The 45,943-nt window shown below is 71.4% G+C and carries 38 protein-coding genes and 1 pseudogene; 20 read left to right on the top strand and 19 right to left on the bottom strand.

What is annotated here, in order from left to right:
• Window positions 1–45: 45 nt before the first annotated feature.
• A complete protein-coding gene (locus ACFWJX_RS06875) occupies window positions 46–1,581 on the bottom strand; it encodes an MFS transporter (protein ID WP_383237928.1) in 1,536 nt (511 codons plus the stop codon).
• A 96-nt stretch (window positions 1,582–1,677) separates the two neighbouring features.
• Between ACFWJX_RS06875 and ACFWJX_RS06880 the strand changes: the two genes are divergently transcribed.
• Window positions 1,678–2,262, top strand: coding sequence for a TetR/AcrR family transcriptional regulator (locus tag ACFWJX_RS06880; protein ID WP_383237931.1), 585 nt, complete (start codon window positions 1,678–1,680; stop codon window positions 2,260–2,262).
• Here the strand turns inward: ACFWJX_RS06880 and ACFWJX_RS06885 are convergent.
• The 5 genes from ACFWJX_RS06885 to ACFWJX_RS06905 all read right to left on the bottom strand — a co-directional run bounded on the left by ACFWJX_RS06885 (window position 2,237) and on the right by ACFWJX_RS06905 (window position 8,482).
• The gene (locus tag ACFWJX_RS06885; RefSeq protein WP_383237933.1) at window positions 2,237–2,929 is read right to left on the bottom strand and encodes an ATP-binding cassette domain-containing protein; all 693 of its coding nucleotides are present in this window, start codon (window positions 2,927–2,929) and stop codon (window positions 2,237–2,239) included. The genes ACFWJX_RS06880 and ACFWJX_RS06885 overlap by 26 nt on opposite strands.
• Window positions 2,926–3,933 carry an ABC transporter ATP-binding protein gene (locus tag ACFWJX_RS06890; RefSeq protein WP_383237936.1) on the bottom strand — a complete coding sequence of 336 codons (1,008 nt, stop codon included), beginning with the start codon at window positions 3,931–3,933 and terminating at the stop codon, window positions 2,926–2,928. Before ACFWJX_RS06890 ends, ACFWJX_RS06885 begins: the two co-directional genes overlap by 4 nt.
• Window positions 3,918–5,672, bottom strand: a complete 1,755-nt coding sequence (locus ACFWJX_RS06895) for an ABC transporter permease subunit (protein WP_383237939.1) — start codon at window positions 5,670–5,672, stop codon at window positions 3,918–3,920. Before ACFWJX_RS06895 ends, ACFWJX_RS06890 begins: the two co-directional genes overlap by 16 nt.
• Window positions 5,669–7,168: an ABC transporter substrate-binding protein gene (locus tag ACFWJX_RS06900; RefSeq protein ID WP_383237942.1), complete on the bottom strand. Its 1,500-nt coding sequence runs from the start codon at window positions 7,166–7,168 to the stop codon at window positions 5,669–5,671. Before ACFWJX_RS06900 ends, ACFWJX_RS06895 begins: the two co-directional genes overlap by 4 nt.
• A gap of 126 nt (window positions 7,169–7,294) precedes the next feature.
• Window positions 7,295–8,482 (bottom strand): PucR family transcriptional regulator, encoded by a 1,188-nt coding sequence (locus ACFWJX_RS06905; RefSeq protein ID WP_383237944.1) that lies wholly within the window; start codon window positions 8,480–8,482, stop codon window positions 7,295–7,297.
• A 164-nt stretch (window positions 8,483–8,646) separates the two neighbouring features.
• Here ACFWJX_RS06905 and ACFWJX_RS06910 point away from each other — a divergent pair, with 164 nt between their 5' ends.
• From ACFWJX_RS06910 to ACFWJX_RS06920, 3 genes are all read left to right on the top strand, one after another.
• Window positions 8,647–9,573 carry a proline dehydrogenase family protein gene (locus ACFWJX_RS06910; protein ID WP_383237947.1) on the top strand — a complete coding sequence of 309 codons (927 nt, stop codon included), beginning with the start codon at window positions 8,647–8,649 and terminating at the stop codon, window positions 9,571–9,573.
• A 166-nt stretch (window positions 9,574–9,739) separates the two neighbouring features.
• Entirely contained in the window at window positions 9,740–11,371 is a 1,632-nt protein-coding gene (pruA, locus tag ACFWJX_RS06915; protein ID WP_383237950.1) for an L-glutamate gamma-semialdehyde dehydrogenase, read from the top strand.
• A 76-nt stretch (window positions 11,372–11,447) separates the two neighbouring features.
• Window positions 11,448–12,308, top strand: a complete 861-nt coding sequence (locus ACFWJX_RS06920; RefSeq protein ID WP_383237953.1) for an alpha/beta fold hydrolase — start codon at window positions 11,448–11,450, stop codon at window positions 12,306–12,308.
• A 39-nt stretch (window positions 12,309–12,347) separates the two neighbouring features.
• Here the strand turns inward: ACFWJX_RS06920 and ACFWJX_RS06925 are convergent.
• Window positions 12,348–12,708: pseudogene (locus ACFWJX_RS06925) on the bottom strand (NADP-dependent oxidoreductase); the annotation flags it as partial.
• A 302-nt stretch (window positions 12,709–13,010) separates the two neighbouring features.
• Here ACFWJX_RS06925 and ACFWJX_RS06930 point away from each other — a divergent pair.
• From ACFWJX_RS06930 to cimA, 8 genes are all read left to right on the top strand, one after another.
• Entirely contained in the window at window positions 13,011–13,142 is a 132-nt protein-coding gene (locus ACFWJX_RS06930; RefSeq protein WP_099935881.1) for a hypothetical protein, read from the top strand.
• Window positions 13,143–13,500: 358 nt separating this feature from the next.
• Window positions 13,501–14,544, top strand: a complete 1,044-nt coding sequence (locus tag ACFWJX_RS06935; RefSeq protein WP_383237955.1) for a 3-isopropylmalate dehydrogenase — start codon at window positions 13,501–13,503, stop codon at window positions 14,542–14,544.
• Between the two features lie 246 nt (window positions 14,545–14,790).
• Entirely contained in the window at window positions 14,791–15,879 is a 1,089-nt protein-coding gene (locus ACFWJX_RS06940; protein WP_383237958.1) for a branched-chain amino acid aminotransferase, read from the top strand.
• 198 nt (window positions 15,880–16,077) lie between these two features.
• Window positions 16,078–16,878 (top strand): urease subunit gamma, encoded by an 801-nt coding sequence (ureA, locus tag ACFWJX_RS06945; RefSeq protein WP_383237961.1) that lies wholly within the window; start codon window positions 16,078–16,080, stop codon window positions 16,876–16,878.
• Window positions 16,875–18,545 carry an urease subunit alpha gene (locus tag ACFWJX_RS06950; RefSeq protein ID WP_383237964.1) on the top strand — a complete coding sequence of 557 codons (1,671 nt, stop codon included), beginning with the start codon at window positions 16,875–16,877 and terminating at the stop codon, window positions 18,543–18,545. The genes ureA and ACFWJX_RS06950 overlap by 4 nt, the downstream gene beginning before the upstream one ends.
• 11 nt (window positions 18,546–18,556) lie before the next feature.
• Window positions 18,557–19,594, top strand: coding sequence for an agmatine/peptidylarginine deiminase (locus ACFWJX_RS06955; protein WP_383237967.1), 1,038 nt, complete (start codon window positions 18,557–18,559; stop codon window positions 19,592–19,594).
• A 19-nt stretch (window positions 19,595–19,613) separates the two neighbouring features.
• The gene (locus ACFWJX_RS06960) at window positions 19,614–20,225 is read left to right on the top strand and encodes a TetR/AcrR family transcriptional regulator (protein ID WP_383237970.1); all 612 of its coding nucleotides are present in this window, start codon (window positions 19,614–19,616) and stop codon (window positions 20,223–20,225) included.
• A gap of 282 nt (window positions 20,226–20,507) precedes the next feature.
• Window positions 20,508–22,136 (top strand): citramalate synthase, encoded by a 1,629-nt coding sequence (gene cimA, locus ACFWJX_RS06965; RefSeq protein WP_383237972.1) that lies wholly within the window; start codon window positions 20,508–20,510, stop codon window positions 22,134–22,136.
• A 1-nt stretch (window position 22,137) separates the two neighbouring features.
• On the opposite strand, the gene ACFWJX_RS06970 is transcribed toward cimA, so the two are convergent.
• Window positions 22,138–24,003 (bottom strand): ricin-type beta-trefoil lectin domain protein, encoded by a 1,866-nt coding sequence (locus tag ACFWJX_RS06970; protein ID WP_383237975.1) that lies wholly within the window; start codon window positions 24,001–24,003, stop codon window positions 22,138–22,140.
• 367 nt (window positions 24,004–24,370) lie between these two features.
• Between ACFWJX_RS06970 and ACFWJX_RS06975 the strand changes: the two genes are divergently transcribed.
• Entirely contained in the window at window positions 24,371–25,729 is a 1,359-nt protein-coding gene (locus tag ACFWJX_RS06975; protein ID WP_383237978.1) for a hypothetical protein, read from the top strand.
• Between the two features lie 89 nt (window positions 25,730–25,818).
• Here ACFWJX_RS06975 and ACFWJX_RS06980 read toward each other — a convergent pair whose 3' ends face one another.
• Window positions 25,819–26,601: a serine protease gene (locus ACFWJX_RS06980; protein ID WP_383237979.1), complete on the bottom strand. Its 783-nt coding sequence runs from the start codon at window positions 26,599–26,601 to the stop codon at window positions 25,819–25,821.
• Window positions 26,602–26,866: 265 nt separating this feature from the next.
• On the opposite strand from ACFWJX_RS06980, the gene ACFWJX_RS06985 reads away from it, so the two are divergent.
• Window positions 26,867–27,466 carry a YdeI family protein gene (locus ACFWJX_RS06985; RefSeq protein ID WP_383237982.1) on the top strand — a complete coding sequence of 200 codons (600 nt, stop codon included), beginning with the start codon at window positions 26,867–26,869 and terminating at the stop codon, window positions 27,464–27,466.
• A gap of 27 nt (window positions 27,467–27,493) precedes the next feature.
• On the opposite strand, the gene ACFWJX_RS06990 is transcribed toward ACFWJX_RS06985, so the two are convergent.
• Window positions 27,494–28,129, bottom strand: coding sequence for a hypothetical protein (locus tag ACFWJX_RS06990; RefSeq protein WP_383237985.1), 636 nt, complete (start codon window positions 28,127–28,129; stop codon window positions 27,494–27,496).
• Between the two features lie 383 nt (window positions 28,130–28,512).
• Entirely contained in the window at window positions 28,513–29,121 is a 609-nt protein-coding gene (locus ACFWJX_RS06995) for a YceI family protein (protein ID WP_383237988.1), read from the bottom strand.
• Between the two features lie 401 nt (window positions 29,122–29,522).
• On the opposite strand from ACFWJX_RS06995, the gene ACFWJX_RS07000 reads away from it, so the two are divergent.
• The 3 genes from ACFWJX_RS07000 to ACFWJX_RS07010 all read left to right on the top strand — a co-directional run bounded on the left by ACFWJX_RS07000 (window position 29,523) and on the right by ACFWJX_RS07010 (window position 31,782).
• Window positions 29,523–31,118 (top strand): acyl-CoA carboxylase subunit beta, encoded by a 1,596-nt coding sequence (locus tag ACFWJX_RS07000; RefSeq protein ID WP_383237991.1) that lies wholly within the window; start codon window positions 29,523–29,525, stop codon window positions 31,116–31,118.
• 56 nt (window positions 31,119–31,174) lie between these two features.
• Window positions 31,175–31,369, top strand: a complete 195-nt coding sequence (locus tag ACFWJX_RS07005; RefSeq protein ID WP_383237994.1) for an acyl-CoA carboxylase subunit epsilon — start codon at window positions 31,175–31,177, stop codon at window positions 31,367–31,369.
• Window positions 31,370–31,437: 68 nt separating this feature from the next.
• Window positions 31,438–31,782, top strand: coding sequence for a hypothetical protein (locus tag ACFWJX_RS07010; protein WP_383237997.1), 345 nt, complete (start codon window positions 31,438–31,440; stop codon window positions 31,780–31,782).
• 73 nt (window positions 31,783–31,855) lie between these two features.
• Here the strand turns inward: ACFWJX_RS07010 and ACFWJX_RS07015 are convergent, their stop codons facing one another.
• The 8 genes from ACFWJX_RS07015 to ACFWJX_RS07050 all read right to left on the bottom strand — a co-directional run bounded on the left by ACFWJX_RS07015 (window position 31,856) and on the right by ACFWJX_RS07050 (window position 42,451).
• Complete coding sequence (locus tag ACFWJX_RS07015) at window positions 31,856–32,437, bottom strand: ATP/GTP-binding protein (protein WP_073491198.1); 582 nt, start codon at window positions 32,435–32,437, stop codon at window positions 31,856–31,858.
• The gene (locus ACFWJX_RS07020) at window positions 32,418–33,005 is read right to left on the bottom strand and encodes a DUF742 domain-containing protein (RefSeq protein ID WP_383238000.1); all 588 of its coding nucleotides are present in this window, start codon (window positions 33,003–33,005) and stop codon (window positions 32,418–32,420) included. The genes ACFWJX_RS07015 and ACFWJX_RS07020 overlap by 20 nt, the downstream gene beginning before the upstream one ends.
• Window positions 33,006–33,101: 96 nt before the next feature.
• Window positions 33,102–33,515: a roadblock/LC7 domain-containing protein gene (locus ACFWJX_RS07025; protein ID WP_005479603.1), complete on the bottom strand. Its 414-nt coding sequence runs from the start codon at window positions 33,513–33,515 to the stop codon at window positions 33,102–33,104.
• A gap of 10 nt (window positions 33,516–33,525) precedes the next feature.
• Complete coding sequence (locus tag ACFWJX_RS07030) at window positions 33,526–36,828, bottom strand: nitrate- and nitrite sensing domain-containing protein (protein ID WP_383238003.1); 3,303 nt, start codon at window positions 36,826–36,828, stop codon at window positions 33,526–33,528.
• Window positions 36,829–37,208: 380 nt separating this feature from the next.
• On the bottom strand, window positions 37,209–37,784 hold the full coding sequence (locus ACFWJX_RS07035) for an ATP/GTP-binding protein (RefSeq protein WP_030793795.1): 576 nt from the start codon (window positions 37,782–37,784) through the stop codon (window positions 37,209–37,211).
• On the bottom strand, window positions 37,765–38,163 hold the full coding sequence (locus tag ACFWJX_RS07040) for a DUF742 domain-containing protein (protein ID WP_003973454.1): 399 nt from the start codon (window positions 38,161–38,163) through the stop codon (window positions 37,765–37,767). Before ACFWJX_RS07040 ends, ACFWJX_RS07035 begins: the two co-directional genes overlap by 20 nt.
• A gap of 112 nt (window positions 38,164–38,275) precedes the next feature.
• The gene (locus ACFWJX_RS07045; RefSeq protein WP_030611534.1) at window positions 38,276–38,689 is read right to left on the bottom strand and encodes a roadblock/LC7 domain-containing protein; all 414 of its coding nucleotides are present in this window, start codon (window positions 38,687–38,689) and stop codon (window positions 38,276–38,278) included.
• A gap of 9 nt (window positions 38,690–38,698) precedes the next feature.
• Window positions 38,699–42,451: a nitrate- and nitrite sensing domain-containing protein gene (locus ACFWJX_RS07050; RefSeq protein ID WP_383238008.1), complete on the bottom strand. Its 3,753-nt coding sequence runs from the start codon at window positions 42,449–42,451 to the stop codon at window positions 38,699–38,701.
• A gap of 594 nt (window positions 42,452–43,045) precedes the next feature.
• Here ACFWJX_RS07050 and ACFWJX_RS07055 point away from each other — a divergent pair.
• From ACFWJX_RS07055 to gltX, 3 genes are all read left to right on the top strand, one after another.
• Window positions 43,046–43,231 carry a hypothetical protein gene (locus ACFWJX_RS07055; RefSeq protein ID WP_266462820.1) on the top strand — a complete coding sequence of 62 codons (186 nt, stop codon included), beginning with the start codon at window positions 43,046–43,048 and terminating at the stop codon, window positions 43,229–43,231.
• A gap of 134 nt (window positions 43,232–43,365) precedes the next feature.
• On the top strand, window positions 43,366–44,142 hold the full coding sequence (locus ACFWJX_RS07060) for a fumarylacetoacetate hydrolase family protein (RefSeq protein WP_073491195.1): 777 nt from the start codon (window positions 43,366–43,368) through the stop codon (window positions 44,140–44,142).
• Window positions 44,135–45,619: a glutamate--tRNA ligase gene (gene gltX / locus ACFWJX_RS07065; protein ID WP_383238013.1), complete on the top strand. Its 1,485-nt coding sequence runs from the start codon at window positions 44,135–44,137 to the stop codon at window positions 45,617–45,619. The genes ACFWJX_RS07060 and gltX overlap by 8 nt, the downstream gene beginning before the upstream one ends.
• Window positions 45,620–45,943 lie beyond the last annotated feature (324 nt).

The following is a 45,943-nucleotide window of genomic DNA, read 5'->3' on the forward strand; positions in this document are numbered from 1 at the left end:
CTGCCGCCCCCAGACCCCCGCTTCGGCCCCGAACGGGCCTCGTCCTCAAACGCCGGACGGGCTGAGATGCTCGTCCGGCGTTTTCTTGCACTTTGGCACCTGCAACCGCCGCAGGCTGATCGCCGCCAGCACCGCCGCCCCCAACAGCAGCACCGCCCCGGCGATCGCCGCCCCGTTCATCCCGCTCGTGAACGCCTCCCGGGCCACCGTCGCCAGTCCCGGCACCTGATCGGCGAGTGCCAGCGCCCCGCCCAGCGTCTCCCTCGCGACATCCGGGGCCGACGACGGCATCTCGTGGCGGTAGACCGCCGTGCCGATGGAGCCGAGGACGGCCATGCCCAGGGCGCCGCCGAACTCCGTGCCGGTCTCCATCAGGGAGGACGCGGTGCCCGCCCGTTCCACGGGGGCGGTGCCCAGCGCGAGGTCCATGATCTGGGACATCACCATCACGATGCCGGACGCGAGGACCCCGCACGCGGCCAGCACCAGCCACATCGCGTCCGAGCCGGCCAGGGCCAGCATGCCGTAGCCGCTCGCGGCGATCGCGAAGCCGGCCGTGACCACGTGGGCGCGGTGCACGCCCTTCTGTACGAGCTGGGTCGCCAGTGGGGCCGCGGCGCCGATCGGCACCGAGGGGAGCAGGGCCCACAGGGCCGCCTCCAGCGCGCTCTTGTCGAGCACCGACTGGATGTACTGGGTGGTGAAGTAGGCCGAGCCCATCATCCCGAACGCGGAGACCAGGTTCAGGGCCACGGCAGGGCCGAAGCCACGGCCGCGGAACAGGGCCGGGGAGATCATCGGGGAGGCCGAGGTGCGCTGGCGGTGGACGAACAGCGCCGCGAACAGCAGGCCGACGGTGACGGAGAGGACGTAGCGCACGTTCCAGCCCTCGGAGGGGATCTCCTTGAGGCCGTAGACCACGGGGAGGACGGCGGCCATCGAGAGGGGGACGCTCGGCCAGTCGAAGCGGCCGGGGTCCGGGTCGCGTGACTCGGGGAGCAGGGTCGGGCCGAGGACCAGCAGCAGGACCATCGCGGGCAGGTTGACCAGGAAGACCGAGCCCCACCAGAAGTACTCGACCAGCACGCCGCTCAGCACCGAGCCGAGAGCGACGCCCGCCGTCATCACGCCGGACCACAGCGCGATCGCCTTGGCCCGCTGGCCGGCGTCGGTGAACATCGTGCGGATCAGCGCCATCGTGGACGGCATCAGGGTCGCGCCGCCGATGCCGAGGACCGCGCGGGCCAGGATCAGGGTCTCGGCGCTGTCGGCGTAGGCCGCGGCGAGGGAGGCGGCGCCGAACGCGGCCGCGCCGATCAGCAGCAGTCGGCGGCGGCCGATGCGGTCGCCCAGCGAGCCCATGGTCATGAGCAGGCCCGCCAGGACGAAGCCGTAGATGTCGAAGATCCACAGCTGCTGGGTGCCGGTCGGCTCCAGATCGGCGCTGATCGCCGGCACGGCGAAGTAGAGGACGGAGACGTCCATCGAGACCAGGAGCAGCGGAAGCATCAGCACGCCGAGGGCGGTCCATTCGCGGCGCCCGGCGCGAAGGCCCGGTGAGGTGCTCGTCGAGTTCGTCATGACGGTGACTGTACGAGCGTCTTATACGTCTGTCTAGAACGAACGTATAAGTCATGCGTCTAGGACGGCTGTATGGATCGGGGGTACGCTGACCGCATGGGACACCGTGAGGATCTGCTCGAGGGCGCCAAGCGCTGCCTGCTGGAGAAGGGCTTCGCGCGCACCACCGCGCGGGACGTCGTCAAGGAGTCGGGGACCAACCTGGCCTCGATCGGCTACCACTACGGCTCGAAGGACGCGCTCCTGGCGCAGGCCTACGTGTCACTGGTCGAGGGGATGGGCGACGCCTTCGAGGGGGACGGCGGCGCGGGACCCGCCGGGGAGCCCGGCTCGCTCGAACGTTTCCGCTCGGTCTGGGCGAACATCATCGGCACCATGCGGGAGCCCGGCTCGCTGTGGCGGCTCAGCATGGAGATCCTCGTCATGGGCGACAAGCTGCCCGAGGTCCGCGACCATCTCTCGCGGGCCCAGCGGGAGGCCGGACGCGGTCTGATCCCGCTGCTCATGGGCGGCCGCGAGGAGGACGTGTCCGACGAGACCGCGGACACCGTCGGCCTGTTCTACGTGACCCTGATGACCGGCCTCATCGCGCAGTGGTCCTTCGATCCGAAGACCGCCCCCGAGGCGGACCAGCTCGCGGAGGGGCTGCGCCAGGTCATCGCGGCGGCGACGAAGGACTGACCCGCCCGTCGCGCATCCGCACCACCCGGTCCGCGAAGTGCCGCACCACTGCCCGGTCGTGGCAGATGAACAGATAGCCGAGGCCCAGGTCGTCCTGGAGGTCGGCCAGCAAATTCAGGACCCCCGCGCGGACCGACGGGTCCAGGGCCGACACCGGTTCGTCGAGGACCAGCAGGCGCGGCTCGGAGGCGAGTGCGCGGGCGATGCCGGCGCGCTGGCACTGCCCGCCGGAGAGTTCGTGGGGGCGGCGGTCGCCGTACGACGGGTCGAGGCCGACGCGGTCGAGGAGTCCGGCCACGCGCGCGGGGCCGTCGGCGTCGGTCCAGCGGCCCTGGACCTTGAGGGGTTCCGCCACCGCGTCGCGGATGCGGTGGCGGGGGTTGAGGGAGCCGTAGGGGTCCTGGAAGACCGGCTGCATACGGGGACGCAGGGGACGCAGCTCGCGTTCGGTGAGGGTCGTCAACTCCCGGCCCTCGAAGCGGACTTCGCCCGCGTCGGGGCGGCGCAGCTGGAGAACGGCCAGGGCCGTTGTCGACTTGCCGCAGCCGGACGGGCCGTCGAGGGCGAGGGTCTCGCCCGCCGCCAGGGCGAAGGAGACGCCGTCCACGGCGGTGACGGTCCCGTAGCGGACCACGAGATCGCGCACGTCGAGCAGTGGTGCGGTCATGCCGGTCGTCCTTCCCCGAACAACGTGACGGTGTCGGCGGGGACTTCGTCCGCCCGGTGGCAGGCGACGAGCCGCCCGTCCACCGTCCGGGGCTCCGGTTCCTCGATACGGCACACGTCCGCCGCCAGCGGGCAGCGGGGCGCGAAGGCGCAGCCGGGCGGCAGGGCGCCCGGCGCCGGGGGCGTGCCGGGGAGGGTGGGCAGCCTGCGGCGCCGGGCGCCGTCCTGGGGGAGGGAGGCGAGGAGCCCGGCGGTGTAGGGGGCGCGCGGACGGTCCAACACCTCTGCCGCAGCGCCGAGTTCGCTCATCCGTCCCGCGTACATCACCAGCACGCGGTCCGCGTGGTCGCGTACGACGTCCAGGTCGTGGGTGACGAGGAGCAGGGCGGCGCCGACCGCCTCACGCTGTTCGGCGAGCACCCGCAGCACCTGCTCGCGGCGCTCGGCGTCCAGCGCGGTGGTCGGCTCGTCGGCGACCACCAGGTCCGGTTCGCCCAGCATCGCCATCGCGATCACCGCCCGCTGGCGCATCCCGCCGGAGTACTCGTGCGGATACGCCCGCGCCCGCCGGGCGGCGTCCGGGATGCCCACCCGGTCCAGCGCGGCGACGGCACGCGCACGGGCTTCGGCGCGGGAGACGCGGTGCAGCGACCGTACGGCGGCGGCGAGCTGGTCGCCGACGGGGTGCACGGGGGAGAGGGCGGACAGGGCGTCCTGCGGCACGAGCGAGACACGGCGGCCGCGGGCGGCGGCGAGGTCCGCGGAACCGTCCAGCCGGATCTGCCCGCTCATGGTCGCGCCCCGCGGGAGCATCCCGAGCAGGGCCCGCGCGGTGAGGGACTTGCCCGCCCCCGACTCCCCGACCAGCGCGAGGACTTCACGGGGGCGGACGTCGAAGGAGAGACCGCGTACGGCCTCGGTGCCGCCGAAGGAGACACGGAGGTCGCGGACCGAGAGCAGGCCGGTGTGCCGTACCGGCGGCGCCTCCGTCACCTCAGACTCCACCGGGAGCCCCCTTTCCGGGAGTTCGGTGCGACGCCCTGCGCGTACGCCGCCCCGGACACCGCCAGCCCCGCCAGCAGGGCCAGGGCGATCGCCGGGGACAGGGCGGCCCACGGGGCGCGTTCCACATAGGCGCGGGACTCGTCCAGGAGGAGCCCCCACTCGGGGGCCGGAGGCTGGGCACCGAGGCCGAGGAAGCCCAGGGAGGCCAGGGCGAGGGCGATGCCGGGCAGGCGGAGGAGGGCGTGCCGGGCGACGGGCGCGGCCACCGTGGGCAGGACGTGCCGGGTGAGGATCCACGACGGGGGCGCGCCGATGGCCCGTTGGGCGGTGAGGAACCCCGACGCCCGCACCTCCTGCACCAGCGCCGCCGCGTGTGCGGCCAGTGGCGGCCAGGAGATCAGCGCGACCGCGAGGGCCGCTCCACCGGTGCCGGGGCCCGAGACGGCCGCGACCAGGATGCCGACGATCACCGGGGGCAGCGCATTGGCGATGTCCGCCGCCCCGGCCGCGACCCCGGGCAGGAAGCCCAGCGCGAGGGAGAGCACCAGGCTGAGCAGACAGACGGCCGCCGCCGTGCCGACCGTCGACGCGGCGCCGTGTCCGAGGCGGGCCAGGACGTCCCGGCCGAGTCCGTCGCTGCCGAGCGGATGCGCCCAGGAAGGCGGGGCCAGTCGGGCCGCCGTGTCCACCGCGTACGGGTCGCGCAGCAGGCCCCAGCCGATCGCCGTGGCGAGCAGCGTGGCCAGGGTCAGCGGGATCGCGGGATGGGCGCGGACCGGCAGCGGGGGCGGCAGCGCCAGCGAGGCGTCCCGCAGGGCGGGGCCCAGGAGCCGCCGCCGTACGAGAGCCGACAGCGCGCCGGTGGCCAGGCCGAGGAGCAGCAGGGCCAGGACCGCGCCCTGGAGCAGCGGCAGGTCCTGCGACTTGGCCGCCCCCAGCGCCGTACGGCCGATGCCGGGGACCGCGAACACCGTCTCCACGGCGACCGCGCCACCGGTCAGACCGACCGCGGCCATACCGAACTGCGGGACCAGGGGCGGGAGTACGCGGCGCAGCGCGGCGGCCGAGACGCGGGCGCGGCTCACTCCGGCGCCCCGCCACAGCTCGACCCACCGCTCCTCCAGGACGGCCGGCAGCGCGTCCGCGACGAGGCGGCCGAGCAGACCGCCCGCCGGGACGCCGAGCGCGACGGCGGGCAGCACCATGGACGAGGGGCCGTTCCAGCCGGACGTCGGCAGCCAGCCCAGCCACACCCCGCACACCAGCAGCCCGACCGTGGCCAGCAGGAACTCCGGCACGGCCGCCAGCATCGCGGCGCCGGCGCCGGCCGACGCCCGCCCGCGCGCCAGCACCGGTGCGACGAGCGCGACGCCGAGCAGCACCGCCACGCCGAACGCCGCGCCCATCAGGGCCAGCGACACCTGGAGCCCGGCCAGTACGGAGGGCCCCACGTCGGTGCCGGACACCCAGGAGAGCCCGAGGTCGCCGCGGACCAGGCCGGCCGCCCAGCCGCCCAGCAGGGACAGCGGACCGGCGTCCAGGCCGAGGTCACGGCGTACGGCGTCCAGGGCCTCCCGTGTGGGTTCCTGCTCGGCGGAGCGGGCCCGCAGGACGGACAGGGCGGGGTCGCGGCCCGACAGCCAGGGCAGCAGACCGACGGCGGCGACGACCGCGAGGAGGGACAGGGACCGGGTCGACCCGGCGGCGCCGGGCCACAGCCGACGGGCGGCGGGTTTCACTTGACGTGGGTGGCGGCCGTGACGAGTTCCCGCTCGCGCGGGTCGTGGGCGGCGCCGACGACCCCGGCCGCGTCGCCCTGGATGACCCGCTCGTGCAGCATCGGCACGGCGGCGTCGGTCGCGAGGACGGCGGCCTCGGCGGCGATGACGGCCTTGCGGCGGGCGTCACCGGCGGGCGTCGCGCCTGCCTTCCTCAACTGGGCGTCCACCGAGGGGTCTTTGAGCTGGGCGATGTTGAAGGAGCCGTCGGAGGCGAAGTCGCTGTGGAGGTAGGCGGCCGGGTCACCGGAGTCGAGGACGGTCGCGCGGGACAGGATGAACGCGTCGAACTCGCCCGCCAGCGCGTCGGATTCGATGTTGGCGTACTCGCGCACGTCCAGCTTCACCGTGAACCCCGCCTTCTGGAGCTGCTGTTGCAGCGCGGCGGCGACCTCGGGGAGTTCGGCGCGGTCGGTGAACGTGCCGATGGTGACGGTCCGCCCCGCCGGGTCGCCCGCCTTCGTCCGGGTGACCGGTGTGCGCAGCCCGGCCGCCCACGGCAGCGCCGGGCCGAGCAGGCCCTCGGCGACGTCGGCGCGGCCCTCGTAGACGCCGTTCACGATCGACTCGGCGTCGATCGCCTCACGGGCGGCGGCGCGCAGCGAGGCGTCCTTGAAGGCGCCCTTCCCGGTGTTGAGGTACAGGGTGTTGGTGCGCGGCATGGGCACCTCGGTGACGAGGTCCTCGTCGAGCAGCGCGGCCTGGGAGACGGGGACCGCCTCGACGATGTCGGCCTCGCCGCTGCGCAGGGCGGCGGCACGGGCGGTGCCGTCGGGCACGAACCGCACGTCGATGCCGGGGGCCTTCGCCTTGCCGCCCCAGTAGGCGTCGTAGCGGTCGAGGGTGGCGGACGAGGTGCCGTTGACCTTCGTCAGTTCGAAGGGGCCGGTGCCGGCGCCGACCGGGTTCACGGTCTTGCCCGTGTACGCCTTCGCGGCGAGGACCGCCAGCTGCGGCGAGCTGAGCCGCTGCGGGACCAGCGGGTCATCGGCGGCGGTCGTCACGGTGACGGTGTCGGCGTCGGCGGCCTTCGCGGTCAGCTCGACGCCGTCCAGGATGCGGGGCTTGGGGGAGGCGCCGGCGGCCCGGGTGAGGGAGCGTACGACGGCCTCGGCGTCGAGCTTCGTGCCGTCGTGGAAGGTGACGCCGTCGCGTATCTCGAACCTCCAGGTCCGGCCGTCGCGCTGCCAGCCGGTGGCGAGCGCGGGCTGGGCGTCACCGGCCGCGTCCAGCTTGACCAGGGTCTCGGCGGTGGACCAGCGCGAGAGCTTGAAGGCGTCGTCGGACAGCGGGGACAGGCCCGAGCGCGGCGGCTGCATCATCGCGAGCCGCACCCGCTTTCCGTCCGCGCCGCCGGACCCGGCAGTGGTCCCGTCACCGGAGAAGCAGCCGCTGAGCAGCGCGGAGGCGGCCGCGAGGGCCGGTACGGGGAGCAGGCGGCGGGCGGGCAGGCGCACGGAACACTCCGGAGAGGGGTCGTCAAACGTTCAAGGGGTGCGCCGACCGTAACACGATGACAATCGTTTTCAGTAGACGGGGTCGCGCCGGTGAGCGAAGGGCCGTGCCGGTGGGTGGCACGGGTCTCAGAGCCGCTGCGCCTTGAGCGCCATGTGCAGCAGCAGCCGGTCCTCGCCGTCGTCCAGGTCCAGGCCCGTCAGCTGCTCCACCCGCGACAGCCGGTAGTACAGCGTCTGCCGGTGGATGCCCAACTCCGCCGCCGTACGGCCCGCCTGACCCGCACAGTCCAGGTACACCTCGGCGGTGCGGGCCAGTTCACGATGGGCGGGGGTCGACAGGGCCTGTACGGCGGGGTCCTGGGCGGAGCCGGGCGGCAGCGAGGTCAGCAGACGGTAGGGGCCGATCGACGCCCACTCGGCGGTCGGGCCCAGGCGCGGCTCCGCCAGTGCCGCCCGCGCCGCCGCCGACGCCTCCTGCCAGGCGGGCCCCAGCTCCGCGAGGCCGGGCCGCCCCGCCGCGATCCCGGCCGCGCCCGCCCCGCCGGTCCGCTCCAGCAACCGCGCCGCCGCCGAGGTCGCCGGGGTCAGGGTGTCCGTCGAGCGCAGCCGGACCAGCACGGCGAGGCACTGGCCGCTCACCCCCCACGGCACCGTGCACAGAGCCTCCGCGCCGGGCAGGGTGCGCAGGGACGGCGCCTCGTCCGGGTCGGCCGACGGCCAGGGCGCCACGCACACCACCGTATGAGGGCCGTCCGCGCGGGTGCCGAGCGCGGTGCGCAGCTCCGCCACCGCCATGTCCCGCTGCCAGCCCCGGTCGGCGGCCAGGACCGCCCGCAGCTCGCGGGTGAGGTCGGCGCCGTGCTGGGCCTCGTCGGCGAGCAGCGCGCCGATCCGGCCCGTCACCTCCATCGCGCCCGCCAGCTGGGCGTCCGAGGGTCCCTGGCCGCCGTCCAGCAGCCAGACGTAGCCGAGGACGACCCCGCGGTGGCGCACGGGGAGGCAGATGCGGCCCCGGTGGACGCCGGCCTCCGGGGCCGGCGGGATGCGGACCGGACCCGTGGCCCGCGTGATGCCGAAGCCCTCGAACCAGGTGCGGACCGCCGGAGTGGAACGCCGGGCGAGGATCGAGCGGGTGCGCACCGGGTCCAGCGCGGCGGCGTCCAGCTCGTCCTCACTGTCGTAGGCGCCGAAGGCGATCAGTTCGAAGTCGCGGTTCTCCAGGGTCGCCGGGGCGCCGAGCAGCTCCGAGATCTCGTCGACCAGTTCCTGGTACTCACCCTTGAAATCCGCCGTCACCCGGTCATTCTCCCGCATCCCCGCGGCCTCTTCATACATCTGTCTGAGATCTGCGGCACGGATGCGTGACAGCTGTCGATGGCCGACGATCGGAGGGATCCTTAGGTTTCACGGTGGTTCTCCGTGCCGTTCCCGAAACGTCGGGAAGCGGCCTCGTATGGGTTGGTATGTGGAGGTGCCCCGTGCTGGGTCCCGTGATTCTCGCCGCGTCGCGCAGCGACCGGATGCGACGCCTGATCTCGGCGGCCCCGGTGACGAAGCAGGTCGTGGACCGCTTCATCCCCGGCGAGACGGTGGACGACATCGTCCCGATCATCGAGGAGCTGACCGGGCGGGGCCTGGAGCTGACGATGGACGTCGTCGGCGAGGACATCACCACCCCCGAGCAGGCCGCCGCCGCCCGCAACGCCTACCTGGAGCTGGTGGACCGCCTCACGGAGCTCCAGCTCGGCGAACGCGTCGAGATGTCCGTCAAGCTGTCCATGTTCGGCCAAGCGCTGGAGGGCGGCCACGAGCTGGCCCTCGCCAACGTCCGCCCGGTCGTCGAGGCCGCCGCCGCCATCGGCACGACCGTCACCCTGGACGCCGAGGACCACACCACCCTCGACTCGATGTTCGCCATCCACGAGGAACTGCGGAAGGACCACCCCCAGACCGGCTGCGTCATCCAGGCCTACCTCTTCCGCACCGAGGCCGACGCCCGCCGCCTCGCCGGGGACGGCAGCCGCGTGCGCCTCGTGAAGGGCGCCTACAAGGAGCCCGCCGAGGTCGCCTACCAGCAGAAACACGAGATCGACAAGGCGTACGTCCGCGTTCTGCGCACGCTGATGGAGGGCGAGGGATACCCGATGATCGGCTCCCACGACCCGCGCCTGATCTCCATCGCCCAGGAACTGGCCCGCAAGGCCGGCCGCAAGCCCGACGAGTACGAGTTCCAGATGCTGTACGGCATCCGCGGCGAGGAACACCTGCGGCTGGCCGCGGAGGGCCACCGCATGCGCGTCTACACGGCCTACGGCACCGACTGGTACGGCTACTTCATGCGACGCCTGGCGGAGAAGCCGGCGAACCTGCGGTTCTTCCTGCGGAGCGTGATCAGCCATGGCTGACGCGACGAGGCTGTGCCGCGGTTTCGGCCGGGGGTCCGGGGGTTGTCCCCCGGGAGGGCGCGGCATGCGCCGGCTGGCGGAGAAGCCGGCGAACCCGCGGTTCTTCGTACGAAGCATGCTCACCAAGGGCTGAACCACCACCGCTCACGAAGGAGTTACGGAAACCATGGACGCTGTGACCCAGGTCCCCACCCCCGTCAATGAGCCGGTGCACGGCTACGCCCCCGGTTCGCCCGAGCGTGCCCGGCTGGAGGCCAGGCTCAAGGAGCTGGCCGACAATCCGATCGACCTGCCGATGACCATCGGCGGCGAGAAGCGGATGGGCGGCGGCGAGCGCTTCGACGTCGTGCAGCCGCACAACCACAAGGCGCGCCTCGGCACCTACGCCAACGCCACCCGGCAGGACGCGCAGGACGCCATCGACGCGGCCCTCGCCGCCGCGCCCGCCTGGCGTGCGATGGCCTTCGACGACCGTGCCGCGATCATCCTGCGCGCCGCCGAACTGCTGGCCGGCCCCTGGCGCGAGACCCTCGCGGCCTCCACCATGCTGGGCCAGTCGAAGACCGCCCAGCAGGCCGAGATCGACACCCCCTGCGAACTGGTCGACTTCTGGCGCTTCAACGTCGCCTACGCCCGCCAGATCCTCGCCGAGCAGCCCCCGGCGAACTCCCCGGGCGTGTGGAACCGGCTGGACCACCGTCCGCTGGAGGGCTTCGTCTACGCGATCACGCCGTTCAACTTCACGGCCATCGCGGGCAACCTGCCCACCGCGCCCGCGCTGATGGGCAACGTGGTGGTCTGGAAGCCGTCCCCGACCCAGACCCACGCCGCCGTGCTGCTGATGCGGCTCCTGGAGGAGGCCGGGCTGCCCAAGGGCGTCATCAACCTCGTCACCGGCGACGGCATCGAGGTCTCCGAGGTCGCCCTGGTCCACCGCGACCTGGCCGGCATCCACTTCACCGGCTCGACGAAGACCTTCCAGTACCTGTGGAAGACCGTCGGCACCAACATCGAGAAGTACCGCGCCTACCCGCGTCTGGTCGGCGAGACCGGCGGCAAGGACTTCGTCGTCGCCCACCCGAGCGCCGACCCGGCCGTGCTGAAGACCGCCCTCACCCGCGGCGCCTTCGAGTACCAGGGCCAGAAGTGCTCGGCGACCTCGCGCGCGTACATCCCGGCGTCCATCTGGAACTCCGGTTTCAAGGAGGAGTTCGCCGCCGAGGTCGACTACCTCACCATGGGCGACGTGACCGACCTGTCGAACTTCCTCGGCGCGGTCATCGACGAGCGGGCCTTCGCCAAGAACAAGGCCGCGATCGACCGCGCGAAGGCGGACCCGGCCTGCACGATCGTCGCGGGCGGCAGCTACGACGACTCGGTGGGCTACTTCGTGCGCCCGACCGTCGTCGAGTGCACCGACCCGGAGAACGAGGTCTTCACGACCGAGTACTTCGGCCCGTTCCTCGCCGTGCACGTCTACGAGGACGACCGCTACGACGAGATGCTGACGCAGATGGAGTCGGTGTCCGACTACGCCCTCACCGGGTCGGTCATCGCGGGCGACCGTGCGGCGGCGGCCTACACGATGGAGAAGCTGCGCTACGCGGCCGGCAACTTCTACATCAACGACAAGTCGACGGGTGCCGTGGTCGGACAGCAGCCCTTCGGCGGTGGCCGGGCCTCCGGCACCGACGACAAGGCGGGCGCCCCGCAGAACCTGATGCGCTGGACCCTGACCCGCGCCATCAAGGAGACGTTGGTCCCGCCGACCGACTACACCTACCCGCACATGGGCTGACGGCCCCCGCACCCCGGACGGGCCAGGTCTTCGCCGACCTGGCCCGTCGGCGTGTCCGGGCGGGCAGACTGGCCGTATGACGTGGACCGAGGAGAAGGTGACGGCCGACGACGGGGCACGGCTCTGGACGGCACGGGCGGGCGAGGGCGAGCCGCTGGTGCTGTGCCACGGCGGGCCCGGCCTGTGGGACATGTTCGACGGCGTCGGCGGTGAACTCACCGACCGGGCCGCCGTGTTCCGCTGGGACCAGCGCGGCTGCGGGCGCTCGCAGCGCAGCGACGGTCCGTGGACGACCGAACGGTTCGTGGCCGACCTGGACGCCGTACGCGACCGCTTCGGCCTGACGAAGACGGCGCTGCTCGGCCATTCCTGGGGCGCCCAGCTCGCGTTGAGCTACGCGCTCGCGCACCCGGAGCGGGTGAGCACCCTGGTCTACGTCAGCGGAACCGGCATCGGGCCCGACGCCGACTGGCACCCCGCCTACCGGGAGAACTTCCTCGCCCGGCTCGGTGAGCATCCGGAACGGCTCGCACGCTGGCGGGAGTTGACCGGCCGCCGCCTCTTCACCGACGAGGAGGCGCGGGAGCGTGCCGTGCTCCAGTGGTCCGTCGAGTTCGAGGACCGCGAGCGGGCCCTGGAACACGCCGGGCGGATGGCCGACCCCTGGTTCGGGGTGGCCGCCGAGTGCAGCAAGGTCCTCAACGAGGAACGCAAGCGCCTCTGGGGAACGCCCGCGCTGTACACCGCCTGCGCGTCCCTCGACGTACCCGTCGTGATCGTGGACGGGGCGCGGGACATCCGCCCGCGCTCGGCCGTGGACTCCCTGGAGCGGGCCCTTCCGGCGGTGCGCCGGGTGACGCTGCCGACCGCCGGTCACCTGCCGTGGGCGGAGGACCCGAAGGGCTTCCGGGAGACGGTCGCCACGGCGATCCACTGATCCACCGACCGGCTCAGCCGGCCGCGCGCACCAGGATCGCAGTCGGGTGAAACGTCCCGTGGCCGGGCCGACGCCGTCGGCCGCCGCGGAGAGGACAAGGTCGTCGCCCTCGCGGAGCCGGGCGATCCGGGCCGGCCCGACGTACGCCGTGAGCCCGTGCCACCGAGGACGCTCAGGTACGGCGAGAGCGGCACCCCCGGGTGGTGGGGGAGCCGTCCGACCTCCTCCGGGCGGGCCACCGAGTGGGTACGCCAGCCCTGGCGGTGGAACACGACGTCGCCCCGCCCTCCGGGAGCGTGGCCGGGTCGTGGGTGGCGACGATCCGGCCGAGCGTCCGCCCCTCCAGGGGCGCGTTCGACGCGAAGTCACCGTCCATCGTTTCGCGGTGGTAGGGGTCCACACCGACCACCTGCGATCCCCTACGGAAGTGCAGGTCAGCCCGGGGTGACGCGGTGCGCCGTCTCAGATAGTAGGAAGTCCGAGTAATTGTAGAGACAGGCGCGGGCTCCTCCCTTAGTTTTGTAGGAGCCGAACGTCTCGCTCGACCAAGCGAATGGCGGTCGTGAGCCGGGCCCCGCGCAGGCAACCCCTGCGGGCACCGCTCCCCGGCCCATCCGGGGGCACCTCCCACGCTCTTGACGCAGTGGGGGAGTCTCGCAATCCCCGCCGCACTCCCTGGTTCTCGAATGGAGTCGATTTCCCATGGCCGAGACGACTGTCCGCCGCCGAGTCCGCCACATCTCCCGCACGAGCGAGTCCGACCGCAAGAACGCCGCCGCGGCCCTCCAGCGCGCCCTCGACCGCCGTGACAACGGCGGCGAGACCGGCCACTGACCGACCGGCAGTCCACTGACCGACCGGCAGTCCGGGTCGCTCATCCCCTGTTCCGGGAGCCACTCCCGCACGGGGTGGGGGGGGGGGGGCGGCGCGCGGGGCGGGGGCGGCCCGCGGCCCGCCGGGGGGGGTTTTTGATTGTCGGGGTGTGGTGTGGGGGGAGGGTGTTGAGGGGTTGTTGTCGGGGGCCCCCACCCCCGTTCCGGCCCCCCCCCCCCGGCGGGGGGGGGGGGGGGGGCCCCTCGGGCTCCGGGGGCCCCCCCCCCCCACCCCGGACCGTTCACCTGTCAGGCCACCTGTCGTGTCCGTATCGCGGACGGCCCATGTCATCCCATGGGACGCCGAGTAGGGTGCTCACATGTCTCGCAGCATCAATCTCGCAGTGATCCCCGGTGACGGCATCGGCCAGGAGGTCGTGGCCGAGGGTCTCAAGGTCCTCTCCGCCGTCCTTCCGCAGGACGTGAAGCTGGAGACCAAGGAGTTCGACTTCGGCGCCCGGCGCTACCACGCCACCGGTGAGACCCTCACCGACGCCGACCTCGACGCGCTGAAGAAGCACGACGCGATCCTGCTCGGCGCCATCGGCGACCCGTCGGTGCCTTCCGGCGTCCTGGAGCGCGGCTTCCTGCTCAAGCTCCGCTTCGCCTTCGACCACCACGTCAACCTGCGGCCCAGCAAGCTGCTGCCGGGTGTGGAGACTCCCCTCAAGGGCGAGCCCGCGATCGACTTCGTGGTCGTCCGCGAAGGCACCGAGGGCCCCTACACCGGCAACGGCGGCACCATCCGCAAGGGCACCGAGCACGAGGTCGCCACCGAGGTCTCCGTGAACACGGCCTTCGGTGTCGAGCGCGTCGTGCGGGACGCCTTCGCCCGTGCCCAGGCCCGCCCCCGCAAGAAGCTCGCGCTGATCCACAAGAACAACGTGCTGACCTTCGCGGGTCACCTGTGGACCAACGTCTTCAACAAGGTGGCCGAGGAGTTCCCCGAGGTCACCACCGAGTACATGCACGTGGACGCGGCGACCATCTACCTGGTCACCCAGCCCGAGCGCTTCGACGTGATCGTCACCGACAACCTCTTCGGCGACATCATCACCGACCTCGCCGCGGCCGTCTCCGGCGGCATCGGCGTCGCCGCGAGCGGCAACATCAACCCCTCCGGCGACTTCCCGTCCATGTTCGAGCCCGTGCACGGCTCGGCCCCGGACATCGCGGGCCAGGGCAAGGCCGACCCCACCGCCACGGTCCTGTCCGTCGGCCTCCTGCTGCGTCACCTCGGCTACGAGTCCGAGGCCGCCCGCATCGAGGACGCGGTCTCCGCCGACCTCGCGGAGCGCACGGGCAAGCCGACCCGCTCCACCACCGAGATCGGCGACGCGCTCGCCGTACGAGTAGCCGGCTGACGCCCGCGCCACCTCGAAACCATTCGAAGCCGCCGGGTCGCATCCGTACCCGGCGGCTTTCGCATGTCCCCCGCCCGGTGCCACCATCGACCCTGGGCCGCCTTCCACCCTGTTTCTTCCACCGCCGATCCCGCGCGATAATCGAACGCGGAGCCGCGGAATGAGGGAATGCTCGGACGTCCCAGCACTGGGCGTACAGGAACGAAAGCGGCCCGTCACTACAACACCGGTGAAGGACAACCACTCATGACGACGCCCACGATCGAGCTCAAGCCCTCCGCCAGCCCGCTCTCCGACGCCGAGCGCACGGCGATCCTGGCGAACCCCGGGTTCGGCCGCCACTTCACCGACCACATGGTGACGATCAAGTGGACCGAGGGCCGCGGCTGGCACGACGGCCAGCTCGTTCCGTACGCGCCGATCCCGCTCGACCCGGCGACCAACGTCCTGCACTACGCCCAGGAGATCTTCGAGGGCCTCAAGGCCTACCGCCGCCCCGACGGCTCCGTGGCCACCTTCCGACCGGACCAGAACGCCAAGCGCTTCCAGCGCTCCGCCCGCCGCCTCGCCATGCCCGAGCTGCCGGTCGAGACGTTCGTCGAGGCCTGCGACGCGCTGATCCGCCAGGACCAGGACTGGGTGCCCGCGCACGGCGGCGAGGAGTCCCTCTACCTGCGCCCCTTCATGATCGCGACCGAGGTCGGCCTGGGCGTGAAGCCGGCCAACGAGTACCTCTTCCTCGTCATCGCCTCCCCGGCCGGCGCCTACTTCGCCGGCGGCGTGAAGCCGGTCTCCATCTGGGTCTCCGAGGACCGGGTCCGCGCCGTCCCCGGCGGCATGGGCGACGCCAAGACGGGCGGCAACTACGCGGCCTCCCTGCTCGCCCAGGCCGAGGCCGCCGCCAAGGGCTGCGACCAGGTCTGCTACCTCGACGCGGTCGAGCACCGCTGGATCGAGGAACTCGGCGGCATGAACCTGTACTTCGTGTACGGCGACAAGATCGTCACACCCACCCTCACCGGCTCCATCCTGGAGGGCGTCACCCGGGACTCCCTCCTCCAGGTCGCCCGCGACCTCGGCCTCCGGTCCGAGGAGAGCCGCGTCTCCCTCGAGCAGTGGCAGGCCGACGCCGCCGACGGCACCCTCACGGAGGTCTTCGCCTGCGGTACGGCCGCGGTCATCACCCCCGTCGGCACCGTGAAGCGCGCCGGCGGCGAGTGGCAGCACTCCGGCGGCGAGCCCGGCCCGGTCACCGTGCAGCTGCGCGAGGCGCTCCTCGACATCCAGCGCGGAAAGGCCGAGGACCGGCACGGCTGGATGCACGAGATCGGCTAGGTCCCACCCGGTACACGAAAGGGCCGTCCCGGACTTCTTGTCCGGGGCGGCCCTTTCACGTGCCGGCGTCACGCTTAGAGCGGCACTCGATGTGAGATGTCCCCAGACCGCCCGGCACCGCTTCCCCACCTCTCCGTCTCATGGCTAAACTGACTTAGAACGACGCTCTAAACTGAGGAATGCGAGGAGGTGTCCGGCGTGCGACTGACCCCGACGGAACGTGACCGGCTGCTGCTGTTCGGTGCCGCCGAGCTGGCCCGCGCCCGCCGCGCCCGCGGCCTCCGGCTGAACGTGCCCGAGGCGACCGCGCTGATCGCGGACACCGTCTGCGAGGCCGCCCGCGACGGTGCCAGGCTCGCCGAGGCGATCGAGCGCGCCCGTACGGCCCTCGGCCCCGACGACGTGCTGCCGGGCGTCGCCGACATCGTCACGGAGGTACACGTCGAGGCCGTCTTCGAGGACGGGTCCCGGCTCGCCGTGGTCTCCGATCCGATCGGGGGCGGCCTCGGCGCCGGGGCCCCCGGCGCGCTGCTGCCGGGGCCCGAGCACGCCGAGCCCGCGGCGGCGGTCCGGCTGACGGTCACCAACACCGCCGCCGTGCCCGTCTCCGTCACCTCGCACTTCCACTTCTTCGAGGCCAACCCCCGCCTCGACTTCGACCGCTCGGCCGCCTACGGCATGCGACTCGCCGTCCCCGCCGGGTCCTCCGTCCGCTTCGGTCCGGGCGAGCGCGGCGAGGTCGGGCTGGTCCCCATCGGGGGCGACCGGATCGCGATCGGCTTCGCCGGACTGGTCGACGGGCCGCTGGACGCGCCGGGCGCACGGGAGGAAGCCCTGCGCAGGGCCGCCGCCTGCGGATACCTGGGCGCCGCGGCGCCGGGTGTCGGGACCGAGGGCGCCGTGGCGCCGGGTGTCGGGACCGAGGCAGCCGGGATCGAGGCAGCCGAGACCCAGGCGCCCTGGACCGAGGGTGCCGAGACCGAGGGAGCCACGTCGTGAATCCGTTCGAGTACGCCGCCACGCACGGCCCGCGCGCAGGCGACCGCGTCCGGCTCGGCGACTCCGGGCTGGTGATCCGCGTCGAGTCCGACTCCCAGCGCCCCGGCGACGAGTTCCTCGCCGGGTTCGGCAAGACCGCCCGCGACGGACTGCATCTCAAGGCCGCCGCGGTGCGCGACACCTGTGATGTCGTGATCAGCAATGTCGTCGTGATCGACGCCGTGCAGGGCATCCGGAAGGTGTCCATCGGCATCCGCGAGGGGCGGATCTGCTCGATCGGGCGGGCCGGGAACCCCGACACCCTCGACGGGGTCGACGTGGTCGTCGGCACGGGGACCTCCATCGTGTCCGGCGAAGGGCTGATCGCCACCGCCGGTGCCGTCGACACGCATGTCCACCTGCTGTCGCCGCGGATCATGGAGGCCTCGCTGGCCTCCGGAGTGACCACGGTCATCGGGCAGGAGTTCGGACCGGTGTGGGGCGTGGGCGTCAACTCGCCCTGGGCGCTGCGACACGCGTTCAACGCCTTCGACGCCTGGCCGGTCAACATCGGTTTCCTCGGCCGGGGTTCGTCCTCCTCCGCGGCACCCCTCGTCGAGGCGCTCGCCGAGGGCGGCGCGTCCGGCTTCAAGGTCCACGAGGACATGGGCGCCCACACCCGCGCGCTGGACACGGCGTTGCGGGTCGCCGAGGAGCACGACGTCCAAGTCGCCCTGCACAGTGACGGTCTGAACGAGTGCCTGTCCGTCGAGGACACCCTGCGCGTGCTGGAGGGCCGCACGATCCACGCCTTCCACATCGAGGGCTGCGGCGGCGGACACGTGCCGAACGTGCTGAAGATGGCGGGCGTCGCGAACGTCATCGGCTCCTCCACCAACCCCACCCTGCCCTTCGGCCGGGACGCGGTCGCCGAGCACTACGGCATGATCGTCTCCGTCCACGACCTGAAGACCGACCTGCCCGGCGACGCCGCCATGGCCCGCGACCGCATCCGTGCCGGAACCATGGGCGCCGAGGACGTCCTGCACGACCTGGGCGCGATCGGCATCACCTCCTCCGACGCGCAGGGCATGGGCCGCGCGGGCGAGACCGTCCGCCGTACGTTCGCCATGGCCGGGAAGATGAAAGCCGAGTTCGGCGCCCCGGACGAGCACGACAACGAACGCGTCCTGCGCTACATCGCCAAGCTGACGATCAACCCGGCCATCGCGCACGGGCTGTCGCACGAGGTCGGCTCCATCGAGACCGGCAAACTCGCCGACATCGTGCTGTGGCGTCCCGAGTACTTCGGGGCCAAGCCGCAGCTCGTCCTCAAGTCGGGCTTCCCGGCGTACGGCGTCGTCGGTGACCCCAACGCGGCCACCGACACCTGCGAACCGCTCGTCCTGGGACCGCAGTTCGGCGCGTACGGCGCCACGCCCGCCGACCTCTCGGTGGCCTTCGTCGCGCGGGCCGCGCTGGACCAGGGCAACGACACGATGCCGACCCGGCGCCGCAGGGTCGCCGTCCGCGGCACCCGCGGCATCGGCCCCGCCGACCTGCGGCTCAACTCCCGTACCGGAGCGGTGGACGTCGACCAGCGCACCGGCCTGGTCACCCTCGACGGAGAGCCGGTCCGCTCGGAGCCGGCCGATTCCGTCTCCCTCAACCGCCTCTACTTCCTGTAAGGACCTGCCCGATGAGCAAGGCTGCCGCCGACGGCTTCCGGATGCCCGCCGAATGGACCCCGCACGAGCGCACCTGGATGGCGTGGCCCGGCCCCAACCCCACGTTCGACGACCCCGAGGACCTCGCCGCCTCCCGCACCGCCTGGGCCGCCGTCGCCCGTACGGTCCGCCGCTTCGAGCCGGTGACGGTGGTGTGCGGACCGGGGCGGTCGGCGGACGCACGGGAGCTGCTGGGTCCGGGCATCGACACCGTCGAGCGGGAACTCGACGACGCGTGGATGCGCGACATCGGCCCCACCTTCCTCACGAACGGCCGTGAACTGGCCGCCGTGGACTGGACCTTCAACGGCTGGGGCGCCCAGCACTGGGCCCGCTGGGAACACGACGCGAAGATCGCCGCGTACGTCTCGGACCTCGCGGAGGCCAGGACGTACGCCTCGAAGCTGGTCAACGAGGGCGGGGCGATCCACGTCGACGGCGAGGGGACGGTGCTGCTGACGGAGACCGTGCAACTCGGCCCGGAGCGCAACCCGCACTGGTCGAAGGAGGAGGTCGAGGCGGAGATCCATGCCCAGCTCGGCACCCGCAAGGCGATCTGGCTGCCGCGTGGCCTCACCGGCGACTACCCGCCACACGGCTTCGGCACCCTGGGTCATGTGGACATCGTCGCCGCGTTCGCCCGGCCCGGTGTGGTCGTGGCCCACCACCAGCCGGACCCGGCGCACCCGGACCACGAGGTGACGAAGGAGGTCATCGGCCTGCTGAAGTCGCAGACCGACGCGCGGGGCCGCCGCGTGGAGGTCGTCGAGGTGCCGGCGCCCACCGTCCTGGAGGCGGACGGCCACTGGGCCGACTACTCCTACATCAACCACTACCTCTGCAACGGCGGGGTCGTCCTGTGCGGCTTCGACGACCCGCGCGACGAGATCGCCGCGGGCATCTTCCGCCGGCTGTTCCCGGACCGCACGGTGACGCTGGTCGACGCCCGTACGATCTTTGCCGGTGGCGGTGGCATCCACTGCATCACCCAACAGCAGCCGAAGGTCTAGAAGACATGGAGGAGCCCCGATGGCCGGTGCGGCACGTGAGCGCAGACACGCCCCGCCCCGCGCGGACGTCCTCGCCGCCGCCATGGCGATGATCGCCGAGCGCGGCCTGGAGAAGCTCACCATGGCCGCGCTCGGGCGCGAGGTCGGGATGAGCAGCGGGCACCTCCTCTACTACTTCCGCTCGAAGGACGAACTCCTCCTCCAGGCCCTGGAGTGGAGCGAGGGCCGCCTCGGCGCCGAGCGCGGCCGGCTGCTGACCGGCCCGGCCACCGCCCGCGACCGGCTGGACGCCTACGTCGACCTGTACGTCCCCGACGGCCACCGCGACCCGCACTGGACCCTGTGGCTGGAGGTCTGGAACCGCTCGCAGAGCGCTGCCGCCGACGCGGACGCCCGCGACCGGCAGGCGGCCATCGAGGGCGCCTGGCACCGCGACCTCGTGGCGCTGCTCGCCGAGGGCGTCTCGCGCGGCGAGTTCCGCCCGGTCGACCCCGACCGCTTCGCCGCCCGGCTGCGGGCGCTGCTCGACGGCTTCTCCATCCATGTGGCGATCGGGCTGCGCGGCACCGACCGCGAGCAGGTCATCGGGCATGTGACGGAGTTCGTGACGGACGCCCTGCTCGCATCCTGAGACAGTCGGTGACCACCGGGCCGCCCTGTGTCAGACTCCCGTCGTGCTCTCGTTCGCCACGATTATTGGCAGCAGGCGCGCCGGTCCGCAGTGACCGCCACGTACGACCAGGTACGGGCGGCCATCGTGTCCTCGACCCGCGCGCAGACCTCTCGCTACCCGCGAGGGGTTTTTCGTTTTCCTGGCCCACCTTCAGCCGGGAGACAAGCGCGAGGGACCATGGGGGGACGGTGGAGCCGGTCATTCCGGTAGACCGAGATCCAAAACAGGAGCCTTGAGACCATGACGGAAACCAGCGAGCTCGACGACTCGTTCCACGTCTTCGACACCACCCTGCGCGACGGCGCCCAGCGCGAGGGCATCAACCTCACGGTCGCCGACAAGCTCGCGATCGCACGGCACCTGGACGAGTTCGGCGTCGGCTTCATCGAGGGCGGCTGGCCCGGCGCCAACCCGCGCGACACCGAGTTCTTCGCCCGCGCGCGGCAGGAGATCGACTTCCAGCACGCCAAGCTCGTCGCCTTCGGCGCCACCCGCCGGGCCGGCGCCAAGGCCTCGGAGGACCCGCAGGTCAAGGCCCTTCTCGACGCGGGCACCGACGTGATCACGCTGGTGGCCAAGTCGCACGACCGGCACGTGGAGCTGGCCCTGCGCACCACGCTCGACGAGAACCTGGCGATGGTCAGCGACACGGTGTCCTTCCTGAAGGCCCAGGGACGCCGCGTCTTCGTCGACTGCGAGCACTTCTTCGACGGCTACCGCGCGAACCCCGAGTACGCCAAGGCCGTCGTCCGTGCCGCCGCTGAGGCCGGCGCCGACGTGGTCGTCCTCTGCGACACCAACGGCGGCATGCTCCCCGCGCAGATCCAGGCCGTCGTCTCCACCGTCCTCGCCGACACCGGCGCCCGCCTCGGCATCCACACCCAGGACGACACCGGTTGCGCGGTCGCCAACACCCTCGCCGCCGTCGACGCGGGCGCCACCCACGTGCAGTGCACCGCCAACGGCTACGGCGAGCGCGTCGGCAACGCCAACCTGTTCCCGGTCGTCGCCGCCCTGGAGCTGAAGTACGGCAAGAAGGTGCTGCCGGAGGGACGGCTGCGCGAGATGACCCGCATCTCGCACGCCATCGCGGAGGTCGTCAACCTCACGCCCTCCACGCACCAGCCGTACGTCGGTGTATCCGCCTTCGCCCACAAGGCGGGCCTGCACGCCTCCGCGATCAAGGTCGACCCGGACCTGTACCAGCACATCGATCCCGAGCTGGTCGGCAACACCATGCGGATGCTGGTCTCCGACATGGCGGGCCGCGCCTCGATCGAGCTGAAGGGCAAGGAACTCGGCATCGACCTCGGCGGCGACCGCGAGCTGGTCGGCCGGGTCGTCGACCGGGTCAAGGAACGCGAACTGAAGGGCTACACCTACGAGGCGGCCGACGCCAGCTTCGAGCTGCTGCTGCGCGCCGAGGTCGAGGGCCGGCCCCTGAAGTACTTCGAGGTCGAGTCCTGGCGGGCCATCGTCGAGGACCGTCCCGACGGCAGCCACGCCAACGAGGCCACCGTCAAACTGTGGGCCAAGGGCGAGCGCATCGTCGCCACCGCCGAGGGCAACGGCCCGGTCAACGCCCTCGACCGGTCCCTGCGCGTGGCCCTGGAGAAGATCTACCCCCAGCTCGCCAAGCTCGACCTGGTGGACTACAAGGTCCGCATCCTGGAGGGCGTCCACGGCACCCAGTCCACGACCCGCGTCCTCATCTCCACCACCGACGGCAGCGGCGAGTGGTCCACGGTGGGCGTCGCCGAGAACGTGATCGCCGCGTCCTGGCAGGCCCTGGAGGACGCCTACACCTACGGACTGCTGCGGGCGGGGGTGACCCCGGCCGAACAGGCCGGAGTCACCGGAATCAGCTGAATCACCGCAAGGTCCACTTCTGGTTGGCGGCGCCCGTGCAGCTCCAGGTCTGGGCTCGGGCGCCGTTGACGGACGAGTTGTCCGTCACGTCGAGGCACTTGCCCGCGGCGGTGTTCACCACGTCCCCGGTGGACGCGTTGTACGTCCACCGCTGCGCACCCGAGCCGTTGCAGTCGTAGAGCTGCACCTTGGCGCCGTCGGCCGTGGACCCCGACGTCACGTCCAGGCACTTGCCGAGGGACTGGACGGAGCCGTCCGGCTGGACCGTCCACCGCTGGGCCGCCGTACCGTTGCAGTCGTAGAGCTGCACGGCGGTGCCGTTGGCGTCGGCACCGCCCGCCACGTCCAGGCACTTGCCCGCGAGGCCGACGAAGGAGCCGGCGGCGGCGCCGTCGCTCGACTGGGTGCCCGACCAGGTGAACGTCGCCGACGTCCGGCCCGGCAATGAGTAAGTGGCGTGCTGCGAGCCCCAGTTGACGGTGACCGTGCGGGCCGAGGTGGAGCCGTTGTAGGCGATCAGGGCCTTCGAACCGTCCGGGTTGCGCCAGGCCACGTTCGGCACGGCCGTCGACGCCGTCGACGCGATCCGCTGCGCGCCCGGCCGGACGAACTTGGTCAGGTGGCCCATCGTGTAGTACTCGACGGTGTAGTCGACCTGCCCGTGCCGGGAGTCCCCGTTGTGGACGGTGACCAGGCCGTCGCAGGTGCCGCAGCCGCCGTTGTGCGGTCCCCGGTTCTGGTCCACGGCCAGCGACCACTTCGTCACCGACCTCGCCCAGTTGCGGGTGTAGTCGATGATGTTCAGCATGTCCTCGCGCTGCTGGTCGGCGATCCAGGTGCCCCCCGAGTGCTCGGTGCCGAAGGCGTCCAGTTGCGGGTACTGATGGTGGACGGCCGTCTGCTTGGCGACGTCGCCGCCATAGCCGTGCCAGGCGATCCCGCCGAAGTTGGGGTGAGCGCGGACCGCCGCGTCGTCCACCGTCTGCGCCGCGTAGGCGTCGTAGGTGTCCCAGTTCCAGTCGTGCGCCAGCACCTTCGTCGGCAGCCCGGCCGCGGCGAGCTTCGGCAGCAGCTCGCTCCTGGTGAAGTACGCGAGCCCGGACGCGTTCCAGCTCATCGACGGATAGCCCGAGCAGCACGTCGGCTCGTTCTGCGCGGTGACGTACGCGACGGGTACACCCTGGTCCCGGTAGGCCTGGAGGTACTTCACGAAGTACGACGCGTAGGCGCCGTAGTGCTCGGCCTTCAGCCAGCCGCCGTTGAGCTGCCCGCTGTCCTTCATCCAGGCGGGCGCGGTCCACGGCGAGGCCATCACGGTCAGGTCCGGGTTCAGCTGACGGGCCTGTCTGGTCAGCGGCAGTACGTCCGCCAGGTCGTGCGCGAGGGAGAACCGCGCCAGCTCCGGGTCGGTCTGCCCGGCGGGCAGGTCGTCGTAGGTGTATCCGAACCGGGCCAGGTCCGAGCCGCCCATCGGATTGCGCAGGAACGACAGCCCGATGCCCTCCGTCGGCGAGAACAGCTTGCGCATGGTCGCGTCCCGCGTCGCCGGGGTGAGGGCGCCGCTGCTGTTCATCAGCCAGGCCGCGGTGTCGGTGAAGGAGGCGCCGCCGCCGGTGAAGGTCTGGTAGCGGGTGTTCTCGTCGACGGTGATGTTGTCGCCCGTGCCGCCGGCGCCGGGCTGGAAGGCGAACGGGGTCTGCGGCTGGAGCCCGCGCACGACATGGCGTCCGCCGGTGTCGTCGGTGGTGGTCAGCCAGGCGGTGACCTGTTCGCCGGCCGCCTGCGCGGGGGGTACGGCGGCGCCGAGGCCGGCCGCGGTGAGCAGCCCGGCCAGCAGCAGCCGGGCCCAGTGGGGGGAACTCCTCATGATGCCTCGCCCTTCCCTGACGGGACGTCTTGACGGGTGTGCGGGCGCTGGTTAACTCACGGCGTGATCTAAGTCGTGAGTGAACTGCGGGAGTTCAGAGTGAACCAGAGAGCCGAGGGAAGGTCCATGCCAAGAACCGCCCTGCTCGTCACCCTGCCGCCCGAGGCCCCCTCGCGGGGCGCTCACAGTGCGTGCCTTCGTCATGATGGCCAGTCGCGGTCGTCGCCGCTGCCCTCGCCGGACGCCGACCACGTACTGCTCACCGGTCGCCACGGAGAGGTGGTGCGCAGGCTGGCGGAGGCGTACCGCAAGGCATAGTCCTGCTCAGGCTGCCCTACTTTGTCACCGTACGGGGTAGCTTCGAAGTATGAAGGTCGCACTTTCGACCCGAGGCTTCGCCGGGCTGCTCCTCGCGCTGGCGCTCGCCGCCCTGACTCTGGTGACGGCGGGTGCCCCACGCGCCGCGGCCGACACCAGTGTGTCGACGATCGCCGCGGCTCTGCGCGAGAGCCCCGTCTACGTCGACCCGGCGGCGTCCACCGAGTTCTCCCAGGCGGACGCCCACGCCCTCCAGAAGAAGATCGAGGACGCCGACAAGCCCGTCTTCGTCGCGGTCCTCCCGGCCGGCTACCCGACCGAGAACCTCTTCACCGACCTGCGCACCGCCACCGGCGTGACGGGCCTCTACGCGATCCGCCTCGGCGACCGCTTCGACGCCCGCGCCGACTCCTCCGTCCTGCCGACGGCGGCCGTGCGCAACCTCGTCACCAGCGTCCAGGGCCAGAGCGACGCCACGGCCCAGCTCGACGCCTTCACCGACCGGGCCGTCGCCAACATGGGCGGCTCGGCCCCCGCGAGCTGGGACTCCTCGGGCAGTGGCGGCGGAGTGTCGACGACAGGCCTGATCGCCGCGGGCGCACTCGTCGCAGCAGGCGGCGCCGGCGCGTACACGCTCGTACGACGCAACCGCAGGCGGCACGCGGACGAGCAGCGGGCCGCCCTCGAACGGCTCCGGGTCGTCGTCGACGAGGACATCACCGCCTTCGGCGAGGAACTCGACCGGCTCGACTTCCACCCGTCCGAACCCGGCGCCGACGACGCGATGCGCGGCGACTACGAGCACGCCCTCGACGCCTACGAGAAGGCCAAGTCGTCCATGGCGGAGGCGGCGAGACCGGAGGACGTGCGCCCCGTCACCGAGACCCTGGAGGACGGCCGGTTCGCCCTGGCCCGGCTCGCCGCCCGCCGGGCCGGCGAACCGCTGCCCGAGCGTCGCCCGCCCTGCTTCTTCGACCCGCGCCACGGTCCCTCCGTCGCCGACGCCACCTGGACCCCGCCCGGCGGCGCCGTCCGCGAGGTCCCGGTCTGCGCGGCGGACCGCACCCGCCTCGCGGACGGCCGCGATCCGGTGGTCCGCCAGGTCGACACCGACTACGGCCGCCGCCCCTACTGGGAGGCGGGCCCGGCCTACGGCCCCTGGGCGGGCGGCTACTTCGGCGGGGGCCTGCTGCCCGGCCTGCTGGTCGGCACCATGCTCGGCAGCCTGATGGCCACCCCCACCTACGCCTCCGACTACGGCAGCGGCTACGGCGACTTCGGCGGCGGTTATGAAGGCGGTGACGTGTCCGGGGCGGACTTCGACACCGGCAGCTTCGGCGACTTCGGCGGCGGGGGAGGGGACTTCGGGGGCGGCGGAGGCGGCGGGGACTTCGGCGGAGGCTTCTGACCACGGGCACATGTACGGCCACGCGCACGGGCCCGGCGCTGGACGCGCCGGGCCCGTGGAGGTCGTACGAAGGGATGGTGCGGAGCGGGTCAGAGAGAGGCCGCCGCCGAGGCGATGGCCGGGGCGAACGTGGAGACCTCGCTGTAGACGCCGGGCGCGTTGGGCCGGGCGCAGCCGATGCCCCAGCTGACGATGCCGACCTGGATCCAGGCGTTGGCCGCGTCCCGGCGGAACATCGGGCCGCCCGAGTCGCCCTGGCAGGTGTCGACGCCACCGGCCGCGTACCCGGCGCAGATCTCGTCGCTCGCGATCAGGCCGCTGTAACCGCTGTAGGAACGACAGGTGGCGTCACTGACGAACGGCACGGTCGCCTTCAGCAGGTACCGCTGCTGGGAGCCGCCCTCGGTGGCCGAACCCCAGCCGGCCACGGTGAAGGTGCCGGTGTTGTACTGCGTGGTGGTGGCGATCTTCAGCGTCGGCAGGTTGATGGGCTGCGCGAGCTTGATGAGCGCCCAGTCCTTCCCGTTGCCGTTGTATCCGGGAGCCCGGTAGACGTACGTGGAGCGAACCTGGACGCGGCCCGTGGTGGACTGGAGGTCCACGACGCCGGCGGTGGCGGTGATGCTGGTGTTGGCGCCGGTCGAGCCCACGCAGTGCGCGGCGGTGAGGACGATCTGCTGGGTGTAGAGCGCGCCGCCGCAGCCCATGGAGAGCCGGACCATGAACGGGAACTCGCCCTGCGCGGCGCGGGTTCCGCCCACGACGGGCGAGGGAGCGGCCTGGGCGGACGAGACGGGCTGAAGGCTGGCGATCGCGAGGGCGGCGGCGCCGACGGCCGCGAGTCTCTTGAGCGCGGTGAGGAGCTTCTTCAACGTGATGCCTTCCGTGGGGGGTTGACCCGGTGTCGGGGGGAGCTGGTGGTGCCCGAAACACCGAATTGACGCGCGCATGACAACGACGGCAACAAAGAAGTGCCCATTTGCTGGCATGGGCAGGTCAAATCTGTTGCTGGATTATGAGAACGCCGCAAGCCTTCGCACAAGGGGTGTGATTCGGCCACGCCCGGCGTCGGAGATCCGGACGGACTCTGTGGCCTCCAGGACGCGAACTGGCCTGGACGGCTCCTAGGCTGCCTCCATGACCGAGCCCGCCACGCCCCTCGCGTTCTCCGACGCCTCCTCCCTGGACGCCTGGCTGACCGAGCACCCGGCGCCCCACCCCGGCCTCTGGGTCCGGGTCGCCAGGAAGGGTTCCGGGGTGGAGTCCGTCACCGCCGCCGAGGTCAACGACGTGGCCCTGTGCCACGGCTGGATCACCGGGCAGCGCAAGGGCCTCGACGAGGCGTCGTTCCTCCAGCGGATCACACCGCGCAGGCCCGGCAGCCTCTGGTCGGCCGTCAACGTGCGCCGGGTGGAGGAGCTGACCGAGGCCGGGCGCATGCGGCCCGCCGGTCTCGCCGAGGTGGCGGCGGCACAGGCCGACGGACGGTGGGCGGCGGCGTACGCCTCGCAGCAGGACGCCACCGTCCCCGCGGAGCTGGCGGCCGCCCTGGAGCGCAGCCCGCGGGCCCTTGCGGCCTTCGACCGCCTGGGCCGCACCGACCGCTACCTCGCGATGCTCGGCGTACTCCGCGCCCGGTCCCCGGAGCAGCGTTCGGCTCAAGTGGCCGCGGCGGTCGCGAAGCTGGAGGACTCGGCGGGCTCGGCGGGCTCGGCGGGCTCGGCCGACGGCGGGTGACGCGCCGCGGCCGTTCGATACAGCGGATCAGCCCTTCACCGCCGCCTTCGCCAGTCGGATCAGCTCGTCGAAGTCGATGGCCCCCGGATCGCCGTGGTCGTTCTCCGGCACGTGCATGTGCCCGCACACACCCTTGAAGTCGTTCCACCGCGCCCCGCTCATCCGCTGCCCGGCCCCGTTCCCGTACGACTTCGGGTACGCCGGCCACAGCGCCGGGCCACGCAGCGGTACGTCGTGCTGCTCGTGCGCCCAGGCCAGGAAGCGGGCGACACCGAGGAGCGCCCACGCAGGCGCCTTCGGCCAGTAGACGTGGGCCTTGCCGCTCGTCTGCCACCTGCTGTGCAGGTCGGGATCGCAGGTGCCGACCAGCTCCACCTGGCAGACGTTCAGCGTGTTGGTCTGCACGCCGCCGGGCCTGTTGTGCAGGGCTCGGGAGGAGATGTCGATGTCGAAGTGCTGGTACCAGGTCAGTTTCCTGGCCGCGACGTCCGGCACCGCCGTGAGGTTGGGCGCGGAGGCGCCGCCCTGGTAGCCGGGCAGCGAGCGGCCCTCGGTGGTGTGCAGGACGACGACGTTGACCTCCATCCGGTCGCCGCCGAAGTCGTCCTGGTACCAGTGGTCGCGGTGTGCGCCGGGGTAGTGCTGCGGTCCGGTCCTGGTCATGGCGCCTCCTCGGTCGAGGTCCCGGCCACATCGGCAGGGGCGCCCTGAAGAACGACCGACACCCCGAGCCCGTCGCGCACCCGACGCCCCCCGCACCTGTGTCCGGACCGCACCGACGCCCCGCCCCGTCGGGCCGATCCCTGCCCGCGTCCCGCCCGGGGACGTCCGCGCGCCCCGACCCTTGAGCGCGTTCCGCGCCCACCCACGAACCGGCCCCGCGATCCGCCCCGTCGGGCCGATCCCTGCCCGCGTCCCGCCCGGGGACGTCCGCGCGCCCCGACCCTTGAGCGCGACCCGTGCCCACCCGGGACATGCCGAGCGCCCGCCCTCCCACGGGGGAGTGGAGGACGGGCGCGCTCAGGGGCGTTGGCGTCGGTGACGCGTCACGCGTTCTTGATGGCCGAGATGTCGAAGTTCAGCTTGATCTTGTCGGAGACCAGGACGCCGCCGGTCTCGAGCGCCGCGTTCCAGGTGAGGCCCCACTCGGAGCGCAGGATCTCCGCCTTGCCCTCGAAGCCGACGCGCTCGTTGCCGAACGGGTCCTTCGCGGCGCCGTTGAACTCCAGGTCGATGGTGAGCGACTTGGTGACGCCGAGGATGCTGAGGTCGCCGGTGATGCGGTAGTCGTCGCCGCCCAGGGCCTCCGCGCCGGTGGAGCGGAAGGTCATGGTCGGGAACTCTTCGATCTTGAAGAAGTCCGAGCCCTTGAGGTGGCCGTCACGGTCGGCGGAGCCGGTGTCGATGCTGTCCATCGTGACGTCGATGGTGGCGGTGGACCTGGCCGGGTCGGCGCCGTCGAGGTGCAGCGAGCCGGTGAAGTCGTTGAAGTGGCCCTTGACGTTGGTGACCATGGCGTGCCGGGCGACGAACCCGATGGTCGAGTGCGACGGGTCGATCGTGTAGTCGCCGGTCAGGGCGGCGAGTTCCGGGTTCACGGTGCCGACCGTGGTCGCGGTGGTCTCGGTGGTGTTCTTGCGGCCGAAGATGCCCATGACGTGCTCCTTGGGGACGGAATCGATGAACGCATCGAGGAAACGAAGCGGTGATGTTGAATGTTCAACGAGCGGTTCAACAAGGCAGACCGTAGACCTATTCCGTTCAACTTTCAACGTCCCCTGCGGCCGCGTTCACGACGCTGCTCCGCGTCATGCCGACCCGCCTCCCGAACGGGCCGGGCCCGCTCCATCACTCCACTGGGCGCCATGCGTCGGTGGGTCGTGTGAAGTTGATCTCACCACCCGGCTTTGTTCGACCCCGACAATGGGCACGGGCTCTGAGCAGTCGGAACGCCTGCATTCCGGCATGGTTCTGTTCAGTGGTACCAGGAAAACGTGCCGGAGACTGTACGGAGTCGACGTCTCGCTTTCCTAGGTCGGCTTCGTAAGGTCACTACATGACCGTTTTGGAAGAGACGACGGGTGAGCCGACCGCCGAGCCCACGGACGCGCGCGGGCGCGTCGCCGAGCTGCACGAGATCCGTGCGCAGGCGCTGGCCGGGCCGAGCGAGAGGGCGACCCAGGCGCAGCACGCCAAGGGCAAGCTGACCGCCCGCGAGCGCATCGAGCTGCTCCTCGACCCGGGTTCCTTCCAGGAGGTCGAACAACTGCGCCGGCACCGGGCGACCGGGTTCGGCCTGGAGGCCAAGAAGCCGTACACCGACGGTGTCATCACCGGCTGGGGCACGGTGGAGGGCCGTACGGTCTTCGTCTACGCCCATGACTTCCGCATCTTCGGCGGCGCGCTGGGCGAGGCCCACGCCACGAAGATCCACAAGATCATGGACATGGCCATCGCGGCCGGCGCCCCGCTGGTGTCGCTGAACGACGGAGCCGGCGCCCGTATCCAGGAGGGCGTCTCCGCGCTCGCCGGTTACGGCGGCATCTTCCAGCGCAACACCAAGGCCTCCGGCGTCATCCCCCAGATCAGCGTGATGCTCGGCCCGTGCGCGGGCGGCGCGGCCTACAGCCCCGCCCTCACCGACTTCGTGTTCATGGTCCGCGAGACCTCGCAGATGTTCATCACCGGACCCGACGTGGTCAAGGCCGTCACCGGTGAGGAGATCACCCAGAACGGCCTCGGCGGCGCCGACGTGCACGCCGAGACCTCCGGCGTCTGCCACTTCGCCTACGACGACGAAGAGACCTGCATCGCCGAAGTCCGCTACCTCGTCTCGCTCCTCCCGCAGAACAACCGGGAGAACCCGCCGCGCGTCGAGTGCACCGACCCGGCCGACCGCCGCGGCGACGTCCTGCTCGACCTGGTACCGGCGGACGGCAACCGGCCGTACGACATGACCAAGGTCATCGAGGAGCTCGTCGACGACGGCGAGTACCTGGAGGTCCACGAGCGCTGGGCGCGCAACATCATCTGCGCGCTGGCCCGGCTCGACGGCCAGGTCGTCGGCATCGTCGCCAACCAGCCGCAGACCCTCGCCGGCGTCCTCGACATCGAGGCCAGCGAGAAGGCCGCCCGCTTCGTGCAGATGTGCGACGCCTTCAACATCCCGATCATCACTCTTCTGGACGTACCCGGCTTCCTCCCCGGCGTGGATCAGGAGCACGGTGGGATCATCCGCCACGGCGCCAAGCTCCTCTACGCCTACTGCAACGCGACCGTGCCCCGGATCTCCCTCATCCTGCGCAAGGCGTACGGAGGTGCCTACATCGTCATGGACAGCCAGTCCATCGGTGCGGACCTCACGTTCGCCTGGCCGACCAACGAGATCGCCGTGATGGGTGCCGAAGGTGCCGCCAACGTCATCTTCCGCCGCCAGATCGCCGAGGCCGAGGACTCCGAGGCCATGCGGGCCCGCATGGTCAAGGAGTACAAGTCCGAACTGATGCACCCGTACTACGCGGCCGAGCGCGGCCTCGTCGACGACGTCATCGACCCCGCCGAGACCCGCGAGATCCTCATCAGGTCCCTGGCGATGCTGCACACCAAGCACGCCGACCTGCCCTCGCGCAAGCACGGCAACCCCCCGCAGTAACCCAGCGGACTTTTCCCGCCACCCCTGCGGAAACCTCTCTCACGGAGACTGAATCCATGAATACGCCTGACATCCGCGTCGAGAAGGGCCACGCCGGGCCCGAGGAAGTCGCCGCCATCACGGCGATCCTGCTGGCCCGCGCCGCCGCCCGTTCCTCCGAGCCCGCCCCGGCCCACCGCGGCCGCCTCAAGGCCGGCTGGCGCCGCCTGGAGCGCGAGGGCGGCTTCCGCGCCCCGCACAGCTGGCGCTGACTGCACCACGACGCACCACTTGCGCCACGAAGGCCCCGACGCCCCCTGGGCGGCCGGGGCCTTCGCCCGTGCGGTGGGCGTACGAGGCGGGCATTCGCCAGGAGGCCACCGCGGCTCTGGGCGCGCCGCTCGGCCGCTACGCGCACGGCGACGACCGGGACCTGGCCGCCGTACAAACTCTGTCGGCGCGCTGCCCCTCCGCCGCCGGGTCACCGCACCGCTGGACGAGCGGACACCCTAGGGGCCTCCGGCTGCGCCTGCCGCACCTGTCCGCGCGAGACCATGCGGCGGACACCCGCGACGCGTCGGTCACCGTGCACCACCTGTGCGAGGAGGCCCGCGAGGCGGGGACCGACATCCGGCCAATGCCGCCGGATCCCGCGCACGGCCGCCGCCCCGCCGGGCCCTGGTGACGTGAAACGGCCCCTGTGCCTCCCCGAGGAGGGGCACAGGGGCCGTTTCACGGCAGTCGGAAGTCCGGAGGTTCTACCGCAGGCGCGCCATGAGCGCGTGCTCCACGAGCGTGATCAGCGCCGACTTGGCGTCCGCGCGGTGGCGGGCGTCCGTCGTGATGATCGGGGTGTCGGGGCCGATCTGGAGGGCCTCGCGCACCTCGTCCGGCTGGTACGGCTGGCTGCCGTCGAAGCCGTTGAGGGCGATCACGAAGGGGAGACCCGAGTTCTCGAAGTAATCGACCGCGGGGAAGCAGTCGGCGAGTCGGCGGGTGTCCACCAGAACGATCGCGCCGATGGCGCCGCGCACCAGGTCGTCCCACATGAACCAGAAGCGGTCCTGGCCGGGCGTACCGAAGAGGTACAGGATCAGGTCCTGGTCCAGCGTGATACGGCCGAAGTCCATGGCGACCGTCGTGGTCGTCTTGTCTCCGGTGTGGGTGAGGTCGTCGATGCCCGCCGAAGCAGACGTCATGACGGCCTCGGTACGCAGCGGGTTGATCTCCGAGACGGCCCCGACGAACGTGGTCTTGCCCACGCCGAAGCCACCCGCCACCACGATCTTCGCTGAGGTGGTGGAGCGGGAAGGACCGCCGCTAGAGCTTGCGAAGTCCACTGAGCACCCTTTCGAGCAGTGTCACGGCTGGCTGGCCGCCGGCGTTCTCGTCGCCGCCGGGCTGATGGATCGCGACCAGTCCCGCCTCCGCCAAGTCGGCGACGAGGATCCTGGCCACGCCGAGAGGGATCGTCAGAAGGGCCGAGATCTCGGCCACCGACTTGATCTCCCGGCAGAGGTTGCAGATCCGCTGATGCTCGGGCAGTTGCCCCTGCATCTGGTGCGGAGCCGCGGTGGTGTGCACCAGCGCCTCGATGGCGAGCTGGTACCGCGGGCGGGTCCGGCCGCCGGTCATGGCGTACGGACGCACCAAGGGGTTGTTCGACGCCCCGGCGGGCGCCGGCTCGGGGGTGCGGCGATGCGGCTGCACGGGCTGGATGCGAGGCGCGTGCGGCTGGTCGTACGGCGACGGCCCAGGACCCTGCGGCCCCTGGGGCGCGTACGGCTGACGCTGGCTCGGAGCGGAGGGGAAGTTGTAACGGTTCGGGTTCTGAGAACCGTCGCCCTGGCCCTGGGCAGGGCCGTACGACCAGTTACCCGAATTCGAACCGCCTGGGGGTGTTGCCACTTTCTCTCCTCCTCCGACTGTGCCTGGCATCCGTCACGTGGAAGCCGCGTCCCGAAACACTACGGCCTCGGGAGGCCAAAACGCACCGTCCGTCTGTTAGTTGAGAAGGCTCCCTTGGAGCTCCGCACGAAGGTCGGGCGTCAGGACCGTACCCGCACGGTCCACCAGAAGGGCCATCTCGTACCCAATGAGACCGATGTCCGCCTCGGGGTGAGCGAGGACCGCGAGCGAGGAACCGTCGGAAACGGACATGATGAACAGGAATCCCCGCTCCATCTCCACAACCGTCTGGTTCACGCTGCCTCCCTCGAAGATCCGGGAGGCGCCTGCCGTCAGCGACGTCAGACCGGAGGCGACGGCCGCGAGCTGGTCGGCACGGTCGCGGGGGAAGCCTTCGGACATCGCCAGAAGGAGTCCGTCGGCGGAGACCACCACCGTGTGGGACACCCCCGGGGTGTTGTCCACGAAGTTGGTGATCAACCAGTTCAGGTTCTGTGCCGCCTGGCTCATCGGGCTCACACTAACGCTCCTGGTTGTAGGTGCTGTCAGGACCACTGTGCTGATTCCTGGCCTGACCGTTCGGTTCACTTCCTGCGTTGCGTCCACGCTGAACGCCTTGACGCAGGTTGCTCAACCTGCCTCGGACGTCCTCCGGGGCGCGGGAGACCTGGGGGCCTCCCTGGGGGGTGCTCTCGGCGGCGCCCTCGACCAGATTGGCCTTGGGCACCCGTCGCGGCAGACCGGAGGAGGTGACCCCGCCGGCCTTCGGCTTCTTCAGCTGGGAGGCCTGCTGCCAGCGGTCGTCGTTCGCCGACCGCCAGTCCGTCGGGCCGTCCGCGGCGGCGGGAGCCGGCGCCTCCTGGTCCGCGGGCCGCGCGCCGTTCGAACCGCTCGCCGCATGGGATCCGCGGCGGGGCAGTCCGGCATCGGTGAGCGCGTGGGCGGCCGAGGCGGCCGGTCCCGGACGGTCGAAGCCTACGCTGTCCCGCTCACCGGAGTCAGCGGCCTGCGCGGATTCCGCTTGCGGAGCGTACTGGTCCGGGTAGCCGTTCTGGTAGCTGTTCTGCTGCGGCCAGTCGTCCTGGTAGGGCTGCTCCTCGTACGGCGGGAAGCCCTCCGGCGCGGCCTGCCGCTCCGGCGCCCGCTCCTCCTGGGGAGCCTCCGCATACGCGGGGTCGGGGTAGCCGCCGCTCTGCCCGAAGGCACCGTTCTGCGGCCCCGAGCCGTTCGCCGGGAAGGCATCGCCGCGCGGCGCACCGCCGTTGGACGCGCGGTACGGGTCCTCGTACGCCGTGCGCTGCTGCTCCTCGTACGACGTCTGCTGGTCGTACGCCGCCGGCTGCTCGGCGTATCCGGTCGCACCGGCGTCGTAGCCGTTCTGCGGCGGGGCGAAGCCGTTGGGGGAGGCGTCGAACGTGGGCTGCTGCCGCGTCTGGTCGAAGCCGTCGCCGTACGCGGGCGTCGCGCCGGGCTGCTGCTGACCGGGCTGGCCCGGCTGACCGGGCGCGGGGGACTCCAGGGCCGCCCGGCGCTCGTCCCGCATCAGGGAGCGGCCGACCGGGTCCAGGTCGCGCAGGTCGTCGGGGACCTCCGAGTACTGGCTGTCGTCGAAGCCCAGCTCGGCCGCCGTGCGCAGCGGCTGGTGGTTGAAGTCCTCACCCTGGAAGCGCTGCTCCGGGATGATCTGCGAGACGGTGAAGTCGTCGCGCTCGGGCTGGTGCTCGCCACCGCCACCATGGGTGATCGCGTCGGGCAGCATGACCAGCGACGTCGTGCCGGCCTGCTCGCCCGAGGGGCGCAGCTGGACCCGGATGCCGTGCCGGTCGGACAGCCGGCCGACCACGAACAGGCCCATGCGCTGCGAGATCGCGGCGTCCACGGTCGGCGGGTTGGCCAGCTTGTGGTTGATGTCCGCGAAGTCCTCGGCGGTGAGGCCGATGCCCTTGTCGTGGATCTCGATCATCACGCGGCCGTCGGGGAGACGGGTCGCGGTGACCCGGACCTTGGTCTGCGGGGAGGAGAACGTGGTGGCGTTCTCCAGCAGCTCGGCCAGCAGGTGCACGAGGTCGGTCACGGCACGGCCGTGGATCTCGGCCTCCGGTACGCCCGACAGCTCGATGCGCTCGTACTGCTCCACCTCGGAGGAGGCGGCGCGCAGCACGTCGACCAGCGGGACCGGCTGGTCCCAGCGGCGGCCCGGCTCCTCGCCGGCGAGGACCAGCAGGTTCTCGCCGTTGCGGCGCATACGGGTCGCGAGGTGGTCCAGGCGGAAGAGGCTCTCCAGCTGGTCCGGGTCGGCCTCGTTGTTCTCCAGCTCGGTGATCAGCGTCAGCTGGCCCTCGATCAGGGACTGGTTGCGGCGCGACAGGTTGGTGAAGATCGCGTTGATGTTGCCCCGCAGCAGGGCCTGCTCGGCGGCGAGCCGGACGGCCTCACGGTGGACCTGGTCGAAGGCGCGGGCGACCTCGCCGATCTCGTCCGTGGTGTTGATCGGGATCGGCGTGACCCGGGTGTCGACCCGGCCGGGGTCGGTCCGCGAGAGCTGGTCGACCAGCATCGGCAGCCGCTGCTCGGCGATGCCGAAGGCGGCGTTGCGCAGCTGGCGCATGGACTGGCTCATCTGGCGGGCCATGAGACTGGCGATGATGAACGCGGTCAGCAGGGCGATGATGACGATCGCGCCGTTGATGATGGCGTCCCGCTGGGCGTCGGAGGCGATCTGCCCGGCCTCGGTCACCGCCGCGCCGATGAGTTCGCTCTCGACCTGGCTGTAGCCCTCGAACTTCAGGGTCGCGGCCGTCATCCAGGCCTGGGCGGTGACGCCCTGCTCGGCCAGCTCGGCGGGGTCCCGCCCGCTGGCGATCGCCTGGATCATCTGGTCCATGGCGGGCGGGGCGACGAAGTCCTGGTCCGCGGCCTCGGCCTTCTCCTGGGCCTCGGCGGCCTGCTTCTTGCCTTCCGCGGTCTTCGCGTTCATGACCTCGGTGAGGCGCGCCGCGTCCTGCGTGGTGCCACCGGAGACGTACTCCTGGAGGGCCACGCGCTCGAGGTAGGCGTACGAGGTGAAGGCGGTGACCTGCTGGCGCTTGACCGTCTCGTCGGGGCTGGGCCGGACGAGGAGGTGCATGCCGATCGAGCGCTGGAGGGACTCGGCGCCCTTGGCGAGCGCGATCGCGTAGACCGTGCGGCCGTACGCCGTGATGTTGCCGGTGCCGAGGCCGAGTTCGTTGGAGAACTCCATCAGCAGGTGCTCGACCTCGACGTAGCCCTCTTCGGTCTTCACCGGGTCCAGCGCCTTGGTGTAGGCGGCCGCGCGGAGCTTCGTGAGGGCCGGCTCCGCATCGGTCACCAGGCCGAGGCGGCGCTTGAGGCCTTTCTTGTCCGGCATGCCGACCGTCTCGCTGTGGAAGGCGGCGGCCTTCTGGTCGGTCACGGCGCGGGCGTCCTTGACGACCTCGCTGTCCTTCTTGTTCTGCAGCAGGGGTTCGGCGGAGACGTCACGCTCGTTCAGCAGGGCCTCGGCGTACTCGCCGGCGGCGGCCACGATCTTCGCCACCTTCTCGGCGTCGCGGGCCTCCTGCCAGGTGTCGATCGAGCCCTTCACCTGGAAGCCGCCCATGACGAGGCCGACCAGCACGGGTATGAGCAGGATCGCGTTCAGCCTGGTCGGCACCCGCCAGTTGCGCGGGGAGAGACGGCCGCCACTCTTCGCGGGCGCGGCCGTCGGCTCCGAACCGGGCACAGGGGCGGGCGCCGCTCCGCGCGGCGGCGGGGTGAAGTTGCCCCGGGCCGCCGGCTCGGGACTTTTCTTGCTTCGCCTCACTCGACCAACAACCTCTCGGCGGTCGGCACCTTCGTCGTGCCGCAGTGTCTCAGAGCCCGGTCAGCCATCGACCATCAGTACGTCATTGACTATTGGGCAGTTCAGGCATTCCAGCACGACGACCAGCGCAGTTCCAAACATGGAGAAGTGCCGGTTCGAAGTGATGTAAGCCCCAGATAAAACGGTCAAACAGAACGAGCCCCGTCAAATGACGGGGCCTTCGTGCGCGCAGCGACACCAAGCGACCGCGACGCGTGGCGGTACCACCCGATTCCTCTGCCGAAACGTTATGAACACCGGGGCCGGCCGTGTCAAAGCCCACAGCCGGCTCCGGAAGGTCTACGACAACTGACGTACGGCAGTACAGATTTGGGTCCTGCCTACCGCAGACGGGCCATGAGCGCGTGCTCCACCAGCGTGATCAGCGCACTCTTGGCGTCCGAACGGTGCCGGGCGTCCGTCGTGATGATCGGGGTGTCCGGGCCGATCTGGAGGGCCTCGCGGACCTCCTCCGGCTGGTACGGCTGCTGGCCGTCGAAGCCGTTGAGGGCGACGACGAACGGCAGACCCGAGTTCTCGAAGTAGTCCACCGCCGGGAAGCAGTCCGCCAGCCGGCGGGTGTCCACCAGCACCACGGCGCCGATGGCACCGCGCACCAGGTCGTCCCACATGAACCAGAAGCGGTCCTGACCCGGCGTACCGAACAGGTAGAGGATCAGGTCCTGGTCGAGCGTGATACGGCCGAAGTCCATGGCCACCGTGGTGGTGGTCTTGTCCCCGGTGTGGGTGAGGTCGTCGATGCCCGCGCTCGCGGACGTCATCACGGCCTCCGTGCGCAGCGGGTTGATCTCGGAGACGGCGCCCACGAACGTGGTCTTGCCCACGCCGAAGCCCCCCGCCACCACGATCTTCGCGGAGGTGGTGGCCCGCCCCCCGTCAGAGCTTGCGAAGTCCACTGAGCACCCTTTCGAGCAGCGTCACGTCAGGTGCGCCACCGTTGTTCTCGTCGCCGCCCGGCTGGTGAATGGCCACCAGTCCGGCTTCGGCGAGGTCCGCCACGAGGATCCTCGCCACACCCAGGGGCATGGCGAGGAGCGCCGAGACCTCCGCGACCGACTTCACCTCACGGCAGAGGTGGCAGATGCGCTGGTGCTCGGGGAGCAGCCCCATGAGCGCTGCCGGGTCGGCCGTGGTGCTGATCAGCGCCTCGATGGCGAGCTGGTAGCGCGGCCGGGTCCGGCCGCCGGTCATCGCGTACGGACGCACCAGCGGCTGGTCGCCCTCGTCCTCGTACGGCTCCGCGTACGGATCATGAGAGGCGGTGGGCGGGGTCATGAATCCTCCGGGCGGGACAGCAAGTCTCGGTCAGTCGTGCCGTCCGTCGAGCCGGTGGGGGGATTGTGTCGGCCGGACGGTGATTTCGTGAGGCGGGTAGTACCTGGGCGGGTCAGTGGAGCAGACTGCCCTGTAGTTCGGCGCGCAGGTCGGGCGTGAGCACCGCGCCCGCGCGGTCGACCAGGAGTGCCATCTCGTAGCCGACAAGGCCGATGTCACAATCGGGGTGGGCGAGAACGGCGAGGGACGAGCCGTCCGAGACGGACATGAGGAAGAGGAACCCTCGCTCCATCTCGACGACCGTCTGTGCCACGCTGCCGCCCTCGAAGATCCGGGATGCCCCGGCCGTCAGCGAGGTGAGACCCGACGCGACGGCCGCGAGCTGGTCGGCACGGTCGCGCGGGAAGCCCTCGGACATGGCGAGCAGGAGCCCGTCGGCGGACACGACAACGGTGTGGGACACCCCGGGGGTGTTGTCCACGAAGTTGGTGATCAACCAGTTCAGATTCTGTGCCGCCTGGCTCATCTGGCTCAACTAACGCTCCTGCTGGTGAGTGGGGCTCGGGAAATTGCCGGTCGAGCCGTTGCCGGCCTGACGACCCTGCGCGATGCCCCGACGGAGATTGGTCAGCCGTCCGCGTACGTCGTCAGGCGCACGCGAGACCTGCGGACCGGTTTGGTGCTGTTGCTGCTGAGCCGTGCCCGGGACGAGGTTCGCCCTGGGCACCCGGCGCGGCAGGCCGGAAGTGGTGACGCCGCCCGCGGCGGGCTGCCGGACGCGCTCGGCCTGACGGACGAGTTCGTCGTTCGGCGAGGTGCGCCAGGAGGCGCTGGCCGCCGCGGGACGTTGGGGAGCGGCCGGAGCCTGCGGCTGCTGTGGCTGCGGCGTGGGGGCCGAGCCGTTGCCGTTTCCGTCGGCCTGCTGCCCGTGGAACCAGTTGGTCTCCAGGGTGTCGAACAGCGGGGTACGGCCGTCACCCGGACCGGCCGGCGGCAGGGCCTCCGGCTCGGGGCGGGCGGCGGGGCGCGGCGGTACGGGCTGCTGCTGCGGTGAGCCGTAGCCGTTGCCGCCGTTGGCGTTCTGGGGGCGGTCGAACTGGCCCGTGGACGAGGGGTCCTGGCGGCCGGGCAGCGCGTGCTGGCCGGTGCTGGAACCGTCGTGGCCGGGGCCGGCGAACTGACCGGTGGAGCCGTTGTCGTAGCCCTGCGGAGCGGCGTACCGGTTGGGGGCCGCCGGGGGGTTCTGGCCGCCCGGGGTGCCGAAGACGTCGTTGCGGACGTAGCCGTCCTGCCGTCCGTTCGTACCCGGAGCCGGGAACTGGCCCGTGTCCTGGGCGCCGTTCAGGCCGGAGAACTGACCCATGTCCTGGAACTGACCGGTGTGCTGCGGGCCGCCCGAGCCGGGGCGCGCGAAGTCCGCGGGACCGGCCGGGCCGTGGCGCTCGTCGATCCTCGGTATCTCGGCGGTGGAGCCGGGACCCTGACGGTTGTCGACGCGCGGCATCCGCGAGGTCTGCCCGGCATCCGGCTCGTCGTGGCCGCGCGGGGCGTCCAGCGGAGTGCGCGGAACCGGCGGCTGGGCGTTCTCGTCGGCCCAGCTGGTGCCGCGGGACTGCGGGTTGCCGCCCGGCAGCTCGGCACGCGGGCCGCCGCGCGGCGGCAGCTGCGGCTGACGGCCACGGCCGCGACCGCCCTGCTCGCCACGGTTGTCGTTCTGGCGCGGCGCGGGCGGACGCCCGGCGCCGAACATGTCCTGGCCCTGGCCCGGCGTACCGGTGCCGGCCGACTGCAGACCCTGCGAGGCACCCGGGGCCTGGCCGCCGAAGCCGGCGCCCGCCGGAGCCGGGCGGCCCTGCGGGGGCGAGGCCGGACCCTGCGGCCCGCGCGGCGTACCGGGACGGCCACCGCCGTCACGGCCGGGCAGCGCGGCCCGGGGACCCTGGCCGGCGCCGAGCAGGCCACCCGTGCCGGAGCCGGCGCCGAGGGCACCGCCGCCCGGCGCACCGGCGCCCAGAGCACCGCCCTGGCCGCCCTGCCCGCCCTGACGGCGGGCAGCGGCGACACCGGCGGCGGCCTGCGCGGCGGCCGGACCGCCGGACACGCTGCCCTGACCGGGCTTGGGCTGGGGCTTCTTGCCGCCCTGGGCGACATCCACGGGGAGCATGACCAGTGCGGTCGTACCACCGGAGTCGGACGGGCGCAGCTGGATGCGGATGCCGTGCCGCTGCGACAGCCGGCCGACCACGAAGAGGCCCATGCGGCGGGAGACCGACACGTCCACGGTGGGCGGCGACGCGAGCCGCTCGTTGATCGCGGCGAGGTCCTCGGGGGAGAGGCCGATGCCGGTGTCGTGGATCTCGATCAGGACCCGGCCGTCGGGCAGCGCGTGACCGGTGACCTTGACCTTGGTCTGCGGAGAGGAGAAGGAGGTCGCGTTCTCGAGCAGCTCGGCGAGCAGGTGCACGAGGTCGTTGACGACCCGGCCGGCCACTTCGGTGGTCGGCACCGAGGACAGCTCGATGCGCTCGTACTGCTCCACCTCGGAGGCGGCGGCGCGGAGCACGTCGACCAGCGGGACCGGACGGGTCCAGCGGCGGCCGGGCTCCTCACCCGCGAGGACGAGGAGGTTCTCGCCGTTACGGCGCATACGGGTCGCGAGGTGGTCGAGCTTGAACAGCGAGGACAGCTGGTCAGGGTCGGCCTCGCGGGACTCCAGTTCGGAGATGAGTGACAGCTGACGCTGGATGAGGCCCTGGGAGCGGCGCGAGAGGTTGGTGAACATCGCGTTGACGTTGCCCCGCAGAAGGGCCTGCTCGGCGGCGAGGCGGACGGCCTCGCGGTGCACGTCGTCGAAGGCCGCGGCCACCTGGCCGATCTCGTCCCGGGAGTGCACACCGACCGACTCCACGGACGTGTCGACGTCCTGCGGGTCGGACTCGGACAGCTGCTTGACCAGCTCGGGCAGCCGGTCCTGGGCGACCTTGGTGGCCGTCTCCTGGAGCCGGCGCAGCGAGCGGATCATGGACCGGGCGACGACGAACGCGCCGACCAGCGACACACCGAGCACGAGCAGGATCAGCGCACCGGAGATGATCGCCTCGCGCTCGGACTCGGCGCGCAGCTCACGGGCCTTCTGCTCCATGTCTTCGAGCAGCGTGGTCTCGATGTTGTTCATCTGGCGGATCTTGGTCGTGCTGGCGTCGAACCAGTCCTGGTACGACCGCTTGTCCAGCGACTTCAGACCGTTGGGGGAGCTGAGCGCACGCGTGGCGTACGTGTCGGCGTCCTCGATGGTGGGGCTGCCCTGCTCGATGGGCGTGAGCAGCTCCTCCGCACCCTCGTCGCCGAAGATGCTGCGGAAGCTCGCGAGTTCGGAGTCCTGGTTCTCCAGGGCGGCCTCGGCGTACTGCCGGTCGTTCTCCGATATCTCGCCGTAGACGGCGTCGTTGACCGGCAGCGCGGCCGCGAGGACGGCACGCTGGACGGAGGCGTACTCCTTGGCGGCGGAGAAGGCGGCCAGCGCGCGGGTGCGCTGGATCATCTCCGGGTTGCTCGTGGCCTGCGCCATGTCCTGCGAGAGGTCGAGCAGGTGGGTGATGAGGCGGTGATAGGCCTCCACCGTCTGGGTGGAGTTCTTCTGCTCCGCGTAGGCCGTCTTCCGCACCTTCGCGAGGTTGCCGAGGTCGCTGAGGAGACCCACGAGGCTGTCGCGGACACCCTGGAGGTTGCCGTCCGTGCTGGAGGCGTCGATCTCCTCGGAGGCGTCCTTGAAGGACTCCAGCGTCGCGTCGGTCTTGTCGCGGGCGCCCTTGACCGTGAAGTCGGCCGCGGACTTGCCGTGGGCCAGCGGACCGGCGGACTTGTCGCGCTCGTCCTGGAGCCGGATGGCCAGCTCGGTCGCCTGCTTGGTCATGTCCGTCAGCAGCTTCATGTTGTCGAGCTGCTGGATGTCGTCCATGGACTGGTTGATGCGCAGGGTGCCCAGCGTCGTGGCCGCGACCACGGGCAGCGTCAGCAGCGCGACCAGACGCGTGGAGATGCGCCAGTTGCGCAGGGCCACGCGCGATCCCGTGCCGGGGGTAGTGGTCGGGGGCTTGACCGTCGGAGTCGGTTGAAGGGGGCTCGACGACGCGGACGCGCCGGGGCGCCCAGGGCGCTCACCGCCGTCGCCGGCCGGGCCCGGGTTCTGGGCGTGCTGGGGCGAGGAGCTGCCGGCCATAGGGCCAGTCCCGCCGTGCGGCTCCGGCTCGGCCGAAGCGCTGCCATCCCTCTTGAAACGTCCCTGCACTAGCGTCGCAACCTCTGGACCAGGCGCCCCTCCGCGTGAACGGAAGGACGGTGTCGGCGTCTTGAGGGGCGTCCTGAATTACGCCCCCCGATGGTCGTGAGTACCGGCGCTTCCCCCTTCTCGCCGCCGCTCGGCGCTGCTGTGCGCCCTGCGCGCCGGCTCGATCCCGCGGCGGTCCGTGGAATTCCAGCACAGTGCCGGATCTCCAACAAGGCTTGTTGGCCGGGCTGTGACATCCGTGACAGCGGGTGAGTAGTGGATTACCGGACGTAGAAAGTGATCCTGGGCAATCCGGACGCAAGGGGGCGAAGGGGCCGGTGGTGGGGGGTGTCCCAGTCGCCATGATCAGGAGCGGAATGGCAGCTTCAGGTGGGCAATGTCCGTTTCGTAGCGGTCGATCGGGAGCCTGGATTGACCGGTTTGGGCGCGGATTCGTGAGCAAACTCACACGTCGATCATGAGACTCGCACGCCTTCTCTGGGAATCGCGTGTTTAGCCTGACGCTTTACAGAGATGGCAAATCCGACAAGACGCGCTTACGGGCGGCCTCCCCGGCCCGCCCGGCGCCCGGACAGGACAGGGCTCGCTACAACAGTGAAGACGACGACGATGTTCCACAAGATCGCCAACCCGCGGCGCACGACGCTGGCGCACCTCAAGGACGCCGACGAACTGGGGCTCCCGGAGCAGCAGGAGCACTCCGTCGACCTCCCGGCCCAGACCGCCAACCCCAGGCGCACCATCCTCATGGAGATCCCGGTGACCTCCTCCGCCGAGTAGATACGCGCACCGGCCGCCCGCATGCTCGGAGCGGCCGGCCACGGATGTCAAGGGCGTCCCCGGCCGGGGACGCCCTTCCGCGTTAGCCTGGAGCGTCAGACTCCAGCAAGCTCAGTCAAGGGGCCAACCAACCCGTGCGCATCGCCAGGTTCTCCATCGACGGGAACGTCGCCTTCGGCGCGGTCGAGGGCGACAAGCCGGACGAGCTCGTCCTCGACATCATCAAGGGCATCCCGTTCACGGAACACGAGCTCTCCGGCACGAAGGTGCCGCTGAGCAAGGTCCGGCTCCTGCCGCCCGTGCTCCCCAGCAAGGTCGTGGCCTTCGGCCGCAATTACGCCGAGCACGCACGCGAACTCGGCAACGAGGTGCCCGACGCCCCGTTCGCCTTCTTCAAGCCGTCCACCTCCGTGGTGGGACCCGGGGACGACATCCAGTACCCGCCCTTCTCCGAGGACCTCCACCACGAGGCCGAACTGGCCGTGGTCATCGGCCGGATGTGCCGCGAGGTCCCGCGCGAACGCGTCAAGGACGTGATCTTCGGCTACACCTGCGCCAACGACATCACCGCGCGGGACGTCCAGAAGCGCGAGAAGCAGTGGGCCAGGGCCAAGGGCTTCGACTCCGCCTGCCCGCTCGGCCCCTGGGTGGAGACCGACCTCGACCCCGGCGACCTCACCGTCCAGCTCACGGTCAACGGGCAGCAGCGGCAGCTCGGCCGCACCAGCGAGATGATCCACTCCATCGAGGATCTGATCGTCAACATCACCGAGGCCATGACGCTGCTCCCCGGCGACGTGATCCTCACGGGCACCCCGGCAGGGGTCGGCCCGCTCGCTGTCGGCGACGAGGTCTCCGTCAGCATCGAAGGCATCGGCACTCTCACCAACAAGGTTGTCAAGCGTGGCTAGCGCACCCGGCTCCCCCGTACGCGTCCGTTTCTGTCCGTCGCCCACCGGTAACCCCCACGTGGGGCTGGTCCGCACCGCCCTGTTCAACTGGGCGTTCGCGCGGCACCACCAGGGCACCCTGGTCTTCCGCATCGAGGACACCGACGCGGCCCGCGACTCCGAGGAGTCCTACGGGCAGCTCCTCGACGCGATGCGCTGGCTGGGCTTCGACTGGGACGAGGGCCCCGAGATCGGCGGTCCGCACGCGCCGTACCGCCAGTCACAGCGGATGGACCTCTACAAGGACGTCGCCGAGAAGCTTCTCGCCGCCGGCCACGCCTACCGCTGCTACTGCTCCCAGGAGGAGCTGGACACCCGCCGCGAGGCCGCCCGCGCCGCCGGCAGGCCGTCCGGCTACGACGGTCACTGCCGCGACCTGAGCGCCGCGCGGGTCGAGGAGTACCAGGCCCAGGGCCGCACCCCGATCGTCCGTTTCCGGATGCCCGACGAGACGATCACCTTCACGGACCTGGTCCGCGGTGAGCTGACCTTCACCCCGGAGAACGTCCCGGACTACGGAATCGTCCGCGCCAACGGCGCCCCGCTGTACACGCTGGTCAACCCGGTCGACGACGCCCTGATGGAGATCACCCACGTCCTGCGCGGCGAGGACCTGCTCTCCTCCACCCCCCGCCAGATCGCCCTGTACAAGGCGCTGATCGAGCTGGGCATCGCCCAGGAGATCCCCTCCTTCGGCCACCTGCCGTACGTGATGGGCGAGGGCAACAAGAAGCTCTCCAAGCGCGACCCCGAGTCGTCGCTCAACCTCTACCGCGAGCGCGGCTTCCTGCCCGAGGGCCTGCTCAACTACCTCTCGCTGCTCGGCTGGTCCCTCTCGGCCGACCAGGACATCTTCACGATGGACGAGATGGTCGCGGCCTTCGACATCGCGGACGTGAACCCGAATCCGGCGCGCTTCGACCTCAAGAAGTGCGAGGCGATCAACGCCGACCACATCCGCCTGCTCGACGTGAAGGAGTTCACCGAGCGCTGCCGCCCGTGGCTGCGGGCCCCGTTCGCCCCCTGGGCGCCGGAGGACTTCGACGAGACGAAGTGGCAGGCGATCGCCCCGCACGCCCAGACCCGCCTCAAGGTCCTCTCCGAGATCACCGACAACGTCGACTTCCTCTTCCTCGCCGAGCCGGCCGTCGACGAGGCGAGCTGGACGAAGGCGATGAAGGAGGGCTCGGACGCCCTGCTCGCCACGGCCCGCGAGAAGCTGGAAGCGGCCGACTGGACCAGCCCGGAGGCGCTCAAGGAGGCCGTCCTGGCCGCCGGCGAGGCCCACGGCCTCAAGCTCGGCAAGGCCCAGGCCCCGGTCCGCGTCGCCGTCACCGGCCGCACGGTCGGCCTGCCCCTCTTCGAGTCCCTGGAGGTCCTGGGCAAGGAGAAGGCCCTGACCCGCATCGACGCGGCCCTGGCCAAACTCACCGCGTAAACCGTCGTACGGCTGTGAGGTGCGGCACCCCGTCCGGGGGCCGCACCTCGCCGTTCCACCGAACGCGCGTTACGCCGGCTGCATGCCGATCACAGCCGTCGTCCGGGACGTGGACGGCACCGTCTTCGACGCTGCGTACATCGGGGGATGACCCCCGAACCCCCAGCCGGTCCGGGTACCGTCGGCTGCATGCCGATCACAGCCGTCGTCTGGGACGTGGACGGCACCGTCTTCGACGCTGCGTACATCGGGGGATGACCCCCGAACCCCCAGCCGGTCCGGGTACCGTCGGCTGCATGCCGATCACAGCCGTCGTCTGGGACG

This window comes from Streptomyces sp. NPDC058335, assembly GCF_042723915.1.
Lineage (GTDB): Bacteria > Actinomycetota > Actinomycetes > Streptomycetales > Streptomycetaceae > Streptomyces.

Excerpts from the sequence above, each read along its gene's own strand:
- ACFWJX_RS06875 (WP_383237928.1), bottom strand. The coding sequence starts at position 1,581 with ATGACGAACTCGACGAGCACCTCACCGGGCCTTCGCGCCGGGCGCCGC.
- ACFWJX_RS06880 (WP_383237931.1), top strand. The coding sequence starts at position 1,678 with ATGGGACACCGTGAGGATCTGCTCGAGGGCGCCAAGCGCTGCCTGCTG.
- ACFWJX_RS06885 (WP_383237933.1), bottom strand. The coding sequence starts at position 2,929 with ATGACCGCACCACTGCTCGACGTGCGCGATCTCGTGGTCCGCTACGGG.
- ACFWJX_RS06905 (WP_383237944.1), bottom strand. The coding sequence starts at position 8,482 with ATGCGGGAGAATGACCGGGTGACGGCGGATTTCAAGGGTGAGTACCAG.
- pruA (WP_383237950.1), top strand. The coding sequence starts at position 9,740 with ATGGACGCTGTGACCCAGGTCCCCACCCCCGTCAATGAGCCGGTGCAC.
- ACFWJX_RS06920 (WP_383237953.1), top strand. The coding sequence starts at position 11,448 with ATGACGTGGACCGAGGAGAAGGTGACGGCCGACGACGGGGCACGGCTC.
- ACFWJX_RS06930 (WP_099935881.1), top strand. The coding sequence starts at position 13,011 with ATGGCCGAGACGACTGTCCGCCGCCGAGTCCGCCACATCTCCCGCACG.
- ACFWJX_RS06935 (WP_383237955.1), top strand. The coding sequence starts at position 13,501 with ATGTCTCGCAGCATCAATCTCGCAGTGATCCCCGGTGACGGCATCGGC.
- ACFWJX_RS06940 (WP_383237958.1), top strand. The coding sequence starts at position 14,791 with ATGACGACGCCCACGATCGAGCTCAAGCCCTCCGCCAGCCCGCTCTCC.
- ACFWJX_RS06955 (WP_383237967.1), top strand. The coding sequence starts at position 18,557 with ATGAGCAAGGCTGCCGCCGACGGCTTCCGGATGCCCGCCGAATGGACC.
- ACFWJX_RS06960 (WP_383237970.1), top strand. The coding sequence starts at position 19,614 with ATGGCCGGTGCGGCACGTGAGCGCAGACACGCCCCGCCCCGCGCGGAC.
- cimA (WP_383237972.1), top strand. The coding sequence starts at position 20,508 with ATGACGGAAACCAGCGAGCTCGACGACTCGTTCCACGTCTTCGACACC.
- ACFWJX_RS06970 (WP_383237975.1), bottom strand. The coding sequence starts at position 24,003 with ATGAGGAGTTCCCCCCACTGGGCCCGGCTGCTGCTGGCCGGGCTGCTC.
- ACFWJX_RS06975 (WP_383237978.1), top strand. The coding sequence starts at position 24,371 with ATGAAGGTCGCACTTTCGACCCGAGGCTTCGCCGGGCTGCTCCTCGCG.
- ACFWJX_RS06985 (WP_383237982.1), top strand. The coding sequence starts at position 26,867 with ATGACCGAGCCCGCCACGCCCCTCGCGTTCTCCGACGCCTCCTCCCTG.
- ACFWJX_RS06990 (WP_383237985.1), bottom strand. The coding sequence starts at position 28,129 with ATGACCAGGACCGGACCGCAGCACTACCCCGGCGCACACCGCGACCAC.
- ACFWJX_RS06995 (WP_383237988.1), bottom strand. The coding sequence starts at position 29,121 with ATGGGCATCTTCGGCCGCAAGAACACCACCGAGACCACCGCGACCACG.
- ACFWJX_RS07000 (WP_383237991.1), top strand. The coding sequence starts at position 29,523 with ATGACCGTTTTGGAAGAGACGACGGGTGAGCCGACCGCCGAGCCCACG.
- ACFWJX_RS07005 (WP_383237994.1), top strand. The coding sequence starts at position 31,175 with ATGAATACGCCTGACATCCGCGTCGAGAAGGGCCACGCCGGGCCCGAG.
- ACFWJX_RS07025 (WP_005479603.1), bottom strand. The coding sequence starts at position 33,515 with ATGAGCCAGGCGGCACAGAACCTGAACTGGTTGATCACCAACTTCGTG.
- ACFWJX_RS07040 (WP_003973454.1), bottom strand. The coding sequence starts at position 38,163 with ATGACCCCGCCCACCGCCTCTCATGATCCGTACGCGGAGCCGTACGAG.
- ACFWJX_RS07045 (WP_030611534.1), bottom strand. The coding sequence starts at position 38,689 with ATGAGCCAGGCGGCACAGAATCTGAACTGGTTGATCACCAACTTCGTG.